The 57401-nt window shown below is 60.4% G+C and carries 49 protein-coding genes and 1 tRNA gene (1 of these 50 running past the window's edge); 17 read left to right on the forward strand and 33 right to left on the reverse strand.

The window, feature by feature from the left end; genetic code table 11:
- Positions 1 to 104: 104 nt before the first annotated feature.
- From upp to PMI16_RS03625, 5 genes are all read right to left on the reverse strand, one after another.
- Positions 105 to 752, reverse strand: coding sequence for a uracil phosphoribosyltransferase (gene upp, locus PMI16_RS03605; RefSeq protein ID WP_007876503.1), 648 nt, complete (start codon positions 750 to 752; stop codon positions 105 to 107).
- A 92-nt stretch (positions 753 to 844) separates the two neighbouring features.
- Positions 845 to 2020 (reverse strand): FAD-dependent monooxygenase, encoded by a 1176-nt coding sequence (locus PMI16_RS03610; protein ID WP_007876505.1) that lies wholly within the window; start codon positions 2018 to 2020, stop codon positions 845 to 847.
- A gap of 29 nt (positions 2021 to 2049) precedes the next feature.
- Positions 2050 to 3396 (reverse strand): Xaa-Pro aminopeptidase, encoded by a 1347-nt coding sequence (pepP, locus tag PMI16_RS03615; protein ID WP_007876507.1) that lies wholly within the window; start codon positions 3394 to 3396, stop codon positions 2050 to 2052.
- A gap of 28 nt (positions 3397 to 3424) precedes the next feature.
- Positions 3425 to 4135, reverse strand: a complete 711-nt coding sequence (gene murU, locus PMI16_RS03620; protein ID WP_007876509.1) for an N-acetylmuramate alpha-1-phosphate uridylyltransferase MurU — start codon at positions 4133 to 4135, stop codon at positions 3425 to 3427.
- Between the two features lie 13 nt (positions 4136 to 4148).
- On the reverse strand, positions 4149 to 5177 hold the full coding sequence (locus PMI16_RS03625; protein ID WP_007876520.1) for an aminoglycoside phosphotransferase family protein: 1029 nt from the start codon (positions 5175 to 5177) through the stop codon (positions 4149 to 4151).
- 98 nt (positions 5178 to 5275) lie between these two features.
- Here PMI16_RS03625 and PMI16_RS03630 point away from each other — a divergent pair, with 98 nt between their 5' ends.
- From PMI16_RS03630 to rsmA, 4 genes are read left to right on the forward strand one after another with little or no spacing between them, the layout of a single operon-like run.
- A complete protein-coding gene (locus tag PMI16_RS03630; protein ID WP_007876522.1) occupies positions 5276 to 7570 on the forward strand; it encodes an LPS-assembly protein LptD in 2295 nt (764 codons plus the stop codon).
- 30 nt (positions 7571 to 7600) lie between these two features.
- Positions 7601 to 9019: a peptidylprolyl isomerase gene (locus PMI16_RS03635; protein ID WP_007876523.1), complete on the forward strand. Its 1419-nt coding sequence runs from the start codon at positions 7601 to 7603 to the stop codon at positions 9017 to 9019.
- A 6-nt stretch (positions 9020 to 9025) separates the two neighbouring features.
- Positions 9026 to 10084 (forward strand): 4-hydroxythreonine-4-phosphate dehydrogenase PdxA, encoded by a 1059-nt coding sequence (pdxA, locus tag PMI16_RS03640; protein WP_007876525.1) that lies wholly within the window; start codon positions 9026 to 9028, stop codon positions 10082 to 10084.
- Positions 10081 to 10866 carry a 16S rRNA (adenine(1518)-N(6)/adenine(1519)-N(6))-dimethyltransferase RsmA gene (gene rsmA, locus PMI16_RS03645; RefSeq protein ID WP_007876526.1) on the forward strand — a complete coding sequence of 262 codons (786 nt, stop codon included), beginning with the start codon at positions 10081 to 10083 and terminating at the stop codon, positions 10864 to 10866. Before pdxA ends, rsmA begins: the two co-directional genes overlap by 4 nt.
- A 150-nt stretch (positions 10867 to 11016) precedes the next feature.
- On the opposite strand, the gene PMI16_RS03650 is transcribed toward rsmA, so the two are convergent.
- Complete coding sequence (locus tag PMI16_RS03650; protein ID WP_007876527.1) at positions 11017 to 11370, reverse strand: helix-turn-helix domain-containing protein; 354 nt, start codon at positions 11368 to 11370, stop codon at positions 11017 to 11019.
- Between the two features lie 517 nt (positions 11371 to 11887).
- Between PMI16_RS03650 and PMI16_RS03655 the strand changes: the two genes are divergently transcribed.
- Positions 11888 to 13600 carry a methyl-accepting chemotaxis protein gene (locus PMI16_RS03655; RefSeq protein ID WP_007876528.1) on the forward strand — a complete coding sequence of 571 codons (1713 nt, stop codon included), beginning with the start codon at positions 11888 to 11890 and terminating at the stop codon, positions 13598 to 13600.
- 189 nt (positions 13601 to 13789) lie between these two features.
- Positions 13790 to 14197: a lactoylglutathione lyase gene (gloA, locus tag PMI16_RS03660; protein WP_007876529.1), complete on the forward strand. Its 408-nt coding sequence runs from the start codon at positions 13790 to 13792 to the stop codon at positions 14195 to 14197.
- A gap of 113 nt (positions 14198 to 14310) precedes the next feature.
- On the opposite strand, the gene PMI16_RS03665 is transcribed toward gloA, so the two are convergent.
- The 10 genes from PMI16_RS03665 to PMI16_RS03710 all read right to left on the reverse strand — a co-directional run bounded on the left by PMI16_RS03665 (position 14311) and on the right by PMI16_RS03710 (position 24365).
- A complete protein-coding gene (locus PMI16_RS03665) occupies positions 14311 to 15234 on the reverse strand; it encodes a M48 family metallopeptidase (protein ID WP_007876530.1) in 924 nt (307 codons plus the stop codon).
- Between the two features lie 16 nt (positions 15235 to 15250).
- Positions 15251 to 16003 carry a lysophospholipid acyltransferase family protein gene (locus tag PMI16_RS03670; protein ID WP_007876531.1) on the reverse strand — a complete coding sequence of 251 codons (753 nt, stop codon included), beginning with the start codon at positions 16001 to 16003 and terminating at the stop codon, positions 15251 to 15253.
- 66 nt (positions 16004 to 16069) lie between these two features.
- The gene (gene gmhB / locus PMI16_RS03675; RefSeq protein WP_007876532.1) at positions 16070 to 16627 is read right to left on the reverse strand and encodes a D-glycero-beta-D-manno-heptose 1,7-bisphosphate 7-phosphatase; all 558 of its coding nucleotides are present in this window, start codon (positions 16625 to 16627) and stop codon (positions 16070 to 16072) included.
- Between the two features lie 26 nt (positions 16628 to 16653).
- Positions 16654 to 18786: a glycine--tRNA ligase subunit beta gene (gene glyS / locus PMI16_RS03680; protein ID WP_007876544.1), complete on the reverse strand. Its 2133-nt coding sequence runs from the start codon at positions 18784 to 18786 to the stop codon at positions 16654 to 16656.
- Positions 18787 to 18873: 87 nt separating this feature from the next.
- The gene (gene glyQ / locus PMI16_RS03685) at positions 18874 to 19794 is read right to left on the reverse strand and encodes a glycine--tRNA ligase subunit alpha (protein ID WP_007876545.1); all 921 of its coding nucleotides are present in this window, start codon (positions 19792 to 19794) and stop codon (positions 18874 to 18876) included.
- Between the two features lie 128 nt (positions 19795 to 19922).
- The gene (gene lnt, locus PMI16_RS03690; RefSeq protein WP_007876547.1) at positions 19923 to 21494 is read right to left on the reverse strand and encodes an apolipoprotein N-acyltransferase; all 1572 of its coding nucleotides are present in this window, start codon (positions 21492 to 21494) and stop codon (positions 19923 to 19925) included.
- Positions 21495 to 21534: 40 nt separating this feature from the next.
- A complete protein-coding gene (locus PMI16_RS03695; RefSeq protein WP_034379089.1) occupies positions 21535 to 22422 on the reverse strand; it encodes an HlyC/CorC family transporter in 888 nt (295 codons plus the stop codon).
- 211 nt (positions 22423 to 22633) lie between these two features.
- Positions 22634 to 22858 carry a pentapeptide MXKDX repeat protein gene (locus tag PMI16_RS03700; protein ID WP_007876552.1) on the reverse strand — a complete coding sequence of 75 codons (225 nt, stop codon included), beginning with the start codon at positions 22856 to 22858 and terminating at the stop codon, positions 22634 to 22636.
- A 75-nt stretch (positions 22859 to 22933) separates the two neighbouring features.
- Positions 22934 to 23719: a molybdopterin-dependent oxidoreductase gene (locus tag PMI16_RS03705; protein WP_007876554.1), complete on the reverse strand. Its 786-nt coding sequence runs from the start codon at positions 23717 to 23719 to the stop codon at positions 22934 to 22936.
- A 16-nt stretch (positions 23720 to 23735) separates the two neighbouring features.
- Positions 23736 to 24365: a cytochrome b/b6 domain-containing protein gene (locus PMI16_RS03710; RefSeq protein WP_007876555.1), complete on the reverse strand. Its 630-nt coding sequence runs from the start codon at positions 24363 to 24365 to the stop codon at positions 23736 to 23738.
- 279 nt (positions 24366 to 24644) lie between these two features.
- Here PMI16_RS03710 and PMI16_RS03715 point away from each other — a divergent pair, with 279 nt between their 5' ends.
- Entirely contained in the window at positions 24645 to 24818 is a 174-nt protein-coding gene (locus PMI16_RS03715) for a zf-HC2 domain-containing protein (protein ID WP_007876557.1), read from the forward strand.
- Positions 24819 to 24911: 93 nt separating this feature from the next.
- Here PMI16_RS03715 and ybeY read toward each other — a convergent pair whose 3' ends face one another.
- The 4 genes from ybeY to PMI16_RS03735 form a co-directional block, all read right to left on the reverse strand.
- The gene (gene ybeY / locus PMI16_RS03720) at positions 24912 to 25370 is read right to left on the reverse strand and encodes an rRNA maturation RNase YbeY (RefSeq protein ID WP_007876559.1); all 459 of its coding nucleotides are present in this window, start codon (positions 25368 to 25370) and stop codon (positions 24912 to 24914) included.
- The gene (locus tag PMI16_RS03725) at positions 25357 to 26448 is read right to left on the reverse strand and encodes a PhoH family protein (protein WP_007876561.1); all 1092 of its coding nucleotides are present in this window, start codon (positions 26446 to 26448) and stop codon (positions 25357 to 25359) included. Before PMI16_RS03725 ends, ybeY begins: the two co-directional genes overlap by 14 nt.
- A 45-nt stretch (positions 26449 to 26493) precedes the next feature.
- Entirely contained in the window at positions 26494 to 27834 is a 1341-nt protein-coding gene (gene miaB, locus PMI16_RS03730; RefSeq protein ID WP_007876563.1) for a tRNA (N6-isopentenyl adenosine(37)-C2)-methylthiotransferase MiaB, read from the reverse strand.
- 299 nt (positions 27835 to 28133) lie between these two features.
- Entirely contained in the window at positions 28134 to 29024 is an 891-nt protein-coding gene (locus tag PMI16_RS03735; protein ID WP_034379095.1) for a LysR family transcriptional regulator, read from the reverse strand.
- 87 nt (positions 29025 to 29111) lie between these two features.
- Here PMI16_RS03735 and PMI16_RS03740 point away from each other — a divergent pair, with 87 nt between their 5' ends.
- From PMI16_RS03740 to PMI16_RS03750, 3 genes are all read left to right on the forward strand, one after another.
- Entirely contained in the window at positions 29112 to 29714 is a 603-nt protein-coding gene (locus PMI16_RS03740) for a cysteine hydrolase family protein (protein ID WP_007876566.1), read from the forward strand.
- 521 nt (positions 29715 to 30235) lie between these two features.
- The gene (locus tag PMI16_RS03745) at positions 30236 to 30805 is read left to right on the forward strand and encodes a response regulator transcription factor (protein ID WP_007876568.1); all 570 of its coding nucleotides are present in this window, start codon (positions 30236 to 30238) and stop codon (positions 30803 to 30805) included.
- On the forward strand, positions 30795 to 31499 hold the full coding sequence (locus PMI16_RS03750; protein ID WP_157212514.1) for a GGDEF domain-containing protein: 705 nt from the start codon (positions 30795 to 30797) through the stop codon (positions 31497 to 31499). Before PMI16_RS03745 ends, PMI16_RS03750 begins: the two co-directional genes overlap by 11 nt.
- Before the next feature lie 172 nt (positions 31500 to 31671).
- Here the strand turns inward: PMI16_RS03750 and PMI16_RS03755 are convergent.
- The 6 genes from PMI16_RS03755 to PMI16_RS25695 form a co-directional block, all read right to left on the reverse strand.
- Positions 31672 to 31748 (reverse strand) — tRNA-Met (locus tag PMI16_RS03755).
- A 102-nt stretch (positions 31749 to 31850) separates the two neighbouring features.
- Positions 31851 to 32810 (reverse strand): tRNA (adenosine(37)-N6)-dimethylallyltransferase MiaA, encoded by a 960-nt coding sequence (gene miaA, locus PMI16_RS03760; protein WP_007876575.1) that lies wholly within the window; start codon positions 32808 to 32810, stop codon positions 31851 to 31853.
- A gap of 1 nt (position 32811) precedes the next feature.
- Positions 32812 to 34698 (reverse strand): DNA mismatch repair endonuclease MutL, encoded by a 1887-nt coding sequence (gene mutL, locus PMI16_RS03765; protein ID WP_007876577.1) that lies wholly within the window; start codon positions 34696 to 34698, stop codon positions 32812 to 32814.
- Between the two features lie 84 nt (positions 34699 to 34782).
- Entirely contained in the window at positions 34783 to 36924 is a 2142-nt protein-coding gene (locus PMI16_RS03770; protein WP_007876579.1) for a methyl-accepting chemotaxis protein, read from the reverse strand.
- 281 nt (positions 36925 to 37205) lie between these two features.
- Positions 37206 to 40172 (reverse strand): sensor domain-containing protein, encoded by a 2967-nt coding sequence (locus PMI16_RS03775; RefSeq protein ID WP_034379170.1) that lies wholly within the window; start codon positions 40170 to 40172, stop codon positions 37206 to 37208.
- A 152-nt stretch (positions 40173 to 40324) separates the two neighbouring features.
- Positions 40325 to 40462 carry a hypothetical protein gene (locus PMI16_RS25695; protein ID WP_007876582.1) on the reverse strand — a complete coding sequence of 46 codons (138 nt, stop codon included), beginning with the start codon at positions 40460 to 40462 and terminating at the stop codon, positions 40325 to 40327.
- A gap of 312 nt (positions 40463 to 40774) precedes the next feature.
- Here PMI16_RS25695 and PMI16_RS03780 point away from each other — a divergent pair, with 312 nt between their 5' ends.
- On the forward strand, positions 40775 to 41422 hold the full coding sequence (locus PMI16_RS03780) for a VTT domain-containing protein (RefSeq protein WP_007876584.1): 648 nt from the start codon (positions 40775 to 40777) through the stop codon (positions 41420 to 41422).
- Positions 41423 to 41467: 45 nt separating this feature from the next.
- Here PMI16_RS03780 and PMI16_RS03785 read toward each other — a convergent pair whose 3' ends face one another.
- From PMI16_RS03785 to tsaE, 3 genes are all read right to left on the reverse strand, one after another.
- On the reverse strand, positions 41468 to 43174 hold the full coding sequence (locus tag PMI16_RS03785) for a methyl-accepting chemotaxis protein (protein ID WP_157212515.1): 1707 nt from the start codon (positions 43172 to 43174) through the stop codon (positions 41468 to 41470).
- 419 nt (positions 43175 to 43593) lie between these two features.
- Entirely contained in the window at positions 43594 to 44937 is a 1344-nt protein-coding gene (locus PMI16_RS03790; RefSeq protein ID WP_007876588.1) for an N-acetylmuramoyl-L-alanine amidase, read from the reverse strand.
- Complete coding sequence (gene tsaE / locus PMI16_RS03795; RefSeq protein ID WP_007876589.1) at positions 44901 to 45395, reverse strand: tRNA (adenosine(37)-N6)-threonylcarbamoyltransferase complex ATPase subunit type 1 TsaE; 495 nt, start codon at positions 45393 to 45395, stop codon at positions 44901 to 44903. The genes PMI16_RS03790 and tsaE overlap by 37 nt, the downstream gene beginning before the upstream one ends.
- A gap of 37 nt (positions 45396 to 45432) precedes the next feature.
- Here tsaE and queG point away from each other — a divergent pair, with 37 nt between their 5' ends.
- A complete protein-coding gene (gene queG, locus PMI16_RS03800; RefSeq protein WP_007876591.1) occupies positions 45433 to 46509 on the forward strand; it encodes a tRNA epoxyqueuosine(34) reductase QueG in 1077 nt (358 codons plus the stop codon).
- Between the two features lie 38 nt (positions 46510 to 46547).
- A complete protein-coding gene (locus tag PMI16_RS03805; protein ID WP_007876593.1) occupies positions 46548 to 48983 on the forward strand; it encodes a penicillin acylase family protein in 2436 nt (811 codons plus the stop codon).
- Positions 48984 to 49089: 106 nt separating this feature from the next.
- Here the strand turns inward: PMI16_RS03805 and PMI16_RS03810 are convergent, their stop codons facing one another.
- On the reverse strand, positions 49090 to 49824 hold the full coding sequence (locus PMI16_RS03810) for an SDR family oxidoreductase (RefSeq protein WP_007876595.1): 735 nt from the start codon (positions 49822 to 49824) through the stop codon (positions 49090 to 49092).
- 98 nt (positions 49825 to 49922) lie between these two features.
- On the opposite strand from PMI16_RS03810, the gene PMI16_RS03815 reads away from it, so the two are divergent.
- Positions 49923 to 50837: an AraC family transcriptional regulator gene (locus PMI16_RS03815; RefSeq protein WP_007876597.1), complete on the forward strand. Its 915-nt coding sequence runs from the start codon at positions 49923 to 49925 to the stop codon at positions 50835 to 50837.
- 52 nt (positions 50838 to 50889) lie between these two features.
- Here the strand turns inward: PMI16_RS03815 and PMI16_RS03820 are convergent, their stop codons facing one another.
- Genes PMI16_RS03820 through PMI16_RS03830 form a run of 3 tightly spaced genes read right to left on the reverse strand, consistent with a single transcriptional unit; the run spans position 50890 to position 54447 of the window.
- On the reverse strand, positions 50890 to 51780 hold the full coding sequence (locus tag PMI16_RS03820) for an AEC family transporter (RefSeq protein WP_007876599.1): 891 nt from the start codon (positions 51778 to 51780) through the stop codon (positions 50890 to 50892).
- A gap of 9 nt (positions 51781 to 51789) precedes the next feature.
- The gene (locus PMI16_RS03825; RefSeq protein WP_007876602.1) at positions 51790 to 52380 is read right to left on the reverse strand and encodes a response regulator transcription factor; all 591 of its coding nucleotides are present in this window, start codon (positions 52378 to 52380) and stop codon (positions 51790 to 51792) included.
- Between the two features lie 51 nt (positions 52381 to 52431).
- Positions 52432 to 54447: a PAS domain S-box protein gene (locus PMI16_RS03830; RefSeq protein ID WP_007876603.1), complete on the reverse strand. Its 2016-nt coding sequence runs from the start codon at positions 54445 to 54447 to the stop codon at positions 52432 to 52434.
- Positions 54448 to 54643: 196 nt separating this feature from the next.
- Between PMI16_RS03830 and PMI16_RS03835 the strand changes: the two genes are divergently transcribed.
- The 3 genes from PMI16_RS03835 to PMI16_RS03845 all read left to right on the forward strand — a co-directional run.
- Positions 54644 to 55648, forward strand: coding sequence for a TRAP transporter substrate-binding protein (locus tag PMI16_RS03835; protein ID WP_007876604.1), 1005 nt, complete (start codon positions 54644 to 54646; stop codon positions 55646 to 55648).
- Between the two features lie 124 nt (positions 55649 to 55772).
- Positions 55773 to 56333: a TRAP transporter small permease gene (locus PMI16_RS03840; RefSeq protein ID WP_193365716.1), complete on the forward strand. Its 561-nt coding sequence runs from the start codon at positions 55773 to 55775 to the stop codon at positions 56331 to 56333.
- A protein-coding gene (locus PMI16_RS03845; RefSeq protein ID WP_007876606.1) for a TRAP transporter large permease crosses the window boundary here: on the forward strand, positions 56330 to 57401 show its 5' portion. Its footprint extends 209 nt past the window's final position; the window shows 1072 of its 1281 coding nt (coding positions 1-1072); its start codon is at positions 56330 to 56332; its stop codon lies beyond the right edge, outside the window. Before PMI16_RS03840 ends, PMI16_RS03845 begins: the two co-directional genes overlap by 4 nt.

The following is a 57401-nucleotide window of genomic DNA, read 5'->3' on the forward strand; positions in this document are numbered from 1 at the left end:
TGATCGAGGACATGGTCAAGGCGGTTGAATAAGCCTTGATGCATCGGAAATAAAAGAAGCCGCCGGATTCAAAACCCGGCGGCTTTTCTCATGGAGCGAAGAAATTACTTGGTGCCGAAAATCCGGTCACCGGCATCGCCCAGGCCAGGCACGATGTACGCATGACTGTCCAGGTGCGAATCCAGCGAAGCGACGTACAGTTTCACGTCCGGATGCGCATCCTGGAACACCTGCACGCCTTCCGGCGCTGCCACCAGCGCGACGAAGATGATGTTTTCCGCCGGCACGCCGCGCTTCTTCAGCACGTCGATGGCATGCACGGCGGAGTTGCCGGTCGCCACCATCGGATCGCACAGGATCATGGTGCGGTCTTGCAGGTCGGGCAGGCGCACCAGATATTCCACCGGTTGATGCTGGTCGTTGCGATACACGCCGATATGGCCGACGCGCGCCGAAGGAATCAGTTCCAGCAAGCCGTCGCTCATGCCGATGCCGGCGCGCAGCACCGGCACCACGGCCAGCTTTTTGCCGGCGATGACGGGCGCGTCATAGGTGACCAGCGGGGTCTCGATGGACTCGGTCGTCAGCGGCAGGTCGCGCGTGATTTCGTAGCCCATCAGCAAGGTGATCTCGCGCAGCAGGTCGCGGAAGGTGCGCGTCGAGGTGCGCTTGTCGCGCATGTGCGAGAGCTTGTGCTGGATCAGCGGATGATTGAGGATGAACAGATTGGGGAAGCGGGGATCTTGTTTCATGGTTTTATTCGTTCAGGGCAAGGCCGCGGGCCTGCGGCAATGCTGCATTGTCTCATGCCGGGCGTTGCCTGCAAGGACTCAGGGGGTGAGGCTTAACGCCAGCCGAACATCATTTGTTCGGCCAGAACGCGTTTTGCCGGCGCTACTACATCGATCAGTCCCAGCGAGAAACCCAGCAAGGCCTGTGACGGCGCGCCGTCCGGCGCGCTGGCGAAAACACGCGCCATGAGGTCGGTGAGCCTGATCGTGGCGTTGCGGTCGCGACGCCGCTGGGCAGAGAATTGTTCGAGTGCGGCAGGGCCGGAAGTCGTGCGCGTCAGCGCGCCGGCCAGCACGACGGCGTCGCGCAGGCCCAGATTGAGTCCTTGTCCGGCGACAGGATGCAGGGTTTGCGCAGCGTTGCCGATGGCGACCGTGCGTGCGGAAGCGCCGGGCTCGGCGTTCAGGCCCAGCGGATAACTGTGGCGCGGGCTGCATGAGGAAAAACGGCCGACGCGCCCGCCGAAGGCCTCGCCGAGTTCATGCAGGAACGTTTTTTCATCAAGCGCCAGCAGGCGTTGCGCCGTTTCCGGGCGGGTACACCATACCAGGGCATAGCCGTCGTCCTGCGGCAGCAGCGCCAGCGGGCCTTCGGCGGTAAAACGTTCGAACGCGCGATGGGCAATGCCCGCAGTACTGGCGACGTGCCCGACGATGGCGACCTGAGCGTAGTTGCGTTGCAGCGCCTTGGCGGTTTGCTCCGAGAACACGCCACCCTCGGCCTGCACCACGATGCCGGCGCTGAAGGTGCGGCCGTCCGCCAGTTGCACGTTGGCCTGCAGACCTTGCTCGTCAATCGCGGCAACCTGGGCCGGACGCAGTACGGTGACTCCGGTCGGCCTCAGCGCTGCGGACAAGGCCGTCACCAGTGCGCCGTAACGCACGACGTAACCGAGCGCCGGCAGGCCGTAGTCTTCGCGATTGATCAGCGTGCGACCGAAATGTCCGCGCCGCGAAACGTGGATCTGATCGATCGATGTGACCGACGACGCCATCAATGTCCATGCACCGATTTCATGCAGGATTTGCTGGCTGCCGTGCGAGAGCGCAATTGTGCGCGGATCTTGCGCCGCCTGTTTGGCTGCTTTGGCGTCGATCAGGGCGATGCGCTGCGCCGGCATGCCGCGTTTTTGCAGCAGGGCGGCGACACTGAGGCCGACCGGACCGGCGCCGCAGATGATGACGTCGTAGTCCGGCGGAGCCGGCATGGCGGTGTTGGCGGTGCTCATGGCGAGGGAATACGCATGGCCGGGACGGCTCACGCTGAGCGCATCAGCGCTTCGATCTCGGCGACCTTATTGGGGACTGCGGTGGTCAGGATTTCGCAGCCGTCCGGCGTGACATGGGCATCGTCTTCGATGCGGATGCCGATGTTCCAATATTTCTCCGGCACGCCTTCGGCCGGACGCACGTAGATGCCCGGTTCAACCGTCAGCACCATGCCGGGTTGCAGCGTGCGCCAGGGTTTGTCGCCGTTGCCGTCGGCCGGGTCGCGATATTCGCCGACGTCGTGCACGTCCATGCCCAGCCAGTGGCCGGTGCGGTGCATGTAGAACTGACGGTAGTCGCCCTTGGTGATGACATCGTCGAGCGCGCCGACCTTGTTCTTGTCGAGCAGGCCGGTGTCGAGCATGCCTTGCGCCAGCACGCGCACGGCGGCATCGTGGCCGTCCATGAAGCGCTTGCCGGGACGGATCTCGGCGATCGCGGCGTCTTGCGCGGCCAGGACGATTTCGTACAAGTCTTTTTGCGGACCGGAGAACTTGCCGTTGGCCGGGAAGGTGCGCGTGATGTCGGAGGCGTAGCTGTCGAGTTCGCAACCGGCGTCGATCAGCACCAGGTCGCCGTCCCTGAGTTCGGCGTCGCCGGCGCGGTAGTGCAGCACGCAGGCGTTGGCGCCGGTGGCGACGATGGAGCCGTAGGCCGGGTACTGCGAGCCGTTCTTGCGGAACTCGTGCAGCAGTTCGGCTTCCAGATGATATTCGCGCAGGCCGGGACGCGACAGGCGCATCGCGCGGCAATGCGCTTCGGCGGAGATGATGCCGGCGCGTTGCATGACGTCGATTTCACCGGGGTCCTTGAACAGGCGCATCTCGTCGAGCAGCACGTTGACGTCGACGATGGACGACGGCGTGGATACGCCCGTGCGGCCGAGCGCGCGTACGCTTTGCAACCATTCCTGCACTTGCGCATCGCGTTTGGCGTCATGGCCCAGTGCATAGAAGACGGCAGGCGCATCGGCCAGCAGCCGCGGCATTTCCTTGTTCAGGGCATCCACGGCGAAGGCTTCGTCGAAGCCGAATTGCGTGCGCGCCGCGTCGGGACCGAAGCGGTAGCCATCCCAGATTTCGCGTTCGAGATTCTTGTCGCGGCAGAACAGGATGCTGCGGCTTTCCTTGCCTGGTCCGGCAATCAGGACGATGACGGCTTCCGGTTCGGTGAAGCCGGACAGGTAGTAGAAATAACTGTCGTGACGATAGGGGTAGTCGGCATCGCGATTGCGCATGACTTCGTGCGCGGTCGGGATGATGGCGACGCCGCCGCCCTTTGCTTGCATGTGCGCGATCAGCTTGGCGCGGCGGGCGGTGAAGGAGGCTATGGTCATCTTGGTACTTTCTTCCAGATCATCCGGATTATCTGCCGGCGAGGGGCGTATTCAGTTCTTCCAGCTGTTCGACGGTGCCGACGTTGATCCATTCGCCGCGGTAAATCTCGCCGCCGACCTGGCCGCGCGACGCATATTCGCGCAGCAGCGGTCCGAGCTTGGCGTGTTCGCCCGGCGTGATGGCGTCGAACATCTGCGGACGATACACACCGATGTTGCCGAAGGTGTAGAGCGGCGATCCTTCGTTGGCGATCGAGAAGCTGTTCAACGCGAAATCGCCGGTCGGATGGTGCGGCGGGTTTTTCACCAGATAGATCCAGGCAACGTCGCGCTTGTCCAATGGTATCGGATTTCCCCACAGGTCGTTGTCTTCGAGTACGGTCTTGACCTGCTCGAAGTCGAAATGCGGGATATAGATGTCGCCCGAGATGGCGACGAAAGCTTCTTCGCCCAACAGATGGCGCGCCTTGGCGATGCCGCCGGCGGTTTCCAGCGCCGTGCCTTCGGCCGAATACTGGATACGGGCGCCGAACTGCGAACCGTCGCCCAGCGTTTCTTCAAACTGGTGGCCGAGATGGGCGTGGTTGATGACGATTTCGGTGATGCCGGCGCGCACCAGGTTCAGGATTTGCCAGACGATCAACGGCCGTCCGCGCACTTTCAGCAAGGGTTTGGGGCAGGTGTCGGTCAGCGGGCGCATGCGCTCGCCGCGGCCGGCGGCAAAAATCATCGCTTTCATCGCTGGCGCCGCCTCAGAAGGTGTAGCCGACTTGCGGCGCTTTGTCTTCCAGCTTCTCGATCAGCCTGACCAGCGGCGCCAGGGCGGTGTAACGGCGCGCCGCCTTGAGCGTGTATTCCATGACCAGCGGCATGTCTTTCAGATAAGCGTCCTTGCCGTCGCGATGGTAAAGACGTGCAAAGATTCCAAGGATTTTCAGGTGGCGCTGCAAGCCCATGAATTCGAAGTCGCGATAGAAGGTGTCGATGTCCGGCGCCACCGGCAGGCCGGCGCGCTTGGCGCGTTCCCAGTAGCGGATGACCCAGTCCAGCACCATTTCTTCGTCCCACTGGATATAGGCGTCGCGCAGCAGCGAGACCAGGTCGTAGGTGATCGGTCCGTAGACCGCGTCCTGGAAATCGATGATGCCCGGATTGCCGCTGGCCAGCACCATCAGGTTGCGCGAATGGTAGTCGCGATGGACGTACACCTGTGCCTGCGCCAGATTGTTGGCAAGCAGGGTGTCGAAGACTTTGCCCAGCGCATTTTTTTGCTCGTCGGTCAGCGTTACGTTCAGATGCTTGCCGACGTACCAGTCGGGGAAAAGTTGCAGCTCGCGCAACAGCAGGGCGCGGTCATACTCGGGCAGCACGTCAGGCTTGCTCTGGGTTTGCAGCAGCACCAGCGCGTCGATGGCGTCGATGTACAACTTGTGGGCGGTGTCGTTGTTGAGTTGGTTCAGGTAGGTCGTCGAACCCAGGTCCGACAGCAGCAAAAAGCCGCGTTCGACGTCCTGCGCCAGCACCGCGGGCACCGATACGCCGGTTTTGCCGAAGACCTCGGCGACATGGACAAACGGGCGCACGTCTTCTTGCGGCGGCGGAGCGTCCATGACGATCAGCGTTTTTCCGTCGGGAGTATCCACGCGGAAATAGCGGCGGAAGCTGGCGTCGGCGGAAGCGGGGCGCAGCGTTTCTGCCAGCGTCGGGGTTGCAGTCAGGGTTGGCAGCCATGCTTGCAGCAGGGGCAGACGCGAATCGGCGGGAGAATTATTTAAAGACATGAACAATCAGAGGAATTCGTTTGATGATGTTGAGTTCCCATATAATAAGGGATTAAATCCAAAAAATCGCCTGCCATGGTGTTTGAACGCTTCTTTACATGATCCGCTTTTTTAAGTTTCCATTTGGCCGTTTCGCCGACTTGCGGATGTCGCGTTTTTTTACGTCCCTCGCCTCTCTTGCCGTGGCCGCCTCGGCGACGACCGTTTTACCCGTTTCAGCGCAGGCGCAGACCACCCAGAACACGCAGGACAAACAGCCCGCAGCGACCAATGACAAGGATGCGCCGGTCAATGTCAGCGCCGAACAGATGACAGGCCGTCCGGATCGCCAGATCAATCTTGATCGCGACGTCGAGGTCGTGCGCGGCGAAACCACCATCAAGTCGGACAAGGCGGAATACCGCATCATCAAGGATGAAGTCGAAGCCACCGGGCACGTCTGGATGAAGCGTCTGCAGGATCGTTACACCGGCGACAAGGCGGTGATGAACATGGATTCGGGCAAGGGTTATGTGACCAACCCGACTTATCTGTTCGGTAAAAACGGCGGGCGCGGCAACGCGGAAAAAATCGACTTCCTGTCCGACGATCAGGCCCTGGTGACCCAGGGAACCTACAGCACCTGTGAAGCGCTCGATCCGGATTGGTATATCCGGGCATCGACGCTCGACCTCGACAGCGGTCGCGACGTCGGCACGATGCACAGCGGCCTGGTGTATTTCAAAGGCGTGCCGATTCTCGGTGCGCCGTTGATGTCTTTCCCGTTGTCGGGCGAACGCAAGTCGGGCGTATTGCCGCCGACTTTCGGCGTGACCAGTACCGGTGGCGCGGAACTGACGGTGCCTTATTATTTCAATATCGCGCCCAACCGCGATCTGACTTTGTATCCGCGCTATATTGCGCGCCGTGGCCTGATGCTGGGAGCGGATGCCCGCTATCTCGGTGAAACCTATTCCGGCGAGACCAAAGTAGAAGGCATACAAGACCGCGTCACCGGAACCGGACGCTATTCGCTCTCAACACTGCATTCGCAGACCTTGGCGCCTAACCTGAAGTTTGCCTGGAACGTCAACAAGGCTTCCGACAACGACTATCCGAGCGACTTCTCTCAATCGGTAGCCACCAGCTCACAGCGCCTGTTGCTGCGCGATGTCAGTCTCACCTACACGGGAACGTACTGGAACGCAGCCGGACATGTGACGAAGTATCAGTTGCTCCAGGACGTCAATAGTCCGATACAAAAGCCCTATGATCGCCTGCCGCAATTGACGCTGACTGCGGCACGTCAGGATGTCGGCGGTTTCGATCTCAATTTCGCTTCCGAATTCGCGCGTTTCTCGAATACGTACACCACCGGGACGAGCACTGGTTCCGATATGGTCGGCGGCGACCGCATGTATGCGACGCCGTCGATTTCTTATCCGATCATTCGCCCCGGCTATTTCATTACGCCCAAGGCAACTCTGGATGCGACCACCTATCGCCTCAACAATGTGGCAGCGGGGGCGCCTACCAGCCTGACGCGGGTCGTGCCGACCTATTCGCTGGATGCGGGCATGACCTTTGAGCGCGAGACGAACTTTTTTGGGCGCGACATGACCCAGACATTGGAGCCGCGCCTGTTTTACGTGCGCACGCCTTACCGCGATCAAAGCCAGTATCCGAACTTCGATTCGGGTCTGGCGGATTTCAATTTTGCACAGATATTCAGCGAAAACCGCTTTGTCGGCCATGACCGCATCAGTGACGCCAATCAGATTACCGGTGCGCTGGTGTCTCGATTCATCGAAGAGAATGGCCTTGAGCGCCTGCGTGCAGCGATTGGCCAACGGTTCTATATTTCCGATCCGAAAGTCACACTGGACGGCACGACATCGACGATCAGCGGCAGCAAATCCGATCTGTTGCTGTCGCTGGGCGGTCAGATCACGAACAAGCTGTCGCTCGACAATACCGTGCAATACAGCGAGACCTTGCGTCAGATGGTGCGTTCGACATTCGGCGGCCGTTGGCAACCGGCGCCGAAGAAGGTGTTGAATCTGACCTACCGCCTCGACCGGACCAACTCCAGCGGCTTGCTCAAGCAATTTGACGTGTCCGGTCAATGGCCGATCTCGCAACGCTGGTATGCTGTGAGCCGCATCAACTATTCCATTCCCGACAAGACCGTTGCGGAAGGCTTGCTGGGCATGGAATACCAAGCCGATTGCTGGGTATTCCGTCTGGTTGCACAACGCATTCCGACGTCTTCGTCCAAAGCGTCGACGTCGTTCTTTATCCAGCTTGAGCTCAACGGCTTCTCGAAAATCGGTTCGAACCCGATGGATGCATTGAAGAGCAGTATCCCCGGCTATCAGATCATCAATAAGCCGGATGACATTACACGTTATTAATCGATATTTTTTATGAACGCTTCCTTCTCCATGCGCAATCATTCTTCTGTACGTATCACGTCCGGCATCGTTTCGTTGTGCATGTCGCTCGGCATGATCGGCAGCGCCCAGGCGCAATCCGCGACGACGGCAACGCCTGCCGTTCCCGGGTTGACGCCGCCGACGGTCAATCCGGCCCCGGCAGCCCCGGCAGCCGCACCATCGAGAACGCCGCGTCCGGTGGACTCGATTCTTGTCGTGGTCAACAACGAAGTGATCACCCGGCAGGAGCTTGCTGATCGTCTGCGCCAGGTGGAAAAACGCCTGACCGCGCAAGGCATGGCATTGCCAGCGCGCACGCAGTTGCAGAGTCAGTTGCTAGACCGCATGATCGTTGAGCGCGCACAGACGCAAATGGCCAAGGAAAACGGCATTGTTGTCGATGACACCATGTTGGACCGGGCGGTATCCCGCATCGCGGAACAGAACAAATTATCGATGGCGGATTTCCGCGTCCAGCTTGAAAAAGAAGGCATGGATTTCCCCGCGTTCCGCGAAGACATCCGCCGTGAAATCATCATGCAACGCCTGCGCGAGCGTGAAGTCGACAACAAGGTGCAGGTCACCGAGTCCGAGGTGGACAACTATCTGGCATCGGAATCCAACGCGGCAAACAAGCATGAAGACCTCAACCTGGCGCAAATCCTGATCCGCGTGCCGGAAAACGCTTCGCCGGAACAGGTTGCCGCGCGCCGCCAGCGTGCTGAAGAGGTATTGCGCCAGTTGAAGACCGGCGCCGATTTCGCCAAAACCGCTGCGACCTACTCCGACGGCAGTGATGCCTTGAACGGCGGCGATCTCGGCTGGCGCGGGCAGGACCGCTTGCCGCAATTGTTTATCGACGCGGTGGCCAGCCTGAAACCTGGCGAAGTGTCGGCCATCGTCAAGAGCGGCAACGGCTTCCATATCATCAAGCTGGTTGACCGTCGCGCCACCGCCACTGCCAAGGCCAACGCGCCGGCAGTCGAGCAAACGCATGCGCGCCATATCCTGATCAAAGTCAATCAGGTCGTCTCGGCCGCCGAAGCGCGCCGCAAATTGCTGGAGCTGAAAGAGCGCCTGGATCACAAGGCGGCGACGTTCGAAGAGTTGGCCAAGCTGTATTCCAACGATCTGTCGGCCTCCAAGGGCGGCGATCTGGGCTGGATTTATCCAGGCGACACCGTGCCGGAGTTCGAGCGCGCCATGAACGAACTGAAGCCGGGAGAAGTCAGCCAGCCGATTGAATCGCCGTTCGGCTATCACCTGATCCAGGTGGTGGAACGCAAGACCGACGATGCGTCGCAAGAGCGCGCGCGCGCAGCGGCGCGTCAGGCCCTCCGCGAACGCAAGATCGACGAAGCGACCGAAGACTGGCTGCGCCAGCTGCGCGATCGCGCTTATGTCGAATTCCGCACCGACGACAACTGATTGCCGATGTCCGAACTTCCCTCCGCAACGCGTTCTGAACCTCGCCGGCGTCCGACGCTGGCGATCACTTGCGGAGAGCCGGCCGGCATAGGGCCGGAGATTTCCATCCGGGCCGCATGGGAGTTGCGCGCCGAAGTGCGCAGCGTGCTGCTGGGCGACGCCGCCTTTCTGGCGCAGACGGCGCACGCGCTGGACGCATCCATTGCCTTGTCGGCATTGTCCCTGCAAGCGTTTCGCAACACCGGGCTGCCCGATTTCCCGCAAGATCGCCTGATCGTCATCGATTGTCCCGTCAACGAACCGGTGGTGCCGGGCGTGCTCGACGCGCGCAACGGCCGCGCGGTGTTGCAGACGCTCGATGTCGCGGTCGAAGGCGCACTGCAAAAACATTTTGACGCCATCGTCACGGCGCCGCTGCAAAAAAGCACGATCAACGACGCCGGCGTGCCGTTCACGGGCCATACAGAATACCTTGCCGAACGTACCGCCACGCCCCAGGTCGTCATGATGCTGGCCGGCGGCGAAGCGCCGCACCTGCGCGTTGCGTTGGCGACGACGCATCTGGCCCTCAAGGACGTACCGGCGGCGATTACCTTCGACAGCCTGAGCCGCACGCTCGACATCATCCATGCCGATCTGCGCGACAAGTTCGGCATTGCAAAGCCGCGCATTCTTGTCACCGGCCTGAATCCGCATGCAGGCGAAAACGGTTATCTCGGCCGCGAAGAAATCGACGTCATCATTCCGACGCTGGATGCGGCCAAAGCGCGCGGCATGGATGTGGCCGGTCCCTATCCCGCCGACACGCTGTTCCAGCAAAAATATCTCGAGCACGCCGACTGCGTGCTCGCCATGTATCACGATCAGGGCTTGCCGGTACTCAAATTCGCCAGCTTCGGCCAGGGCGTCAACATCACGCTCGGCCTGCCGCTCATCCGCACTTCCGTCGACCACGGCACGGCGCTGGATCTGGCCGCCAAGGGCCTGGGCGAAGCCGATCACGGCAGCATGGTCGAAGCCATCAGGACCGCGGCGCTCATGGCCCGCGCCAAGAATTTTCTATGAAACACATCGCCCGCAAACGCTTCGGCCAGAATTTCCTGACCGATCAGACCGTCCTGTACGACATCATCAGCGCCATCGCGCCGAAAAAGGACGACATCATGGTCGAGATCGGACCCGGCCTGGCGGCCATGACCAGCCTGTTGCTGGAGTCGCTCGATCACATGCACGTGGTCGAACTCGATCGCGATCTGGTGGCTAGGCTGCAAAAGCAATTCAGCCCGCAACGGCTGCAGGTGCATTCCGCTGATGCGCTGAAGTTCGACTTCACCTCGATTCCGGTGCCGGCGGGACGCAAGCTGCGCGTGGTCGGCAACTTGCCGTACAACATTTCCAGCCCTTTGCTGTTCCATCTCGCCGAACTGGCGCCGCATGTCCAGGATCAGCATTTCATGCTGCAAAAGGAAGTGGTGGAGCGCATGGTCGCCGCACCCGGCGGCAAGGCCTTCGGGCGTCTGTCCGTGATGCTGCAATGGCGCTACTACATGGAGCTCATGTTCGTGGTGCCGCCGACGGCGTTTGATCCGCCGCCGCGCGTGGATTCCGCCATCGTCCGCATGATTCCGCTGGCGCAGCCTCTCGAATGCGATCAGGCCGTGCTGGAAGAAGTGGTAACCAAGGCGTTTTCGCAGCGTCGCAAGGTGATTCGCAATTGCGTGGCGGGACTGCTGACGGAAGCCGATCTGGTGGAAGCCGGCATCGATCCGCAAGCCCGGCCGGAAGCAGTGCCGACGGAACAATTCGTCGCGCTGGCCAACGTGCTGAAGAAAAAACGCGCGGCCTGACTCGGGCATGGCGGTACGCTGTGGTTTGCCGATGGCAAGCAATGTCTTGCTTGCTCTGCATCTTCTTAGAACTCATTTCATAAATAGGCGTGAGTGCGAGCTTGCCCTGTTTGGGAAGAACGCATCTCACGCCTATTTATGAAATGAGTTCTACTTGCGCGTCGCCTTGAGCAGTAAATCCATGAAGTCCACCGTCAGTTCCTGATCTTGCGTGGACAATAAAACAAATCGCGACAAGGCGTCTTCCAATCTTGCCGCCGAGACTTTGCCGGCGACGCTTGCCGGTTTGACGGGGTGGAGGTTTTGTTCCGCGATAAGATAGAGCGAAGAGACCGGCACGTCCAGCGCCTTGGCCACATTCTCAAGCATGTCGGGAGTCAGGCGCTGCTTGTCGCGCTCGACGCGGGATAAGTTGGCTGCGTCCGTGCCCGCGACCAATGCGATTTCTTCCAGGCTCGCTTTTCGCTCTTTGCGTATCTTGCGTAGGACTTGGCCAATATTCATTTACCAATTCTCCTGCCAACATTGCGTAACGCGCAAAGTTCTTCGGACAAATTTTTTGTTAAAATATTGCGTATAGCGCAAATTATTCGCGCCCAACCAAGGCTGGCAAGCAAAAAAACAATTGCGCGAGGCATCGTCGAAATGTGATTGTGGGAACTGCGCCACGATGCGTGCTTCGACGTTTGCATCAGTCATTGCAAATTGTGTCGGCTCGACGACAACCTGGTGCCGGACGAAATGACATCCTGATCGGTACGGCTGGCCAGGGGTATCGGGAATTTCCTGATGGCCCGGAACGGTCACGCTGGCTAATCTGCGCAAGAATTGCCGCCCGTCAATACGGTCTCAATGCAATATCGCAAAAAGTGCCGATCATGCATCCGCAGTGGTTGAAGCCCGACTTTTCGGCGCGTAGTATCGGCAGTGCGCTGAACATGATTCACCAAACAGCACGCGCCAGCCGTCAACCAGTACGTTTATCAGCACTTCGCACTTCAACAGATGAAAGGGGAAATGTATGCGCTTAACGAACTTGAAGATCGGGGCACGCCTGAGTGCCGGATTCGGATTCCTGGTAGTGCTGCTGGTGGCGATGGCGCTGCTCGGCGTGGCTCGCCTGTCGGCGCTCAACGAGCAGATGGACGAGGTCATCAACGACAAATATCCCAAGACGGTGCTGGCCAACGACATCATCAAAAACGTCAACGTCATTGCGCGCTCGTCGCGCAATGTCTTGCTGATGACGGACGCCGACGACATCGGCAAGGAAATGCAGGCGATCCGGCAAGCCAGCGACAACACCAAGGGCGCGCTGGAAAAACTCGACGTGCTGGTGACGGGCGACAAGGGGCGCGCGCTGATCAAGACCATCATGGATGCGCGCACGCAGTACAACCTCGGCCGCGATGAAGTTTTACGGCTGGTCGTCGCCGGTGCCAAGAACGAAGCCACGATGTTGTTGCTGCAAACCGTGCGACCTTTGCAATTGACTTACATGACGGCGATCGAGGCGTTGATCTCGCATCAGAACGAACTGATGCAGACGGCCGGCAAGGAAGTCACGGATGAATACAGGGAAGCGCGCGATCTGGTGATCGCATTGAGCGTGATCGCCATGGTCTTCGCCGGACTGACCGCATGGCTGGTCACCCGCAGTATCACCTCGCCGTTGAGCCGCGCCGTCAAGGTGGCCGAAACCGTCGCCGCCGGCGATCTGACCTCGCAGTTCGACGCCAGCAGCAAGGACGAAACCGGTCAGCTGTTACGGGCGCTGCGTTCCATGAACGACAACCTGCTCAATATCGTCAGCCAGGTGCGCCACGGCACGGACACGATTGCCACCGCTTCTTCGCAAATCGCGACCGGCAATCTCGATCTCTCCAGCCGCACCGAACAACAAGCCAGCTCGCTGGAAGAAACCGCGTCGTCGATGGAAGAACTGACTTCCACCGTCAAGCAAAATGCCGAGAACGCGCGCCAGGCGAATCAGCTTGCCGTGTCGGCCTCGGCAGTGGCCGTCGAAGGCGGCAGCGTAGTCGGCAAAGTAGTGCACACCATGGAGTCGATCAATGCATCGTCGAGGAAGATCGTCGACATCATCAGCGTGATTGACGGCATCGCCTTCCAGACCAATATCCTGGCGTTGAACGCGGCAGTGGAAGCGGCGCGTGCCGGAGAACAGGGGCGCGGTTTCGCCGTTGTCGCGTCGGAAGTGCGCACGCTGGCGCAACGCAGCGCCGCAGCGGCAAAAGAAATCAAATCCTTGATCGACGACTCGGTGGAAAAAGTGGATTCCGGCAGCAAGCTGGTCGAGCAAGCGGGCCAAACCATGAACGAAGTGGTCGCCAGCGTCAGGCGCGTCACTGATATCGTCGGCGAGATCACCGAAGCCAGCCGCGAACAAAGCGAAGGCATCGAGCAGGTCAACCAGGCCGTCACGCAAATGGATCAGGTGACCCAGCAAAACGCCGCGCTGGTGGAAGAAGCCGCCGCCGCCGCGCAATCGCTGCAGGACCAGGCCAGCAATTTGTCGCAGATCGTCGGCGTGTTCAAGATCGACAGCAACCGTCTGGCGCATGAATCGTCGACACCCCCGTCCGCCGCACCTCGTTCGCACGATGTAACACCCCGGGCGCCGACGTTGGCACGCAAGGAGGATGCGCCGCGTCTGCCGGCAGCACGTACGGTTGCGGCAACAACCGCCAAAGAAGACGACTGGGAACAGTTCTAAGCAGTACTCTGCATGCCGGGGCAGGCATCAAATGATCCGGTCAGGCTGATGTCGCATCAGCCTGCGCCGGCGGCAGCGTCGCTGAAGGATATCAGGCCTGTACGATAGCGATGCCTCTCCTTCCGGCAAGTCGCGCCGAACAGCGCTACAATCTTGCACTCCGATAAGTTCTCAGGCAAAAGGCTCACTATGCGTATTCTGCACACCATGCTGCGGGTTGGCGATCTGCAGCGTTCCATCGATTTTTATACCAAGGTATTAGGCATGAAGTTGCTGCGCACCAGCGACAACGCGGAATACAAATACACCCTGGCTTTCCTCGGCTACGGCAGCAACCCGGAGCACGCCGAGCTGGAGTTGACCTACAACTACGGCGTCGAGAAGTACGAAATGGGCACGGCCTACGGCCATATCGCCGTCTCGGTGGACGACGCCTACAAGGCTTGCGATGCGGCGCGCCACTCCGGCGGCAACGTGACGCGCGAAGCCGGCCCGGTCAAGGGCGGAACCACCGTGATCGCGTTTGTGACGGATCCGGACGGCTACAAGATTGAATTTATCGAGCGTAAAGACAGCGAGCCTGGTCAGGGGCTGTAATCGGATTCTGCAATGCGCAATGCTGGTAGGTGGCAGCGGCTTGCAGTAAAAAGAAAAGGCCTGCTCGCATCGGCGCGATGACGTGACGCATGCGAGCAGGCCCGATCAGGGGATCAGAAAATCGGCAGGGTTTCCGGCGCGCTCTCGCGCAATGCCCGCTTTGCCGTTTCAAACTCAGGAAAGATCGATTGCACCGTCGCCCAGAAGCGCGGGCTGTGGTTCATCTCGCGCAGGTGCGACAGTTCGTGCGCGATGACGTAATCGATCAGCGGCAGGGCGAAATGCATCAACCGCCAGTTCAGGCGTATGCGTCCGTCGGCAGTGCAGGAGCCCCATTGCGTCGTTGCCGACGACAGTGCGAAGGACTGATACGTGACGCCCAGTTTCTCCGCATACACCGGCAGGCGGGCGGCGAAGGTTTCCTTGGCGCGCGCTTGCAGCCAGCCTTGCACGCGATCTTTCAATTGCTGTTCGCCGGCGTCTGCCGGCAGGCCGACAGTCAATTCCAGCGTTTCTTCGTCGTACGCGATACCGGCAGCCTGATGGGCGCGGATGCGCAGCGTGACGTCCTGGCCCAGATACGGGAGGGTCGCGCCGTCGCGCCATTGCATCTGCGGTTGCAGGCGGCGTGCCGAGCGTTCGCGGCGCTCGTTGAGTTTGCTGAAGATCCAGCGCTGCTTTTCGCGGATGGCGTTCTCGATCTCGCCCAGCGTCACCCATTTCGGCGCCGTCACGCGCAAGCCTTCGTCGCTGATCAGGAAACCGATCGAGCGGCGCTTCGAGCGCAGCAGCGCATAGTCGATATGGTGTTCGCCCAGTTGGATGCGGCGCATGCCGTCGGCGGGGCGGCCGATCGGCGGCGACATCGGCGGCAACGGAGACTGATGCGTCAGCTCCGGCGCAGGGATGGATGGCTCGGGTTCGACAAACGCCGGTGGCGGGTTTTCCTGCTTCGTCTCAAGCGGCGTCGGAGTGAAGAAATCCAGTTGCAGCGTCAGCTGGTTAGGATCGGGCTGTGAATGACGAAGCAGTTTCAATGTAGTGGGGCCGATGTTAGTCTTTTATCTGGTCAACGGCGGCGTAGACCGCCGGGGAAATCACGCGCATCTCCGATTCTATCCAATTTTCCACGCGTTGGCTTAATTGTGCGGGATCCAGGCCTTCCGGCGAGATCGGCTTGCCGATCGATACGGTAATGATTCCCGGTTTTTTGATGAACGAGCCCTTGGGCCAGCATTCGCCTGCATTGACCGCCATCGGCACGACCGGCGTGTTGGTTTCCACCGCCAGGCGCGAACCGCCGTGCTTGTATTTACCGGTCTGGCCGACCGGAATGCGCGTGCCTTCCGGAAACATGATCACCCACTGGCCGTCGGCCAGGCGCTTGCGGCCTTGCACCACCACTTGGGCGAAGGCATCGCGACCCTTGCTGCGATCGATCGGAATCATGCGCAGCAGCGCGATGCCCCAGCCGAAGAAGGGAATATAGGTCAGCTCTTTCTTGAACACGAACACCAGCGGACGCGGCATGGTGATCACGTAGAAAATCGTTTCCCATGCCGACTGATGCTTGGACAACAGGATCACCGGCGCATCGGGAAGATTCTCCATGCCCTTGATCTGATAGCGGATGCCGCAGATCACGCGCGCCGCCCAGATCACCATGACGTTCCAGCGCGAGGTCAGGTAATAACGCTTGGCGTACGGGAACGGCGCAAACAGGATGCAGGCCATCGACCAGACCATGGTCACGACGGCCATGAACAATGTGAACAGAACGGAACGCAAAAACAGGTTGATACGCAAAATTCAATCTCCCTTGTACGATTCGGCCGGACCCGCGGCGACTGCGAGGCGAGGTCCGGGCAGAACCTAAACCGACACTTCTACCGGCGCTTTTAAGATGAAGTCGACCACGCCGGCGAGATCGGGATAAACGAGCGTTCCCGGCGGCAGGCCGCCTTTTTCGCGCGTCTTTTCGCCCTTGCCGGTCAGCACCAGATAGGGCGCGCAGCCGGCCTTGAAACCGGCCTGCAGGTCGCGCAGCGAATCGCCGACGGTGATCACGCCGCCGCGCAGGCTGACGCCGAAACGCTTGGCGATTTCGTTGAACATGCCTTCCTTGGGTTTGCGGCAATCGCAATTGTCGTCGGCGGCATGCGGGCAGAAAAACACGGCGTCGATATCCGCGCCCACCTGCTGCGCGGCGTTGTGCATCTTCTGATGGATCGCATTGAGCGTCATCATGTCGAACAATCCTCGTCCGACGCCGGACTGATTGGTCGCCACCACCACGCGATATCCCGCCTGATTAAGGCGGGCTATCGCTTCCAGCGAACCCTTGATGGGAATCCACTCTTGCGGCGACTTGATGAACGCATCCGAGTCGTGATTGATCACGCCATCGCGATCCAGAATGATCAGCTTCATGTTTTCTTATCCCTGTCCTGCCAAAATCACGCGGCCAGCTTGGAAATATCCGCCACCTGGTTGAGCATCTGATGCAACTCGGCCAGCAATGCCTGGCGGTTGTTGCGCAGCTGTTCGTCTTCGGCGTTGACCATGACGTCGTTGAAGAAGGCGTCGACGTTCTGGCGCAATTGTGCCAGCGCTTTCAACGCGCCGCTGAAATTACCCTGGGCATACGCAGCATCGACCTGCGGCTTCAACAGCAGCATGGCCGAATACAAGGCCTGCTCGGCGGTTTCGCGCAGAAGGCCGTTTTGCACGGTGCCGAGCAGTTTGCCTTCCTTGCCAGCGTCGATCTTCTTCAGGATATTGGTGATGCGCTTGTTGGCGGCAGCCAGCGACTCGGCTTCCGGCAATGCCGCGAAGGCTTGCACCGCGTCGAGACGTTCAGTGATGTTGTCCAGCACTTCCGGTTGTTGCGCGACCACGGCTTCGATTTCGTTGGGCGAATAATTGCGCTCGCGCAGCAGGCCGCGCAGGCGGTCGTAGAAGAAGGCGCTGACGTCGGCGCTCGGATCCTTGAAATTGCCGTTGCCGGCGAACAGGGCGACGGCTTCCTTCAGCAAGGCCGGAATGGCCAGAGGCAGGCGTTTTTCGACCAGCATGCGCAGGATGCCCAGCGCATGGCGACGCAGAGCGAACGGATCCTTGTCGCCGGTCGGTTGCAGGCCGATGCCCCAGATGCCGACCAGTGTTTCGAGCTTGTCCGCCAGTGCAACGGCAGTACCGGTTGCGGAGCCGGGCAGCGCATCGCCGGCAAAGCGCGGCTGATAGTGTTCGGATGCCGCCAGCGCGACTTCATCCGGTTCGCCGTCGTGGCGCGCGTAGTAGGTGCCCATGATGCCTTGCAGCTCAGGGAATTCGCCGACCATGTCGGTCAGCAGATCGGCCTTGGCCAGCAAGGCGCCGCGTTCAGCCAGTGCGATCGTAGCAGCATCGTTGCCCAGCAGTCTGGCAATCGCGCCGGCCAGCGCCTTGACGCGCTCGGTGCGTTGCAGCTGATTGCCCAGCTTGTTGTGATACACCACGTTGGCCAGTTGCGGTACGCGGTCGGCCAGCGCCTTTTTCTTGTCTTGTTCGAAGAAAAATTTCGCATCCGACAAACGCGGACGCACCACGCGTTCATTGCCTTGAATGATGTGTTGCGGATTGCCGGTTTCCAGATTGGAAACGATCAGGAAGCGCGAGCGCAGCTTGCCGTTGGCATCTGTCAGCGCAAAATATTTCTGGTTGGTCTGCATGGTCAGGATCAGGCATTCCTGCGGTACGGCCAGGAACTGATCGTCGAATTTGCATTCGTAGACCACCGGCCATTCGACCAGCGCAGTGACTTCATCGAGCAGCGACTCCGGCATCAGCACCTTGTCGTCGCCGGCCTTGCCGAGCAGGTCGAGGCGAATCTTTTCCTTGCGCTCGTTGAAGCCGGGAATGACCTTGCCCTTGCTGATCAGCGTTTCGACATACGATTCCGGCGAGTCGATGGCGATCGCGCCTTGCGACAGGAAGCGATGGCCTTGCGTGATCTTGTCGGCATCCAGGCCGAGGATGTTCAGCGGCACGACGGTGGCGCCATGCAGCGCGATCAGGCGATGCGCAGGGCGCACGAAATGCACGGTGTTGCCAGCGGCGCGGCCGTGCTGACGCTGATAGCTCATGACCTTGGGGATCGGCAGCTTGGCGACCGATTCTTCCAGCGCAATTTGCAAACCGGTCTGCAGCGCGCTGCCCTTGGCGGTGTAGGTGTAGAAGAAGCTCTCGGCCTTGCCGTCTTGCGCGCGTTCCAGCTGGTCCGGCGTGATGACGGTGGCGCCGACTTGCGCAGCGAGCGCGGCCAGTTTCTTGACCAGCGGCGCCGACGGACGGCCTTCGGCATCGAGCGCGACGCTGACCGGCAGCACTTTTTCGCGGATCGATTTATCCAGCGAGGTGGCGCGCACTTTGGTGATGGAAACCGCCAGGCGGCGCGGCGTGGCGTAAGCGGTGGCGGCAGCGCCGTCTTCGAGGAAGTCGCGTGCTTTCAGTCCGTTGAAAATGCCGTTGGCAAAGGCGTCGCCCAGCTTGGCGAGTACCTTCGGCGGCAGTTCTTCGGTCAGGAGTTCTACTAAAAGTGTCTGAGTCATTTTCTGTTTTCTTGCCAATTTCTTGCTTATTTGGCGCAGCGGCTTGTCTCAGCCGCTGCGCGATCCTGTCAATACGTGTTCAGGCGTTCAGGCTGCCTGGCGCGGGGCATCCGCTGCGCCGCCCATCGGGAAGCCGAGACGCTCGCGCGATTCGAAATATGCCTGTGCCACGGCGCGCGACAGATTGCGAATGCGGCCGATGTAGGCCGCGCGCTCGGTCACCGAAATCGCACCGCGTGCATCGAGCAGGTTGAAGGTGTGCGCCGCCTTCAGGATCATTTCGTAGGCCGGCAGCGCCAGCGGCACTTCCAGCAGACGCTTGGCTTCGGATTCGTAGTTGCCGAACAGCGAGAACAGGAAGTCGGTGTTCGAGTATTCGAAATTGAAGGTCGACTGCTCGACTTCGTTCTGGTGAAACACGTCGCCGTAGGTCAGCTTCTTCCTGACGCCGTTCTCGACCCATTCGGTCCAGACCAGGTCGTAGACGTTTTCCACGCCTTGCAGGTACATCGCCAGGCGCTCGATGCCGTAGGTGATTTCGCCGAGCACCGGCTTGCAGTCAAGACCGCCGACTTGCTGGAAGTACGTGAACTGCGTCACTTCCATGCCGTTGAGCCAGACTTCCCAGCCCAGGCCCCAGGCGCCCAGGGTCGGGTTTTCCCAATCGTCCTCGACGAAGCGCACGTCGTTTTGCTTGAGGTCGAGGCCGAGGGCTTCGAGCGAGCCGAGGTACAGATCGAGGATGTTCTCAGGCGCCGGCTTCAGCACCACCTGATATTGGTAGTAGTGCTGCATGCGGTTCGGGTTTTCGCCGTAGCGGCCGTCTTTCGGACGGCGCGACGGTTGCACGTAGGCGGCGCGCCATGGCTCGGGGCCGATGGCGCGCAGGAAGGTCGCGGTATGCGAGGTGCCGGCGCCGACTTCCATGTCGTACGGCTGGAGCAATGCGCAACCTTGCGCATCCCAATATTCTTGCAGCTTGAGAATGATCTGTTGAAATGTGAGCATCTTTTTTGTGGTTGCCGGTGACGGCAGGCAAGGAATTGCTAAAACCCTGAATTTTAGCGGTTTTTGGGGGGCTTATGCGCCCCGCATGGACGAATAGCGGGGAATGGAGCGCGAAACTGCGCGGAAAACTAGCGATTGCGGCGCGACAGCAGCCAGGCCACGGCCAGCGCGACGATCGCCAGCGCCAGCATCAGCTTGTTGCCGAACAGAATGTAAGGCGTCTGGCCCTGATAGCCTTGCACCGAAGCGCTCAGCATATTACGCGTGTAGGGCTGCAATTCGGCGATCACCTGCCCGTTCGGTCCGATCACGGCGGTCGCGCCGGTATTGGTCGAGCGCAGCATCGGACGGCCGGTTTCCAGGCTGCGCATTTGCGAGATCTGCAAATGCTGCGGCAGCGCGATGGAATTGCCGAACCAGGCGATATTGGACAGATTCAGCAGGATGCTGGCTTGCGGCTGGCCGGCGTAGTAGGCGCCGCCGAGCTGGGCGGCGATTTCCTCCCCGAACAGATCTTCGTAGCAGATGTTCGGCATCACCCATTGCTGCTTGACCGCAAACGGCATCTGCAGCGGCTTGCCGCGCGTCATGTCGCCCAGCGGGATGCGCATCATGTCGACGAACCAGCGGAAGCCGAACGGGATGAATTCGCCGAAAGGCACCAGATGGTGCTTGTCATAGCGATAAGGATTTTTGGCGCTGGCCGGATCGGATGAAAAACCGATCACGCTGTTGGCGTACTGGCCGGGGCCGTCCGAGACCGGAATACCCAGCGCCAGATGGCTGCCGGAGGTCTGGATGAAGCGCGTCAGGCGCGCCAGGTAATCCGGCGGCAGTTGCTGCGGCAGCAGCGGCACGGCGGTTTCCGGCGTTGCGATCAGGTCGGCGGGCGCGCTGCGGATCATCTCGTCGTACATGTTCAGCGTCGACAGCAGCGCTTCGTTGGAAAACTTCATCTCCTGCGGGATGTTTCCTTGCAGCAGTCGCGCGGTGATCGGCTGCCCGACCGGCTTAGTCCATTGCACCGCATGCAGTGCGGCGCCTGCACATGCCAGCAAAACCGCCAGTGCTGCAGGCAGGATGCGCCGGCCTGCGCGCAGGCTCACCATGGCCAGGCAAGCGGCGATGACGGCGGCAATCCAGGCCAGGCCGTAGACGCCGACGACCGGAGCAAAGCCGGCCAGCGGGCCGACGTTATGGGCGTAACCCGAAGTCAGCCACGGAAAACCGGTAAACAGCCATCCGCGCACCCATTCCGACAACGCCCACAACGCGGGCAGCACCAGCAGCAACAGCACCGCCGGCGATAGCTGCCAGCGTTGCCGGAACCAAGCTGCCAGCCCCGCCGTCAGCGCCGCGTAGATGCCGAGATAGGCCGCCAGCAAGCCAACCGCCAATGCCGCCATCCATCCCGCCATGCCGCCGTAGTCGTGCATGCTGATGTACAGCCAGTGCACGCCGCATGCCGCCCAGCCGAAGCCGTAAAGCCAGCCGGTCAGGGCATTGCGCTTGAGCGAAATTGTGCGGCTGACCTGGCGGAACAGCCAGGCCAGCGTCAGGATCTGGATCGGCCAGATGTTGAAGGGGGCAAAGGCCAGGACATTGAGCACGCCGGCCAGCAAGGCGACGAGCGGCGTCAATGCCGTGACCGCGGTATGGGATGCATCGGTTGCAACTGTGGCATCCGTTGCAGTGTCCATGCCGGCAGGGGAGCGAGTCGGGAGATTCACGCAGGGAGGTTTATTCTTCTTCCTCGGCTGCCGGGGCTTCCGGCAGTTTTTCCACCAGCAGCACATGGGCCTGGCGGGCGTCGGCGCGCAGCACTTCGAAATGCATGCCGGCGATGTCGAACTCATCGCCCTTGCGCGGCACGCGGCCGAGATGGTTGGCGACCAGGCCGCCGATGGTGTCGGCGTCTTCGTCGGAGAAGTCGGTTTCCAATGTTTCGTTGAACTGGGTGATTTCGGTCAGTCCCTTGATGCGCCAGCGCGGGCCGTGGGCGCCGTCCTTGATGGCGAGGATGTTGTCTTCTTCCTCGTCGAAATCGTATTCGTCTTCGATGTCGCCGACGATCTGTTCCAACACGTCTTCAATCGTGATCAATCCTGCCACGCCGCCGTATTCGTCGACGACGATGGCCATGTGGTTGCGGTTGGCGCGAAAGTCGCGCAGCAATACGTTGAGGCGTTTCGATTCCGGAATGAAGACGGCGGGGCGCAGCATGTCGCGCACGTCGAAGGATTCTTCTGCGTAATAACGCAGCAGATCCTTGGCCAGCAGGACGCCGATCACCTTGTCGCGTTCTCCCTCGACCGCAGGAAAGCGGGAGTGCGACGTCGACAGCACTTCGGGCATCCAGGTTTCGATCGGCTTGGTGATGTCGATGGTGTCCATTTGCGAACGCGGCACCATGATATCGCGCACGGCCAGGTCGGATACCTGAAACACGCCTTCGATCATCGACAGCGCATCGGCGTCGATCAGATTGCGCTCGTGGGCGTCGTGCAGGACTTCGAGCAACTCTGCTCGGTTTTCAGGTTCAGGGGAGATGAGAGCGGTGAGACGTTCAAATAAAGAACGGTGTGGTTTAGCGTCAATGGATTTGACGCTACTAGGGTGATCTTGCATATGGCGTGAGCCGTGGGTCCGACGTTGTTTCGATGAGCCATAGGATACAACAAATATATGACAAATCTACTAAAACGCATTGGGTCGGGATTTTTTGCGGCGCTGCAGAGACAGCGTAGATGCCGCCGAGTGTGGTAGGAAAAGAAACAGTTTCCGAACGGACATGTCCGCAGCAAGTGCCTCGCCACGAACATGTCGAAAGAAACGAAGCTTACTTCTTCATTTCATCTTTTGCCATGCCATCCTTGGCCATGCCGTCTTTACCCATGGAGTCCTTGCTCATGGAATCTTTCTTTTTCATCTTGTCTTTCTTCATGCCGTCCTTGGACATGGAATCCTTGGACATATCGTCCTTGGCCATGGTGTCGGCAGCGTAGGCGCCCGAAACGGCGGCCATCATCAGACAGGCGAACAGAGTAGAGAGTGCTTTTTTCATGTGAATCTCCTGGAAATAAAAAGTAATAAATAAGTGGCAAAAACGCCATGAACCCGGCAAACACTTGGCACCTTGCTAAGCACCGCCGAACCAGTTGTACCCCTGGTCTTCCCAGTAACCGCCGGGGTAAGTGTTGGTTACTTCGATTGAAGCAATATGCTTCGGATTCTTGTAGCCCAGCTTGGTGGGCATGCGCAGCTTCATCGGGAAGCCGTACTTCGGCGGCAGGATCTCGCCGTCGTAGGTCAGCGTCAGCTGCGTCTGCGCGTGCAGCGCGGTCGGCATGTCGATGCTGGTGTAGTAATCGTCGGCGCAGCGGAAGGCGATGTACTTCGCGCTCAGGTCGGCGCCGATGTATTTCAGGAAACCGGCAAATGGCACGCCGCCCCAGCGGCCGATGGCGCTCCAGCCTTCGACGCAGATGTGGCGCGTGATCTGCTCCACCTGCGGCAGGCGGCGCAGCTCCGGCAAGGTCCACGACTTTTTGTTGCCGACCAGTCCCTTGATCTCCAGGCGGTAGTCGTCGCCGTCGACTTCGGTGATCTCGTCTTCGCCGTAAAACGCATTGAACGGAAACGGCCGCGTGATCATCGACGCCGGATACGTCGGCGCCATCTTGTTCGGATCGAACAGCCAGGCCTGCACGCCGTCGTTCATGCGCGAGATCCTGGTGAGCATGCGATTGACCGATTCGTTGTCGGTGATGTCGCAACCGGTCAGCAGCGACAGGCCGCCCAGCGTCAGCGCACGCTTGCCGAACAGGCGGCGCGAGGGCATGGCCAGTTCCAGTTCGCGGCGCGCGTCCTTGATGATCAGTTCGCCATCCAGCGCGGACGGCAGGCGATTGGGTTTATTGATCATGATGTCCTTGGCCTCCTCAACGGCCGCGCAGCATGGCGAGCAAGGTGCGCGGCACCAGCGCCACCATCACGATATGCACGGCGATAAACAAGACCAGAAAAGTCATCGCGAAGAAATGCACGATGCGCGCATTGTCAAAGCCGCCCATCAGTTCGCGCAGCAAGGGCAGTTGCACCGACTTCCAGACCGCCAGGCCGGACACCACGATTAATATGAGGTCAAGAATGACCGACAGGTAAGCCAGCTTTTGCACGGCGTTGTAATGATCCAGCGATGCGTGCTGCAATTTGCCTTTCAGGGCTTGCAGGAAGTCATGCAGAATTTCCGCCGGACGCAGCGGAAAGAACTTGCGCCGCGCGCGTCCGGTCAGCAAGTTCAGCAAGAGATAAACGATGCCGTTGATCGCCAGCAGCCACATGGCCGCGAAGTGCCACTGCAGCGCGCCGCCGAGCCAGCCGCCCAGCGTCCATTCCTTCGGGAAAACGAAAGGAAAAATCGGCGAAGCATTGTAGATGCGCCAGCCGCTGGCAATCATGATCACGACAGAAAAGGCATTGATCCAGTGCGTCACGCGCAGCCACAGCGGATGCACCGCCGCGGTCGGAGCTGCTGGCGTGGTCGGCAAGACCGATGGGGAAGCTTTCACAATCGTCTCCTGAGTACATCGTGCAATGCAAAACGTCGTCAATCCGATTCATGCGAGGCGTTTTGCGATTTATGCCCCTTGGTCGCAGCGACCGGGCGATTTCTTACAGGAGAGGAGAAAAAGAATGAAAACGAAACACCATTTTGCGGACAGTCAAAAATGCAACGAGAAAGCGGTCAGCAAAATGTAAGAATCCGAGGTGGTCGCCGACTAAGCGATATGGCACCGGCGAATTGGGGGATGGCGCGTCATTTACAATGACGTCACAGGAGCGATTATATGAAATGCAAGGAAGCACACCGCGTCTTGTGCGAAGCGCAAGACAACAAACTGTCGTTTGCAAGAAGGCTGGCATTGCGCTGGCATCTGGCCATTTGCGACCATTGCACGCGCTTCGGCCGGCAGTTGGGATTTTTGCGGACGGCAGTCAGGCGCTATCGCGATGGGGAATAAGCACTAAGGACATGTGATGTGTTGCGGCAACATCATCGCAAGAGGGAAATTGCACGCAGCGTGCAGAAGTCACTTCAATCGCCGGCTTCAAGCTCAGCCGCGATCGGCATAAGGATTGCCGAAGCCCAGCCCCGCCAGGATTTCCGTCTCCAAAGCTTCCATCTCGGTCGCTTCTTCCTCTTCTTCATGATCGTAGCCCTGTGCATGCAGCACGCCGTGGACGATCAGATGCGCGGCGTGATCCGGCAGCGACTTCTTCTGTTCCAGTGCTTCCTTCTCCAGCACGTCGGTGCACAGGATGATGTCGGCCTGCGTCACCTCGCTGTCTTCATCTTCCGTGTACGCAAACGTCAGCACATTGGTGGCGTAATCCTTGCCGCGATAGTCGCGGTTCAGCGTCCGGCCTTCTTCGGCATCGACGAAACGGATCGTCAGTTCGGCGGGCGCGAAAAGCGCCGCCTGGATCCAGCGGCGGATCTGTGGCCGTGGCACGCTTTCTTTCAGGCGTGGATCGGCATACTGGACGGACAAGGTCAGTTTATTTTTTTGCATGACGTGGCTTGGCTGACTGGGTCAGGCCCTGGCTGAGACGTTTGACGGCGTTGTTGGAGGTGATGTGGGCGGTGCTGGCGGAGGCGCCCGCGTGCGCTTCATACGCGTCGACAATGCGCGCCACCATGGGATGACGCACCACGTCGCTGCTGGTGAAGCGCGAGAAGGCAATGCCGCGCACGTCGTGCAGCACATTGAGCGCATCGATCAGGCCGCTTTTCTGGCCGTGATGCAAGTCGATCTGCGTGACGTCGCCGGTGACCACGGCCTTGCTGCCGAAGCCGATGCGCGTGAGGAACATCTTCATCTGTTCCGGCGTGGTGTTCTGCGCTTCGTCGAGAATGATGAAGGCGTGATTGAGCGTGCGGCCGCGCATATAGGCCAGCGGTGCGATTTCGATCGCCTGCTTTTCGAACAGCTTCTGCGTGCGGTCGAAACCGAGCAGGTCGTACAGCGCGTCATACAACGGGCGCAGATACGGATCGACCTTTTGCGCCAGGTCGCCGGGCAGGAAGCCGAGACGTTCGCCGGCTTCCACCGCCGGACGCGTCAGCACGATGCGTTGCACGGCGTCGCGTTCCAGCGCATCGACGGCGCAGGCGACCGCGAGATAAGTCTTGCCGGTGCCGGCCGGACCGACGCCGAAGGTGATGTCGTGTTCCAGGATGGCGTGCAGGTATTCGGCCTGATGCGGCGTGCGGCCGCGCAGGTCATGCTTGCGCGTCTTCAGCACCGGACTTTCGATTTCGGTTTTTTCCTTTTTGTCGCCGGCAAGGTCGGCATCGTCCAGTTCGGCGTCGATGGTCGCGGTGGCGCGTTGTTCGACCAGCGCCAGCTGGATGTCTTCCACCGACACCGGCTTGTCCGCCAGCGCATAAAAGCGTTCGAGGATCGCCGTCGCGCGCTCGGCATTGGTGCCGCTGGCGATGAATTTTTCGCCGCGACGGAAAATCGTCACGTCGAGGGCGGACGAAATTTGCCTCAGGTTTTCATCCAGGGGACCGCACAGATGCGCCAGACGTTTGTTGTCGAGCGGTTGCGGGATGAAGTAGTGAGGCTGGCTGGGTGATTTTTTCAATCTGGCTCGGTATCGGTAAGGGTAAGTAGATCTGATCGGACTGAATTATTGTTTGACCACGATCTCGCCGCGCAGCGAGAACGGAAACGCTTGCAGGATCGAGACGTCGACCATCTGGCCGATCAGCCGCGCGCCGTTCGGACCGCTGGCGAAATTGACCACGCGGTTGTTTTCGGTGCGGCCTTGCAGCTCGTTCGGATCCTTCTTCGACGGACCTTCCACCAGGATGCGCTGCACCGAACCGACCATGCCCTGGCCGATCTTGTTGGCGTTGTCCTGCACCACCGCTTGCAGGTGCTGCAGGCGTTTGAGCTTGACTTCGTACGGCGTGTCGTCGGCCAGGTTGGCGGCCGGCGTGCCGGGGCGCGGGCTGAACACGAAGCTGAAGCTGGTGTCGTAGCCGATGTCGGTGATCAGCTTCATCAGCGCATTGAAATCTTCTTCGGTTTCGCCCGGGAAGCCGACGATGAAGTCGCTCGAGATCGCGATGTTCGGACGCACTTCGCGCAGGCGGCGCAGCACCGATTTGTATTCCAGCGCGGTGTAGCCGCGCTTCATCGCCGCCAGGATGCGGTCGGAGCCGTGCTGCGCCGGCAGGTACAGGTGATCGACCAGCTTCGGCACCTTGGCGTAGGTGTCGATCAGGCGCTGCGTGAATTCCTTCGGATGGCTGGTGACGAAACGGATGCGTTCGATGCCGGGAATGTCGGCGATGTATTCGATCAGCAGCGCAAAGTCGGCGATTTCGCCATCGGCCATGGCGCCGCGGAAGGCGTTGACGTTCTGGCCCAGCAGCGTGATTTCCTTGACTCCTTGCTCGGCCAGTCCGGCCACTTCGGTCAGCACGTCTTCAAAGCGGCGCGACACTTCTTCGCCGCGGGTGTAAGGCACCACGCAGTAGCTGCAATACTTGCTGCAACCTTCCATGATCGACACATAGGCGGATGCGCCCTCGACGCGGGCCGGCGGCATGTGGTCGAACTTCTCGATTTCCGGGAAGCTGATGTCGACCTGGGGACGGCCGCTGAAACGGCGCTCGCTGATCATCTGCGGCAGGCGGTGCAGGGTTTGCGGACCGAACACCATGTCGACGTAGGGCGCGCGCTTGACGATGGCTTCGCCTTCCTGCGACGCCACGCAACCGCCGACGCCGATCAGCAGGTCGGGATTGTTCTTCTTCAGTTCGCGCAGGCGGCCGAGGTCGGAGAACACCTTCTCCTGCGCCTTCTCGCGCACGGAACAGGTGTTGAGAAGGATGATGTCCGCGTCTTCCGGCTTGTCGGTCTTGATCAGGCCATCGGAGGCGTTGAGCACGTCGGCCATCTTGTCCGAGTCGTACTCGTTCATCTGGCAGCCGAAGGTTTTGATGAATACTTTTTTCTGCATAAATGTCAATCAGGCATGAGGGCGCGGCAGGGAATCAAAGTCGGTGCCGGCAGGGGGAAGCAGAGGCGAGTCGCGTATTGTTGCCGCCCGGCGCGGATGGCATTTAGTTGCAAATTCAGTTGCAAAAGCAGCGAGACGGCTGTTTTGCGGCGCGGGCAAGGCGAGTGCGGATCGTAGTCCCATGCACTTCCAAGGTTCGCGATTATAGCACCGGATGCCCCATGGGGCCGGGCACGGAGCAGTCCGCGGGAAGGTTCTGCAACACTCTGGAAAAATAACATATAGGCAATAAACCAAGCCTAAGCTGAAAAGCAGTCCTCCAGCCAGTCCAGCACGGCGCGCAGGCGCGGCAAGGCCTTCAGGTCGCGGTGATAGACCACCCAGACTTCGCGCTGCAGCTGCGATGCGGCATCCGCCAGTTCCAGGTCTGGCGCCAGCAGGTAGTGCGGCAACAAGGCCAGCCCCACGCCCGCGCGCGCCGCCACGCACTGCGCCACCAGGCTGGTGCTGCGAAAGCGCACCGGGTTGTTGCCAGCATGGTCGGCCAGCCACAGGGTTTCCGGGATCTCCGGCACACCGTCGTCATAGCCGATGAAGGCTGTCGAGGCAGGACGATTGCGCCAGTCCTCCACGCGCGCCTTGCTGCCGCACAGGAAGTAGCTGATTTTGCCCAGCCGCCTGGCGATCAGTTCTCCATCCTGCGGTCGGGCGAAACGGATCGCCAGGTCGGCATCGCGCCGCGCCAGGCTGACGGTCTGATGGCTCATGGTGAATTCGACATCCAGATTGGGCCACCGATCCAGCAGCGACGGCAGGCGTGGCGCCAGAAACATGGTGCCGAGGGCATCGGTGCTGGCGATGCGCACCTTGCCTTCCATGCGGATGTCTTCGCCGGCCAGCCGTCGCGCCAGTTGCGCCGTTTGCGCCTGCATTTCGCGCGCGGCCCCCAGCACCGTCTCGCCCAGGCGCGTCAGCTCGGTATCGTCGCCCCGTCGCGTAAAGAGCGGTCCCTGCAAGGCATGCTCCAGCATCTGCAGGCGCCTGCTGACGGTCGCATGCGTCACGCCGAGCATGCGGGCCGCACCGGAGAAACTGCCCGACTCGACAAAGGCGGCAAAGGTGCGCAAGCCTTCCCAATCGACGGGCAAGGCTTGTACGGCAGGATCTGGTGGAGCTGTTAATTTATTCACGGGTGGCTGCCTGTTTTTGCGAATTGATGTACGTATTTTAACCATCTACGATGACTCCACTTACTTAACCTTCACAAGGAGTCCATCATGTCCACACTCAAAACCCTGCTGCAGATTGCCGGCGCCGCACCACGCAAGCCGCAATGGAAGGACGCGGCACTGATCCTCATCGATCACCAGACCGAATACACCACCGGCGGCGTACCGCTGGACGGCATCGATGCCGCCATCGACGAGATCGCGCAATTGCTCAAACAGGCACGCGCCGCCGGCGCACCGGTCTTCCACGTCGTCCACCACGCCAAGCCCGGCGCCGCACTGTTCGATCCGCAGCGCGAATACGTCAACGTCATCGACGGCCTGCAACCGCAAGACGGCGAAGTGACCGTCGTCAAGGCGCTGCCGAATGCCTTCGCCAACACGACGCTCGACACCGAATTGAAGAAAACAGGAAAGAAGGAGCTGATCATCGCCGGCTTCGCCACCCACATGTGCATCAGCGCGACCACGCGCTCGGCGCTGGATCATGGTTATGTGTCGACGATCGTGGCGGCGGCATGCGCGACGCGCGATTTGCCGGATGCTTTGGGCAATGGCGTGGTGCCGGCGACGGAAGTGCAGCGGGCGGCGTTGGCGGCGCTGGCGGATCGCTTTGCTACCGTGCTGCCGAACGCGGCTGCCTTGGCTTGAGTGTTAGATGACGGTGGGCTGGATACACAGGTTTTTTTGAGGATATCGCACCGGCTCACGATACCCGCCGGCCTGCTATTCAGGTCCACCACCGGCAGGCAAGAAACGCTAAATACCAGGCCATTCCAAAACTTGTGCGGCTATCTCCGACATTCTTTGATTACAAGGGTGACAATAATATACTTGGTAGGTAAATATGTTGAGCCTGACAAGGATTGCCGTTGTTTCTACGGGGAAACTTTCCTGCGATTTTTTGTGAATTTATTTTCGCGCGAAAAAATGTATAACGTAACCGATAGTTACAACAAACCTATAAGGTCCTTTTCTTGTGAGAAGGTGCGCCATTTATAGGTAGGGTTTGGGGAAAGCACTCGGGTGAGCATTCTAATTGTCGGACTCCAGGCGGGCTTGCGGGAGATTGTGGAAAATCACCTTGCAGCATCGGGAATTCCAGTTCGTTCGGCGGCCACGATTTCGCAAATGAATTTGGAAATTCAAAAAAAAAGCCAACAGTCGTCGTGATGGACGCTCAACCTGTCAATGGCATGCGGCTATCCAGTATTGCCAATCTCCGACAGCAGTTTCCACAACTGGGGATCGTGGCGATGGTGGAGAAAAGCAATGAACAAAGCCAAGTGAATGCTCTGCATGATGGCGCCGATCATTTTCTGCACAAGCCCGTGAATCTTTCCATCTTATCCGCAACGGTTGTCGCCTTGTTCCGGCGTCTTCATATTCATGTGGAGTCGTTGAAAGAGAAGATTCAGGTATGGAGGTTCAATCGCCGGTCACAAATTTTATCCGGGCCGTCAGGCGTGAGAATTGTATTCAGCGATCGGGAGAGTGCCATATTGACGATGCTGTTTTTGAGCCCGCATTTCCCAGTGAGCACGGAGCGCTTGCTTCATTCACTTAACATGTCGACGGACATATTCGATCCTCATCGCGTCGATACCATCATTTACAGAATTCGTAAAAAACTCAGCTTCAGACAGGACTGCTCATTTGAGATTCGTAACGTCTATGGCAAGGGATATATGTGCGTCGGATCAGAAGGGGAAGCGGTATTTTATGTTTGGGATGGACGATAAGCTGACTTTCTATTTCCTTGTCTGCGCGTTGCTGATCGGTTTTCATCTTTGGATATGGAAGCGATTTTCAAAAATCGCAAGGCAAAGAGATGTCGCAACCGCGGAGATGGGTTTGTTGCAGAAAAAAATGGCTCAGCTTCAAGCTCAAGCGTTGCATGACTATCTGACGGGACTACCCAATCGCGCGCTGCTCGCAGACAGAATCCGACAGGCGCTCGCGAAAGCAACTCGCGAACGCTCCAGTTTCCTAGTTTTCTTTCTGGACCTGGATGGTTTCAAACCGGTCAACGACATGTACGGGCATGAGGTTGGCGACCGTCTGTTGGTCGATATCGGAAAACGCTTGCAAAGCATTATTCGCGAAGAAGATACCGTGGCAAGAATAGGCGGCGACGAATTTGTCATTCTTGCCTCGGTGAGTTCTTCTGCCGACGGGACTTTCATTGTCCGGAAAATAGAAGAGGCGATGAGCCGTCCCTTTGTCGTCGGAGACTACTCTATTCATGTTACTGCGAGCATCGGTCAGTCGGCTTTTCCCGAGGATGGGAATTCAATCGAGGAATTGCTCTGGAAGGCTGATGAGGCAATGTATGCGAATAAGCACTCAGGACGTGCCCGCACATACTTCGGTGGGATTGCTGCCGGCGATAACGGCAATTCGTCTGTTGAATGCGAGAGTGCCGCCGGCAGATAGGCCCAGGCCTGGATTTGTTTGGACGGAAGACGGTAGATGCGGCCAAGCGGCTGTTGCGTCACATCAGCAGGGTTTCTGCGGAAATATAAACAGGCAACAACAAACAATAACAAACAACAACAGGCAACAAAAAAGCCGCTGACCCTTTCGGATCAACGGCTTACAGTGTCTTTGGTGGTGATAGGTGGATTTGAACCACCGACCCCAGCATTATGAGTGCTGTGCTCTAACCAACTGAGCTATATCACCAAAAGCAAGCCCGCAATTATGATAGGCGGCTTCGCGCCTGTCAAGAAAAATGCACCTCGAAGGTTCAATTTTCTGTACTTGGTGAGTCACGAATCTCCGGGCTCAGGCCGCGAGCGCCTTCCGGACGTGATTCATCGCAATCTGCGTGGCATTGTCGGCATTGCAATCAATCACCACGCGACCCGGCGTCGATCGCAGCCAAGTGATCTGGCGCTTGGCCAGTTGTCGCGTGGCAATGATGCCGCGTTCGCGCATTTCGGCGTAGTCGTACTGGCCGTCGAGGTATTCCCAGGCCTGGCGGTAGCCGACGCAGCGCATGGAGGGCAGGCCGAGATGGAGGTCGCCGCGCGCGCGCAGGCGGCGGACCTCGTCGAGCAGGCCGTCGTTTTCCAGCATGAGATCGAAGCGACGGGCGATGCGTTCGTGCAGGACGGCGCGTTCTGACGGCTCCAGCGCCAGCGGCAGCAGCGTGAAGGGCAGGGTTTCGGTTTCTTTTTGCGCCAGCAGCGCCGACATCGGTTTGCCGGTCAGTTCGATGATCTCGAGCGCGCGCTGGATGCGCTGGCTGTCGTTGGGTTTGAGGCGGGCGGCGGTTTCCGGGTCGAGCGTGGCCAGGCGCGCATGTTGTGCGGGTACGCCGTCGCGCGCGGCTTCCTGGTCGAGGCGTTCGCGCACGGCGGGATCGGCTTCCGGCAAATCGTCGAGTCCGTCGCGCAAGGCCTTGAAATACAGCATGGTGCCGCCCACCAGCAGCGGCAGCTTGCCGCGCGCACGGATGTCTTGCGCCAGGCGCAGGGCGTCATTGCGAAACTGCATCGCCGAATAAGAAGCGGTCGGGTCGAGGATGTCGATCAAATGGTGCGGCACGCCGGCGAGTTCTTCGGCGTTCGGCTTGGCGGTGCCGATGTCCATCTCGCGGTACACCAATGCCGAGTCGACCGAGATGATTTCGCAGGGGATATGTCTGGCGATTTCCAGCGCCGCTGCGGTCTTGCCGGAGGCGGTCGGTCCCATGATGGCGACCGCCAGGGGCGCGGCAGTTACTACAGGTGCAGCAGTCATCCTATTGACCGCGCAGGAAGAGCTTGTCCATGTCGGACAGGGCGAGCTGGCTCCAGGTCGGCCGCCCGTGATTGCACTGGTCTGCCCGTTCGGTGGCTTCCATTTGGCGCAGCAGCGCGTTCATTTCCGGCACGGTCAGGCTGCGGTTGGCGCGTACGGCGGTGTGGCAGGCCAGGGTGCCGAGCAACTCGTTGCGACGTTCGAGCAGTACGCGCGAGCCGCCGAATTCGCGCACGTCGCGCAGCACGTCGCGCGCCAGCGTCTGGGCGTCGGCATTCTTCAGCAGCGCAGGCACGGCGCGCACCGCCAGCGTGGTCGGCGACATCGCGGCGATGTCGAAGCCGAGCGCGCTGAGGGTGTCCTGATGTTCCTCCACCGTGCCGACTTCGACGGCGTCGGCGTAGAAGGTCACCGGGATCAGCAGCGGCTGCACGAACATGCTGTTGTCGTCGAGCGCGTTTTTCAACTGCTCGTAGAGGATGCGTTCATGGGCGGCGTGCATGTCGACCACGACCAGGCCCTTGCTGTTCTGCGCGAGCACGTAGATGCCATGCAACTGCGCCAGTGCGAAGCCGAGCGGGAAATCGTCGGCAGGCAGGCTTTGCGTATTGGCGGCGACGGGCATGGTGAAGGCGCCGGTCGTTGTTTCGCTGCCTGATGTGGACGCCATGTCCAGATTGGTTTGCGTGCCGGGTCGGAACATCGCACCGTAGTCGGCCGTGTTCTGTGCGACGCCGAAGCCGCTGCCCGAGAAATTCGGACGCAGCTGGGCGCCGAACTCCGCCTGATGCTGCGGTTGTTGAACCTGATCGCGCATCCACGGCAGCGGACCGTTGCCGGCCGCTTGCGGCGCCGGCGCATTGCCGAAGGAAGTCGCGGAGGTCGCGGCCAGCGCGCGGCTGACGGCGTGGAAGACGAATTGATGCACGCTGCGGCTGTCTCGGAAGCGCACTTCGATCTTGGACGGATGGACGTTGACGTCGACCAGCGCGGGGTCCAGATCCAGCGCCAGCGCGTAGGACGGATAGCGGTCGCCGTGCAGCACGTCCTGATAGGCGGCGCGCACGGCATGCACCAGCAGCTTGTCGCGCACGAAGCGGCCGTTGACGTAAAAGTACTGGCCGTCGGCACGCGCCTTGGAGGCGGTCGGCAAACCGATGAAGCCGTGGATGCGCAAAGGGCCGGCGCTTTCGTCGACCGGCAGGCGCGCGTTGGCGAATTCGTCGCCGAGGATGTGCGCGCTGCGTTTGGCGAATTCGCCGACGTTCCAGTGATCGACGGTCTTGCCGTTGTGCGTCAGCGAGAAGGTGACGTCGGGACGCGCCAGCGCAATGCGGCGCACGACTTCGGCGCAGTGGCCGTATTCGGTTTGTTCCGACTTCAGAAACTTGCGGCGGGCAGGCGTGTTGAAATACAGGTCCTGCACGTCGATGGTGGTGCCGGGGGCGCCGGAAGCGGGGACGACGTTGCCGTCCTGCGAGCCGGTGATTTCCCACGCATGCGCCGCGTCGGCGGTGCGCGTGGTCAGCGTCAGTTGCGCGACCGATGCGATCGAGGCCAGGGCTTCGCCGCGGAAACCGAGCGTGCCGACGTTTTCCAGGTCGGTCAGGGAAGCGATTTTGGAAGTGGCGTGACGCGCCAGCGCCAGCGGCATTTGGTCAGGCGGAATGCCGCGACCGTTGTCGGTGATGGCGATGCGCTTGACGCCGCCTTGCTCCAGGCGCACGGTGATTTGCGTCGCGCCGGCATCGAGGGCGTTTTCGAGCAACTCCTTGACGACGGCGGAAGGGCGTTCGATAACCTCGCCCGCGGCGATCTGCGAGATCAGCTGGTCGGGCAGGGCCTGGATGGGGCGAATGGGGCGGGTAGGGCGATCTGGTGCGTTCATCTTGCGATTATACCGCCAGCCGGGCCAGGCATTTCCTGTCCGGCCGGGGGGCGTTTTCAACGCATGGTCGGATCGGACTGCGGATCAGAACTGTTCCCAGTCGCCGTCCTTCTCGGGCGGCGGCAGGGCTTTTTTTGCCGCAGGCAATTTCGCCTTCGGTGCGGCGGGTTTGATGGCCGCCGCCGGTTTGGCCGTCACGCTACGCCGCGGAGCAGGCGTGGCTGGGGGGGCAGAGAACGAGATGGCATGCGTTTCATCCAGCTTGAAGGTGCTGACCGACGCCGTCAGTTTGTGCGCCTGGTCTTGCAGCGATTGCGCGGCGGCGGCGGCTTGTTCCACCAGCGCGGCGTTTTGCTGCGTGGTCTGTTCCATCTGGTTGATGGCATGGTTGACCTGTTCGATGCCGTCGCGCTGTTCCTGGCTGGCCGAACTGATTTCGCCGACGATGTCGGTCACGCGGCGCACGCTGGCGACGACTTCGGTCATGGTGGCGCCGGCTTGTTCCACCAGTTTGCTGCCGGCTTCGACCTTGTCGACGGAGTCGTCGATAAGGACCTTGATTTCCTTGGCGGCCGAAGCGCTGCGCTGCGCCAGGCTGCGCACTTCCGACGCCACCACCGCAAAGCCGCGTCCCTGTTCGCCGGCGCGGGCGGCTTCCACTGCCGCGTTCAACGCCAGGATATTGGTCTGGAAGGCAATGCCGTCGATGACGCTGATGATGTCGACGATCTTCTTCGACGAGTCGTTGATCGAACCCATGGTGTCGATGACCTGGCCGACCACGGCACCGCCCTGGACGGCGACTTCGGAGGCGGACTGCGCCAGTTGGTTGGCCTGCTGCGCGTTGTCGGCGTTTTGCTTGACGGTGGAAGTCAGTTCTTCCATCGCGGAGGCGGTTTCTTCCAGCGAACCGGCTTGCTGTTCGGTGCGCGACGACAGGTCGAGATTGCCGCTGGCGATTTCGGTCGAGGCGGAGGTGATTTGTTCGGTTCCCTGGCGGACATCGGCAACCACGTGCGCCAGGCCATCGCTGATGCCGTTGACGGCAAGCATGAGCTGGCCGATTTCATCTTGCTGGTTGACCACGAGGCGCGCGGTGAGATCGCCGCCGGCCAGCTTGTCGGCCGCTTCGCGGGCGCGGGCCAGCGGACGCGTCACGACTTGCTTGATGACGATCACCAGCACGGCGCCGACCAGCAACAGGAAGATCGCGCCGAACAGCATGAAGCGGTTGCGCATGGCGGCGATTTCGCTGGTCACCTCGGCGGTGTAGGTTTCACCGGCGATGATCCAGTTCCAGCTCGGGAACTGGCTGAACGCGACGATCTTGTCTTCGCCCGCATGGCCTGCGGTATCGGGGTTGTCCCACATGTAGCGCATGACGCCTTCCTTCTGCGCCAGCATGTCCTTGATGAACTCCTTGCCGTTGACGTCTTTCAGTCCCAGCAGGTTTTTGCCTTCGTCTTTCGGACCGGCGATCAGCGTGCCGTAGTCCTTGCCTTGCTTGGCGTTGATCACGTAGAAATAGCCGGTTGCGCCGATCTTGAGCGCCTTGATCTTGTTGGTCAGCGCGGCGATGTCGCCGGAAATGTCGACGCCGACGTACAGCACGCCGATCAACTGGCCGGAAGCGTCCTTGATCGGGGTGTACTTGGTGATGTATTGCTTGCCGAACAACGTGGCGATGCCGCTATAGGATTTGTCGGCGAGCAAGGCGGCGTAGCCGGGATGCGTTCTGTCGAGCAGCGTGCCGACTGCGCGCTCGCCGTTCTCCTTTTTCACCGACGTCGAGACGCGCACGAAATCGTCGCCGGTCTTGGCAAAAATGGTCGCGGTCACGCCGGTCTGCGCCGTGAAGCGGTCAGGGATGGAAAAGTCGAGGTTGAGGTCGGTATTGCCATTGCGCAGCACCGGCGTCGCCTTGTCGCCGATCTGGACGGTGCGGCTGCCGTCGAGCGAAAATTTTTCCGGGAAAGAGTTGGCGAACATGTTGGAGAAGCGTTCCACCTGGCTGTTCACCGAACGGTCGAACATCTCGACCATGTTGACCACGCCGCGCGTCTCGCCGCTGATCTGGTTCATCGATCGATGTTCCAGCATCGTCGAGGTGGCGTAGCTGATCAACAGCATGGCCGCGATGAACAATGCTCCCACCAGCGCGAGAGTGAGAGAAGTGAGCTTGGTGCCGACGGCCCAGCTCCGGTAATGGAAGGCAGAAGTTTGCATAGTGTGTGGTGTTCTTTTTGTTGGGCGCGAAGGCGCCGGATACCGCGAGCAAATAGATTTTATGACGTGGTGGCAGCGTCAGGGCAAACGTTTGCGCGCATGCGGCAGTGTAGTGAAGCTTCGATTTTTGAAGGGAGCAAGTATAGCGAAAATCTCCCTTAAACTGGTTTTGTGGAACGGAATATTTGACGTAACCAGTTGTTTATTAATTACTTTTTACAATGAAGTCGTTAAAGGCGATGTAACAATGCTACGACAAATTGTTTTCCATGGGAAATTATCTAGAGGAAGTTGTCGATTTTGAAATTTTTCAACCAATGCTCAAAAATTTCGGCCAGCATCGGACGTGAAAACAGATAACCCTGGGCGACGTCGCAACCTTGTTGTTTGAGCAGGTCGTATTGCCGCTTGTCTTCCACGCCCTCGGCAACGACAGTCAGGTTGAGGCTTTCGCCGATGCGGATGACGGCGTTGGTGAGCGCCAGCACGGTCTCGTCGCGGTTCATGTCGCGCACGAAGCTCTGATCCAGTTTCAGTTCCGAGACCGGCAGGTTGCGCAGGTAGCCGAGACTGGAGTAGCCGGTGCCGAAATCGTCCATCGCCAGCTTGACGCCCTGGGCGTGGAGTTCATGGATGGTGCGCGTGGTGCTGGGGTTGGTGTCCATCATCACCGTCTCGGTGATTTCCAGCGTCAGGTCGGCGGGCGCAAGTTCGTAGCGTTGCAGCAAACCGGAGATGAATTGCGGCAGGTCGAGATCGTGGAAGTTGGTCGACGACAAGTTGACCGAAACCGACGGCACCTTGATGTCGCGCTTGCGCCAGTCGTTCAGCTGGAAGCAGGCTTCTTCCAGCGCCCATTTGCCGAGTTCGCCGATGAGGCCGCATTCTTCCGCAATCGGAATGAAACGCGCCGGCGATACCTGGCCCAGTTGGTCGTGATGCCAGCGCGCCAGCGCCTCCACGCCATGCAGCAGACCGGTGCAGACGTCGATCTGCGGCTGGTAGTGCAGCTCGAAATCGCCGCCGCGCAAGGCATCGCGCAACGCGCCTTCCAGCGCCAGCCGCTCCTGCGCCTGGGTGTTCATGTCGTCGCTGAAGAAGCTGAAACGGCCGCGATTCTTTTCCTTGGTCTGATACATCGCCATGTCGGCGCGGTGCAGCAGGATCTCGATGGTGTCGCCGTTGTCGGGGAACAGGGCGATGCCGATGCTGGCCAGCGGCGTCAGCGCCACGCCGGCGATATGGCAGGGTTGCGACAGATTGGCCTGGATGCGTTTGACGACATCGGTGACGCGATGCAAGTCGCATTGCGACAGTACGATGACGAACTCGTCGCCCGACAGGCGACCGACGATGTCCGATTTGCGCGCCTCGATTTGCAGGCGCGCCGCCACCGTGCGCAGCAATTCATCGCCGGCCTGGTGGCCGAGCGAATCGTTGATCTGCTTGAAGCGGTCCAGGTCGATGAACAGCACTGCCAGCGGCACCCGCGTGCGTGCGGCGTTGGCGATGGCCTGGTTGGCCTTGACCATGAGCAGGCTGCGATTGGGCAGGCCGGTCAGCGAATCGTAGAATGCCAGTTGATGGATGCGCGACCGCGTTTCTTCGCGCTCCAGCGCCAGTGCGCACAGGTGCAGGCTGACGTCGACCAGACGGTGATGGAAGGCGTCGGCGTGGCGCTTGCCGTGATAATAGAAGGCCAGCGTGCCGATGACGCGGCCGTCGGCCGATTTGATCGGCGTCGACCAGCAAGACTCCAGTCCCATCGGCAGCACCAGATGTCTGTAGTCTTCCCACAGCGGGTCGTTGGCGATGTCGACGACTTCCACCGGTTCGGCGCGAAACGCCGCGGTGCCGCAAGAGCCGACTTTGGGGCCGATCGGGACGCCTTCGATGGCCTGGTTGTAGGCTTCGGGCAACTGCGGACCGGCGACCGGATGCAGCAGGCCCTGATCGTCCACGCGCAGCACCGAAGCGACGACGTCGGGCGAGATATGTTCCAGTTCCAGGCACACCATGGTCAATACTTCCTGCAGGCTGGCTTCGCGCACCATGGCGTTGAGCGCCTTGTATTGCAGCACTTCGTGCATCTTGGTGTTGGTGATGTCGGTCAGGATGCAGACGGCATTGATCAGCTTGCCGTCGCCGTCGAGAATCGGATTGACCACGGTCGATACCCACAAAGGGTGTCCTTGCTTGTCGACCATCATTTCTTCGCCGTGAAAGCTGTTGCCTTGCGCAATGACGTCGTAGCAGTCGTCGATCAGCTTGAGGATCGCGGTCTGTCCTTCGAACAACTCGCGCGGTCGTTTGCCGATGACTTCGTCGGCGGCAAAGCCGAGCATGCGGCTGAAGCCGGTATTGTGAAAGACGATGTGGTTGGCATCGTTGGTGATGAAAACGGCGTTGTCGGTTTCATTGATGCCCAGCGACAGCAGGTGCTGGTATTCGCGGTCGCGCTGTTCGCGCACCATGCGGTAAGACACGTCGGAGCCGATGCTGATGATCTTGATCGGTTGGCCGTCGACGTCCAGCACCGGCGTGTAGGTCGCTTCCCACCAGATCGGACGGCCGTCGCGGGCAATCCGTTTGAAGCGGCCGGAGAAAAAGCGCCCCTGATTGACGTCGCGCCAGAAGTTTTCGTATTCCTGGCTGGCGACATACTCCGGTTCGCACAGGAAGCCATGGTGCTTGCCGACAATCTCTTCGGGCAGGTAGCCCATGGTCTTGAGATAGTTGCTGTTGGCGCCCACGATGATGCCGTCGGCGGAAAACTCGATCACGCCGAGCGAGCGGTTGAGCGCGCGCAGGACGCTGTGTTTTTCTTGCGAGTCGTCGACATGCGCGGTGATGTCGGCGGCGATGGAGACGACGTGCTGCAATTTTCCCTGGGCGTCGAAGACGGGGTTGCAGGTGGCCTCCAGCCACAGGCGAGAACCGTCGCTGCGCATGCGTTGCAGGGTGCCCGACACCACTTCGCCGGCATGCAGGCGGCGCCAGAATTCGGCATATTCGGGGGATTTCGCATACTCGGGATTGCACAGCATGCGGTGATGGCGGCCGACGATGTCGTTCTTGCGATACGCCATCAGCGTCAGGAAGTTGTCGTTGGCGCTCAGAATGGTGCCGTCGGGCGCCAATTCCAGAATCGCCATGGAACGGGAGAATGCCGCCAGCAGCGCTTCCTTCTCCTCCAGGGAGGCGCGGCATTGTTGGAGTTCGTGGCCGATGTGCTCGCCATCCATCATCATGGATTGTTCCCTTGCCTGTTCTCTTCGTTGCGTGACTACATCGGTACGCGCAATTTCCCTGCTCGGTAACGATCATATGCCGCTTTTAATTCTTGTGGGCTCCCGGTGCGACCACGTTACGACAGTTAACGGCAATTTTTTTCTTTGCTTCAGAATTGTTCCCACAGATCTTCGCTGCCCGCCTTGGGAACGGCGATGGTTTTCGCGGAGGCGGCAGACCGTTCCGCTTTCTTTGCGGCAAAGCCGACATTCGGGCGGACGCCGATTTTCAGGCTGGTGATGCGCATTCGAAGCTCCTTTTTTTATTGATATGTGCCGGTTGTTTTTGCCGGGCGTGTACGGCGGACATATCAAATGTTATCGGAACGAACATTGTTGTTCTTGAGTACTATAAGGCAAATAAGTTTCGCCGTATTTTTTTACTTGAAACGCGCTGTCTTTTCCGTCATGCCGCTTCGTTTGCAGCTGTTTTTGCGCTGACGGCAAGGCGCAAGGATGAGTAGTGTATGATTCCGGCGCAGCATAAAAGCGTAACGAAGCGTAATAAATAGTCGGTAACAGAGGCTTTCCGCGTTGGCCGCGATCAATGAAATGAGTGTATGGATTACTTGCAGTTACTGGATGTGCTGTTGCATGTCGACAAGTCCCTCGGCATCCTGATAGAGCAATACGGCACGATGATTTATGTGGTGCTGTTCCTGATTATCTTTTGCGAAACCGGCCTGGTCGTTCTGCCGTTTCTGCCAGGCGATTCCCTGTTGTTCATTGCCGGCACCTTTTGCGCCACCGGCGCGATGAACATCTGGCTGCTGATGTTCCTGCTGGTGGTCGCGGCCGTCACCGGCAATACGCTTAATTATTGGATCGGCAGCGCGATCGGACACCGCGTCTTCACGCACAATTATCGCTGGCTCAATCCGGAAGCGCTGGCCAAAACCCATTCCTTCTACGAAAAGCACGGCGGCAAAACCATCATCCTGGCGCGCTTCACGCCCATCGTCCGCACCTTCGCACCGTTCATTGCCGGCGTGTCGGAAATGACCTTCATCAAATTCCAGTTCTTCAACATCGTCGGCGCCTTGCTCTGGGTGGTCGGGCTCGTGCTGTTCGGCTACCTGTTCGGCAATTTGCCGTGGGTGCGCCAGAATCTCAACACGCTGGTGCTGATCGGCATCGCCGCCGCCATCCTGCCGATCGTGCTGGGCGGCTTGTGGCAGTTCTATCGCAAATTCGGCAGACGCAAATAAGCCTGCCGCTATAAGCCTGCCGCTGCGGGGCGTCATCCCGGTCGCTTAGAATTCCTGCCAGTGTGCGTCGCCGCCGCCGGGGGTATTCGTCTTGTTTCCCTCCAGTTTTCTGGCCGGCGTCATGCCGACCGTCGACGGCCGCGGCGTGATGTCGCGTGTCGGACGCACCGATGTCGTCATGGCTGGGGGCTCGCCGATCAGCTGGCGTTCGTCCAGCTTGAAGACGCCGACCACCTGCGCCAGATGGCTGGCCTGATCCTGTAATGACTGCGCCGCTGCGGCTGCCTGTTCGACCAGCGCGGCGTTCTGCTGCGTGGTCTCGTCCATCTGGGTGATGGCGAGGTTGATCTGTTCGATGCCGTCGCTTTGTTCCTGCCCGGCCGAGGTGATCTCGCCGACGATATCGGTGACGCGGCGCACGCTGGAGACGACTTCTTCCATCGTATTGCCGGCTTGCTCGACCAGCTTGCTGCCGTTGCCGACTTTTTCCACGGAGTCGTTGATCAGGGCTTTGATTTCCTTGGCGGCGGAAGCGCTGCGTTGCGCCAGGTTGCGCACTTCCGATGCCACCACGGCAAAGCCGCGGCCCTGTTCGCCGGCGCGGGCGGCTTCCACCGCCGCGTTCAGCGCGAGGATATTGGTCTGGAAGGCGATGCCGTCAATCACGCTGATGATGTCGACGATCTTCTTCGACGATTCATTGATCGATTCCATCGTGTGGACGACCTTGCCGACCACGCTGCCGCCCTGCATCGCCACTTCCGAGGCGGACACCGCCAACTGGTTGGCCTGGCGCGCGTTGTCGGCGTTCTGCTTCACGGTCGAGGTGAGTTGTTCCATGGCGGAAGCGGTTTCTTCCAGTGAACCGGCTTGTTGCTCGGTGCGCGAAGACAAGTCGAGATTGCCGCTGGCGATTTCGGTCGTCGCCGTGGCGATGGTGTCGGTGCCGCGCCGTACCTGGCGCACGATGCCTTGCAGGTTGTCGTTCATGGTCTTGAGCGCGCCCAGCAATTGCGCCGTCTCATCCTTGCCGCTGGTGTCGATGTCCGACGTGAGGTCGCCGGCGGCGACGGTTTTGGCGACCGCCACGGCGCGGTTGAGCGGCCTGGTGATGCTGCGCGTAATGGCGAAGGCGATGCAGCCGGACATCGCCAGGCCGATCGCGGCCAGTGCAATCAGCATGTTGCTGGCGTGCTGGTAATTGCGATCAACCTCTTCGCCTGAGGCCTGCATCATTTCATGTTGCTGTTTGATTAATTGTTCGACGGCGCCCATGTAGGCGCTCTGCACCGGGCGCACATCGGTGATGAGCAGATCGATCGCACCTTCTTTGGTGCCTTCGGCGACCAGCTTGAGCACTTGGTCGCGTTTTGCCAGATAGTTCTTTTGCGCCACCAGCAGATTGGCCAGCAACGTGCGGCTCTGGTCATCGGTCAGGCGTTTGTCGAGTTCGGCCAACTGAGCCTGGATGGCTTTCTCGGCGCCGACGATGCGGTCGCTTTCGCTTTTGATCTGCTGGGCATCTTTCAGCAGCAGGATGTTGCGCACCGAACGCGCGACCAGATTGATCTGGTCGATGATGTCGCCGGCGATGACCGTCTTGGGATATTTGTCATGGATGACGTCGTCCATCTGGCGGTTGAGCTGCGAGAGCCGGTTGATCCCGACGACGGCCATGGCGACCATCAGCAGCGTGAGCAGACCGAATCCGAGCCAGAGGCGGCTGCTGATCGTAATGTTGGCAATCTTCACGTGTTTCTCCCCTCTGTAAAACATGCAATGACAATGTTGCTGTTTGAAAAGAATCGGGTAGTACGACCTGCGACGTGATGAAAAATTTGAGTAAAGAATTTGAGCAAAGACTGCCGCTGCGAGCGCCGGGCTGCTCTTCCATCATTGTTCATGGATGAGCAAGAAGCAAATTAAATAGCGCGCGCGGCTTGAACGCGACGTCAGTGAGGCCTCGGGATTATCATACGATCACCGGCCGGGTTCGCCATGCGGGGAAATGACGTGCTTATGCCGATCTGTTTGCAATAAGTACGCTCAATCGTTTCAAATCGATTACGTGAAAGAAATATGCAAGACCGGGGGAGGGGGAGAAAAACTCCCGATGCGAGGACATCGGGAGCATGACGGAATCAAGGGCAGCAGCGGCCGCGGTCTGGAAATCAGGTCAGTTTGTTCTTGGCCAGCGGCGGATTCTTGGAGAAGTACTTCTTGATGCCGGTCATGATGGCGTCGGCCATGTCATCCTGATAACTGTTGTCGGTAAGCTTGGCTTCTTCTTCCGGATTGGAGATGAAAGCGGTCTCGATCAGGATGCTCGGGATGTCCGGCGCTTTCAGCACGGCGAAGCCGGCTTGTTCCACCGCGCCCTTGTGCAGCTTGTTGATGCCGCCGATTTCCCTGAGCACGGCGTTGCCGATGCGCAGGCTGTCGTTGATCTGGGCGGTGGTCGACAAGTCCAGCAAGACGCTCGCCAATTGCTTGTCGTGGGTCTTGATGTTGACGCCGCCGATCATGTCCGCAGCGTTTTCCTTGTTGGCGAGCCAGCGCGCAGCGGTCGAGCTGGCGCCTTTTTCGGATAGGGCGAACACCGACGAGCCGCGCGCGGTCGGTTGCACGAAGGCGTCGGCGTGGATCGAGATGAACAGGTCGGCCTGCACCTTGCGCGCCTTTTGCACGCGCATGCCCAGCGGCACGAAGAAGTCGGCGTCGCGGGTGAGCATGACGCGCATGTTGGGCTGTTCTTCGATTTTTTTCTTGAGGCGCTTGGCGATCGACAGCACCACGTCTTTTTCGCGATTGCCGCGGCTGCCGATGGCGCCCGGGTCCTCGCCGCCATGGCCGGGGTCCAGCGCGATGGTGATCATGCGCGTCAGTTGCAGCTTGGTGTCGTCCTGCGGCCTGGCCTTGGTGACCTGCGGGTCGTCGTCCTGCGCCGGCGCCGCAGATTTCGTATCGGGTTTGGCATCGGCCAGCGGCGGTTTGATCTCGGTCTGCTGATCCTTGGGCCAGTTGCCTTTCTGGATCAGCGCGGCGATCGGATCGGGCGGGTTGGCCGGATACAGGTCGATGACGAAGCGGTATTTGTATTCGCCGACCGGTTCCAGCGTAAACACCTGCGGCTTGATTTCATCCTTGAGATCGAACACCAGGCGCACCACGCTGGGGCGGTTCTGGCCGACGCGGACTTGCTTGATGTAGGGATCGTTGGGCTGGATCTTGGCGACCAGGTCCTTGAGCGTCGAATTCAGGTCGATGCCCTCGATGTCGACCACCAGGCGTTCCGGATTCTTGACGATGAAATGGGTGACTTTGAGGTCGCTGTCGTTCTCCAGCGTGACGCGGGTATAGTCGTCGGACGGCCATACGCGCACCGCCAGAATTTGCGATGCCAGCGCCGGCATGGGAGTCAATACGGAGACGAGGAGCGTGCCGCCTGCCTTCAGGATGGTGCGGCGAGTCTTGGACTTCAGAGATTTGGTGCGAATTTCAGTCGAGCGAGGCATTGATGACCCTTGTCAGACAACGCCCGTAATTCTACATCACGTCCGTGTCCTGCAACCGTTAGCGAGATATGGATGTCGGGGGCGGGCAACACTGGTTCGCCTTTTTCCGGCCATTCGATGATGCAGATGCTGTTTTCGTTGAAATGTTCGCGAAAACCCGCTTCCAGGAACTCTTCCGGACTGGCCATGCGGTAGAGGTCGAAGTGGATAACGGTTACCATGCGGTCTGCGAGCTTGACCGCATAGGGCTCGGCCAGCGTGTAAGTCGGGCTTTTGACCCGGCCTTCATGGCCGGCGGCGTGCAGCAGCGCGCGTGTCAAGGCGGTCTTGCCGGCGCCGAGGTCGCCATGCAGGTAGATCGCCATGCCCGGTTCCAGCACGTGCGCCAGCGCGGTGCCCAGCGCGGCGGTGCCGGCTTCGTCCTGCAAGTGCGTGTGGTGGATGTGATCGGGCGACATAGAAGAGGGCTGTAAAAATTTTGTTTGAAATGAATCAATGACCGACCTTGCAGCACTTGCCGACATCATCAAAGCCTGGGGGCGCGAACTCGGGTTCGCCGACCTGCGCATTGCCGACGTCGACCTGTCGCATCGGGAAGCCGGTTTTCAGGCGTGGCTCGACAAGGGCTACCACGGCGAGATGGATTATATGGCAAGCCACGGCATGAAGCGCGCCCGCCCTGCGGAACTGGTGCCGGGCACGGTGCGCGTGATCACCGCGCGCATGCCCTACCTGCCGCGTGCGACGTCCCCCGACTGGCGTGAACGCGAGGAAGCGCGCGGCGCCGACGGCAGCGCCGCCGTGGTCTCGCTGTACGCCCGCGGCCGCGATTACCACAAGGTGTTGCGCGCTCGCCTGCAGCAACTCGCCGGCCGCATCGAAAACGAAATCGGCTCCTTCGGCTATCGCGTCTTCACCGACTCGGCGCCCGTGATGGAAGTCGCGCTGGCGGAAAAATCCGGCCTCGGCTGGCGCGGCAAGCACACCTTGCTGCTCAACCGCGAAGCCGGCTCCATGTTCTTCCTCGGCGAACTGTTCACCGACCTGGCGCTGCCGGTCGACGAGCCGGTCACGCCGCATTGCGGCCAGTGCAGCAGCTGCATCGACGTCTGTCCGACCCAGGCCATCGTCGCGCCTTACGAACTCGATGCGCGCCGCTGCATTTCCTATCTCACCATCGAGCTCAAGGGCAGCATCCCGGTCGAACTGCGCAGCCTGATCGGCAACCGCGTCTACGGCTGCGACGATTGCCAGCTGTATTGCCCGTGGAACAAGTTCGCCCAGACCTCGACCCTGCCCGATTTCGATGCCCGCCACGGCCTCGGCAGCGCTTCGCTGATCGCGTTGCTGAACTGGAGCGAAGACGACTTCAATCGCAACACCGAAGGCAGCGCGATTCGCCGCATCGGGCACGAGCGCTGGCTGCGCAACATGGCGGTCGGCCTCGGCAACGCCGCCGGCACGCACAAGGGCGACCCGCAGATCGTTGCGGCCTTGCAGGCGCGCCTCGCGCATCCCTCCGAACTGGTGCGCGAACATGTCGAATGGGCGCTGGAGCGACATTCCTTGTAAAGTGTCGTCTCCACAAAAAACAAAGATGGAGACAAGAGATGTCAAAACTGAAACCACTCTCGCTGGCCTTGTTGTTGACTGGTTGCGCCGCGATGTCGCTCGCGCATGCGGCGGCCGATGGTGCCGCCACCGAAACCCTGCGCGTCCCCGGCCTGTACAAGAAAGCCGAAATCCTCATCGACAAATGGGGCGTGCCGCACATCTACGCCGCCAGCCAGACCGACGCCTTCTTCGTGCAAGGCTTCAACGCCGCGCGCGATCGCCTGTTCCAGATCGACCTGTGGCGCCGCCGCGGCCTCGGCCAGCTGTCGGAAGTGTTCGGCCCCGCGTATGTTGCGCAAGACCAGGCCACGCGCCTGTTCCTGTATCGCGGCGACATGCAGCGCGAATGGGATTCCTACGGCAAGCAGTCGGAACGCGTGGCGACCGCCTTCGTCGCCGGCATCAACGCCTACGTCGATTTCGTCACCGCCCATCCGGAGCGCCTGCCGTATGAGTTCAGGCAACTCGCCTATCTGCCCGCCAGATGGCGCCCGGAAGACGTGGTGCGCATCCGCAGCCACGGCCTGACGCGCAATCTCAGCAGCGAAGTGGCGCGCGCCAACGTTGCCTGCAAGGCCGATCTCAAGTCCGATGAAATCCGTTTCGGCCTGACGCCGAAATGGGAGGCGATGATGCCGGAAGGCCTCGACCCCTGCCTGCCCAAGGATTTGCTCAAGGTGTTCCAGCTGGCCACGCAAGACGTCAAGATCACCAAGGACAGCCTCAACGCGCGCGCCGACGATCACGGCGACAGCATCCGGATTGCCGCCGCGGAAAATCTCGAAGAAACCATGGAGGGCAGCAACAACTGGGTGGTCGCGCCATCGAAGTCCGCCACCGGCCGCGCCATCATGGCCAACGATCCGCATCGCGCCTATTCGGCGCCGTCGCTGCGCTACATCACGCACCTGAGCGCACCCGGCATGAACGTCATCGGCGCCGGCGAACCGGCCTTGCCGGGCGTCTCCATCGGCCACAACGGCACGATCGCGTTCGGCCTCACGATTTTCAACATCGATCAGGAAGACCTCTACGTCTACGAGCTCAATCCCGACAACCCGAACGAATACAAATATCAGGGCAAGTGGGAGCCCTTCACCGTGTTGCACGAGCAGATCGAGGTCAAGGGCGGTGCACCGGCCTCCGCCGATCTGAGCTTCACGCGCCACGGTCCGGTGATCTTCGTCGAGAAGGAAAAGAATCGCGCCTTCGCCGTACGATCAGGCTGGCTGGAGCCGGGCATGTCGCCGTATTTCGGCAGCATCGACTACATGCGCGCGAAGAACTTCGACTCCTTCAAACGCGCCATGCTCAACTGGGGCGCACCGACCGAGAACCAGGTCTATGCCGATGTCAAAGGCAACATCGGCTGGGTGCCCGGCGGCCTCGCGCCCAAGCGGCCGAACTGGGACGGCCTGCTGCCGGTGCCGGGCGACGGTCGTTACGAGTGGGCCGGGTTCTGGCGCGGCGATCAACTGCCGTCGACCTACAATCCGAAGCAGGGCTGGTTCGCCTCCGCCAACCAGATGAACCTGCCGGACGACTATCCGTATCGGGAGCGCAAGCTCGGTTTCGAATGGACCAACAACTCGCGCTTCACGCGCATCAGCGAAGTGCTGGCATCCCTGAAAAAAGTATCGCTGAAGGATTCCATGCGTTTGCAAAACGACGACTTGTCGATCCCGGCACGCCGCCTCGCGGCCTTGCTCAAACCGTTGACTTCCTCCGATGCGCAGACGCAGGCCGCACTCAATGTATTCAACGGCTGGGACTATGTCGAACGCGTCGATTCGCCGCAAGCCGCCTTGTATGAAGTCTGGCTCACGCGCCATCTCGGCAAGGCCTTCAAGGATGCCGTGCTGAGCAAGGAAGCGGCCGCTGCCATGGGCGCACCCGATGTCGCCGTCGTGCTCGACACGCTGGAGCAGCCGCAGACACAGGTACGTCTGGGCGCCAATGCCGCCGAAGCTGCAAAGAAGCGCGACGACATCATGCTGACCAGTCTCGGCGGCGCGTATGCCGAGATGGTCAAGCTGCAAGGCGACGACGCCGGCAAATGGCAATGGGGCAAGCTGCATCACAACCTGATGGAGCATCCTCTGGCCGGCGTGGTGGACGAGGCGATGCGCGCGAAGCTCAACGTTGGTCCGTTGCCGAAACACGGCGGCGCCTATTCGCCGAACCAATCGACTTATCGCCCGAGCGATTTCCGCCAGACCAACGGTCCGTCGTTCCGCGTGGTGGTCGACGTCGGCAACTGGGACAACTCGGTGGCGGTCAATTCACCAGGCCAATCGGGCGATCCGGACAGTCCGCATTATCGCGACCTGGCCGACAAGTGGCTCAACGGCGAATACTTCCCGCTGCTGTATTCGCGCAAGGCGGTGGAGAAGGCGACGACGCAGAGGATCGTTCTGGAACCTGCTCGGTAAGATCCTGGGCGTGCGTTCATCGGCAAGACACTGTCGTCCCGGCGAAAGCCGGGACTCAGTGTCTTGACTGGCGGCCGACACACGCCGCCGTCGACATTCAACCGGCTCAGATCAATGCCACGGCGTCGGCTCCGGCCGCAATGCGAAGCGGTGCTGCGGCATCGGTCGCCGCACGCCACACGGCCTCGCTCACGTCTTGCGCGTGTGTGATTTCCGACGATTGTCCCCATGCCTCAAAGACGCGTTGCGCCAGGTCGGCATATGCCTCGGGGATGCTGTTTTGCATGCGTGGCCGGGCGTTTTCACCGAAGCTGGTTTCTGGCGCTCGTCCCGGCAATACCAGGCTTACGCGCACATTGAATTGCCGCAGCTCCAGCGCCAGGGATTCAGTGAACGCGTTGATCGCGGCCTTGCTTGCGGTGTACACGGCAAGCAGCGGCAGCGGCTTCAAGGTCACGCTGGAGGTGACGTTCACGATTACCCCGGCCTTGCGTTGCCGGAATTGCGGCAGCACGGCCTGGGTCATTGCGATGGCGCCGAGGGTGTTGGTCTCAAAGACTGCACGTGCAGTGTCCATCGTCGTGCCTTCGAGGGCGCCCAGCACGCCTATGCCGGCGTTGTTGACCAGCACGTCGATCGGCCCTGCGGCTTCTACTGCGCGACGAATGCTTTCTGCATCGGTAACATCAAGGGGCAGCATGCGCAAACGCTCGGAAGCCGGCAGCAGGTCTTCGCGCAGGGTGCGCATCGTGGCGATGACTTGCCAGTCGCGTTCGAGGAAGTAACGAGCGGTATCAAGGCCGAAGCCGGACGAACATCCGGTGATCAGGACAGTTTTCATGCGAATTCCTGTAATTGGTGACGGTGAGGGCATGATAGGCCGTCAATGCAGGACCTGCTACAATCAAAAGTCCATTATTCATTCGCAAGAGTCTTGTCATGGCCGGCCCTGTCGATCCGCTTGCCGAAGTCGTCACGCTGCTTCGTCCCGAGGCCCCATTCTCGAAAGTCGTCAGTGGCATCGGCCGCTGGAACGTGCGTCGAGCGGAATTCGGACAGCCTTTCTATTGCGCGATCGTGGAAGGATCCAGCCGCCTGGCCGTTGACGGGCAAGAGTCGCTCTTGCTGCGGGAGGGCGATTTCGTTCTGATTCCAGCGGCGCGTGGTTTCACCATGTCGAGCCTGGAGCCGACCACCGCCGAAGACGTCGACACGCCGCCCGTCGTGTCCCCCCATGGCGAAGCCAGGCTTGGTGGCGCGGACGGTCCGCCTGACGTGCGCTTCTTGGTGGGGCACTGCATCTTCGGTTCGCCGGACGCGGCGCTGCTGGTGTCTTTGCTGCCGCAACTGGTGCTGGTGCGCGGCGAGCCTCGGCTGGCGACGCTGGTGAAGCTCGTCGGCGATGAATGCCGTGCATCGAGGCCCGCGCGCGAGGTCGTCCTGGCGCGTCTGCTGGAAGTCCTTTTGATTGAAGCGCTGCGCTCCACGGCAGGCACTGCGGCGTCGCCGGGTTTGCTGCGCGGACTTGCCGATGCCCGGCTGGCGCTGGCGATACGGAGGATGCACGAAATCCCGGCCGCGCCGTGGACGGTGGCGCAACTGGCCAGAGAGGCCGCACTCTCCCGTTCGGCGTTCTTTGAGCGATTTCGGCGTGCTCTCGGTGTCGCCCCGATGGAGTATCTGCTGGCCTGGCGCATGGCCCTGGCCAAGAACATGCTGTGCCGCGAAGACGTCGGTATCGCCGAGGTGGCTGCGCGCGTGGGTTATAGCTCCGCCAGCACTTTCAGTGTCGCCTTCACGCGCCACGTCGGTTTGCCGCCAGCGCGATATGCGCGCGAGCACGCGGCGGCGTGAGGAGCAATTCCCATGATACGAATGGATTCGTTTGAGGTTTTTCCAGGCGCGCCTAGTGCACCAGCGTCAGCCAGAACGGAATCGTCACCGCCGACACCAGCGTGCCGAGCGAAATCAGGAAGGCCGTCACCGGTCCGTTGCCGCCCATGCGCGCGGCGAGGATGTAGCAGCTCGAGGCCGTCGGCAGCGAGCAGAACAGCACGACGATCTGCAGTTGCAGATCCAGCAGCCCGATCCAGCGTCCCAGGCAATAGGCCACAGCCGGCACGGCCAGTAATTTGATGGCCGTGAAATACGCCGACATCAGTTTGCCTTCGCGCATGCCCGACAAGCGCAAACCTGCGCCGACCATCAGCAGGCCGGTTGCAATGGAGGCGCTGCCCAGCCGCGACAGTACGGCGCCGGCGACTTCCGGCAAGGTCAGGCCGCAGATGCTGAACAACAGGCCCGAGCCGGTGGCGATCAGCAATGGATTTTTGCCGAGTTCTTTAAGCAGATTGCCGTTGCGATGCGCCAGCGCATGCACCGCCGCCATATTGCAGAGCGGCACGCCGAAGCCGATCAGCAAGGCCATCAGGCCCACGCCTTCTTCGCCGGCCAGGCGCGAGGCGATCGCCAGCGCGATGTAGGAGTTGAAGCGGAAGGCCGTCTGCATGCCCGATTCGTAGGTCATCGGGCTGGCCTTGATGAAGGGTTTGCCTATCCATGTCAGCGCAATGCCCGCCAGCAGCGACAACACGCCGACCTGCAAAAACTTGCCGGTGGTCTCCAGATGCAATTGCAAACGCGCCGTCGAGTAAAACAGCAGTGCGGGGAACAGCAGGTAGTAGACCAGTTTTTCCATGCCGGTCCAGAAGTCGTCGCCCCAGTTGGTGATGCGGTAAATCACCACGCCCATCAGGATGAGCGAAAAATCGGGGAGGAGAAGCGAAGCAACTTGCATGGTGTCTTTTTACTTGAGCAGACGCGCCAGTTCGACCGCGGTCTTGACGTTCATCTTGTCGAAAATATGAGCACGATGGACTTCCACCGTGCGCATGCTGATTCCGAGTTCGTCGGCGATGATCTTGTTCATCTTGCCGGCGAGGATCAGGTCGAGCACTTCGCGCTCGCGCGTCGACAGCGCTTCAAGCCGGGCACGCACGGCATCCTGTTCGCCGGTTGCCAGCGAGGCCGTTAGCGCCTCCAGCACGCGATCCATCAGCTGGTTGTCGTTGAAGGGTTTTTCAAAGAAATCGAAGGCGCCGTTCTTGAGCATGTCGACCGCCATCGGCACGTCGCCGTGGCCGGTCAGGAAAATCACCGGGCGTCGCCGCGTGATGCCGCGGTCCTTCAATGCATCGAACAACGCCACGCCGCTCTGGTCGGGCATGCGCACGTCCAGCAGGATGCATTCGCCTTGCGGGTCGAGCTCGCGCGTCTGTTCCATCGCCGCCAGGAACTCGGCGCCGCTGGCATAGGCGGTCGCCGCGATGGCGCGCGATTGCGCCAGCCATGTGAGCGAATCGCGAATGATTTCTTCGTCGTCAACAATGTGCAGCATCGGATGAGTGAGTTTGCGACGCTCTGCCTTGGCGGGCGTCTTTGTTTTTATTCAATTGGCGGAGCCCTGCGCAGGCAGGGAGAAGCGGAAGATTGTACCTCCTGTGGGATTGTTGGCATAGGTCAGCGTGCCGCCGTGGAATTCGATGGTGGTGCGGCAGATGTTCAGGCCCATGCCCATGCCCTCGGCCTTGGTCGAGAAAAACGGTGAAAACAGGCCGGCCGCCACCTCGGGCGGAATCCCGTGGCCCTGGTCGATGACGGAGACGATGATAGCCTGCTGGCTCGATTGCGCCGACGAGGTGTTGCGATCCAGCGCCGCGGAGATGCGCAGGATGCGGCGCTCCGGCGCGATCGCCGCCATCGCCTGGATGGCGTTGCGGGTCAGGTTCAGCAGCACTTGTTCGAGCAGCACGGCGTCGCCCAGCACGTTCGGCAGGTTGACGGGGATGGCGGTCTGCAGCACCACCAGGAATTGCTGCGCCTGCAGTTCGATCAGCGGCGTGACGTTGTCGACGATGTTCTTGATCGAAATCGGCTGGCGTTCCGGTTCGCGTTTCTTGACGAACTGATGCACGCTGCGGATGACGTTGCCGGCGCGTTGCGCCTGGGTGTTGATTTTCTCCAATGCGGGTTGCAGCGAGGTCGGGTCGAGCGCGCCGTTCTGCATCATGTTGAGCGCGCCGGTGGTGTAGCTGGAGATGGCGGCCAGCGGCTGGTTCAGTTCATGCGCCAGCGTCGAGGCGAGCTCGCCCATGCTGGCCAGGCGCGCGCTGGCTTGCAGTTTTTCTTCCTGCATGCGGTTGAGGTCTTCGGCGCGCTTGCGATCGCTGATGTCGAGGATGGAACCCATCCAGCCGGTCTGCTTGCCGTTCTGGTCCACCAGCGGCGATTCGAAAATCAGTACCGGAAAACGTTCGCCGTCGATGCGTTGGAAGATGGTTTCGAATTGCGGCGTGACGCGGCCGGCCAGCACGTTGGAGAAGCGCTCCTGATATTCGTCCATGGCTTCCGGCGCCCAGTAGGGCATCGGCGGGATCTTGCCGACCAGCTCGTCGGCGGCAATCCCGACCATTTTGCAGAAAGCCGGGTTGACGTAGGTGATGCGGCCTTCCAGGTCGCGCGCGCGCATGCCGGTCACCAGCGAGTTTTCCATCGCGCTGCGGAAAGAGACTTCGTTGACCAGCGCATCTTCGGCCGTCATGCGCCGGTTGATGTCGCGCCACAGCGCCCACAGGCTCCACAGCAAGCCCAGCGACAGCACGATGACCGAGCCGACCAGCAGGTTGGGCAGCAGCTTGGGCGCGCTCTTGGTGCTGTTGGTGTGCAGTCGCAGGGTCAGTCCCGGCAACTCCAGTTCGCGGCGATGGGTGTAGACGTTCAGGCCGGGACCGCCGGCGGTGCGGCGCGCCACGACTTTGTCGTCGGTGTCGGTAAGGACGATTTCGTTGTCCTGGGCAAACCACCACGGCACCATTTCGTTGAGCACGCGCGAGACCGAATAGCTGGCGACCACGCTGCCGATGTAGTGGTTGTCGCGAAACAGCGGGATGTGATAGTCCATCAGGACCGGCTCGGCGATGCCGGGCGGCACGGCGGGGGCGCTGTACATCGGGCGGCGGATGATGCGCGCGTTGTGATCGGTTTGCTGCGATTGTTCGGACAGGCCGTTGCGCGCTACCGGGAAATCGTCGGTCGAGGCGACTGGGTGGCCGTCGGCATTGAACCAGGTGACGCGGTAGAACTCGCGGTTGTTGCGCAGCAGCGCGTTGAGACGGATGCGGAACTGGTCTTTCTTCAAGCGATCATTGATGATTTCACGACCGATCAGCCGCATGCTTTCATCGTCGCGGCTCAACTGGAAACGGATGGCCTGTTCAACCCAGAGCGAGTCGGCGATCAATTGCTCCTGCCGTTCGCTGGACTCCATCTGCTGCGCCTGGCGCGGCAACCAGATCAGCGTCATGAGGAATAGCAGCACCAGCAGGATGGGCATGACCCAGCGCAGCAGATGGCGGCGTCCGGGAGACAGCAAATGAGAGGGCGAAGAAATGTGCGGCGAGGTCATGGCGCCCAGTTTGGCATTGAAGATGAAGTGCGCCTAGTTTAGCGTGCTTATGGCGCGCCGGGAGGGTGGCGCCGGATGATGCGGCGCATCATGCAGATTGTGGTTATCCACACTTGTGGGGTGATTTCTTCATGGCAAAATGCGCTCAAGTCAGAATTGCGGCTACCTATTTCTATAACCATAAAAGGGGACAACAATGAAACTCAAATCGTTGGTATTTGCGCTTTCCGCGGCAACCATCATTGCCGGCAATGCATTCGCGCAAGCGCCCATTCTGATTAAATTCAGTCACGTCGTCGCCAACGACACGCCCAAAGGCAAGGCCGCCGAACGCTTCAAGGAGCTGGCCGAGAAAGCCACCAAAGGCCGCGTGAAGATCGAGGTCTATCCGAACAGCACGCTTTACAAGGACAAGGAAGAACTGGAAGCGCTGCAACTGGGCGCCGTGCAGATGCTGGCGCCGTCGCTGGCCAAGTTCGGTCCCTTGGGCGTGAAGGAATTCGAAGTCTTCGACCTGCCCTATATTTTCCCGAACAAGGAAGTGCTGTATCGCGTGACCGAAGGCCCGATCGGCAAAGACCTGTTCAAGAAGCTGGAGCCGAAGGGCATCACCGGCCTGGCATACTGGGACAACGGTTTCAAGGTCATGTCGGCCAACAAGCCGCTGCACGTGCCGGCTGATTTTCGCGGCCTGAAGATGCGCATCCAGTCGTCCAAGGTGCTCGACGCGCAGATGCGCGCGCTGGGCGCGAATCCGCAAGTGCTGGCCTTCTCCGAGGTGTATCAGGCGTTGCAGACCGGCGTGGTCGACGGCACCGAGAATCCGCCATCGAACCTCTATACCCAGAAGATGCATGAGGTGCAGAAGCACGTGACCGTCTCCGATCACGGCTACCTGGGTTATGCGGTCATCGTCAACAAGAAGTTCTGGGACGGCTTGCCGCCTGACATCCGCACCGCGCTCGAAGGCGCGATGAAGGACGCCACCAAGTACGCCAATGCCATTGCGCAGCAAGAAAACGATTCAGCGCTGGCCGCCGTGCAAAAGACCGGCAAAACTACGATCTATCGCCTCAACGACAAGGAAAAAGTCGAATGGCGCAAAGCCCTGGCGCCGGTGCAAGCGCAAATGGCCGACCGTATCGGTAAGGACCTGATCGCGGCAGTGAACAAGGAAGCGGCTGCGCTGGGTCAGAAGTAAGTCGTAAATCGGGTCAGAAATAAGAATGTTCCAAGAACTGCCGGCGCAGGGCATTGCCCTGCGCCGGGAAAAAATACTGACAGGGAAGGGCAAGTTTTACTTCCCCCACTGAGGAGACACGATGCTGAAATTTCTCGACCACTTGGAAGAGTGGATCATTGCAACGCTGATGGCGACGGCGACCGTCATCATCTTCATCGCGGTGGTGCACCGCTATGCCTCCGGTTTGCCGATTCCCTGGCTGCAGGACGAACTGATCCAGTTGAACACCAGCTGGGCGCAGGAGCTGTGCATCTACATGTTCGTATGGATGGCCAAGTTCGGTGCGGCTTACGGCGTGCGCACCGGCATCCACGTCGGCGTCGACGTGCTGATCAATCGCATGAGCGCGCCATGGCGCAGCAAGTTCGTGGTGTTCGGACTGCTGGCCGGCGCCTTGTTCACCGGCATCGTCGGCACGCTGGGCGCCGAGTTCGTCTGGGAAATCAGCCAGCATTCGAGCACCTCCGAAGTCCTGGAGCTGCCGATGTGGATGGTCTACATGTGCGTTCCCCTGGGTTCTTACCTGATGTGCTTCCGTTTCCTCCAGGTGGCCTGGGCCTTCATCAAGACCGGTGAATTGCCCAAGCACGACCATACCTACGTCGAAGGTCTGGACGAAGAAATCAGCGGAGGAAAAGCATGAACGCAGCCATCATTTTCATCCTGCTGTTCGGCCTGATGCTGACCGGCATGCCGGTCTCGATTTCGCTCGGCCTGACCGTCTTGACCTTCCTGTTCACGATGACGGACGTGCCGATCCAGTCGGTGGCATTGAAGTTGTTCACCGGAATCGAGAAGTTCGAAATCATGGCGATTCCGTTCTTCATCCTGGCCGGCAATTTCCTGACGCACGGCGGCGTGGCGCGCCGCATGATCAACTTCGCCACCTCCATGGTCGGTCACTGGCACGGCGGCCTGGCGCTGGCCGGCGTCATGGCATGCGCCTTGTTCGCCGCGGTATCCGGCTCGTCGCCGGCAACCGTGGTGGCGATCGGCTCGATCATCCTGCCGGCGATGGTGCGCCAGGGCTTCCCGAACAAGTTCGGCGCCGGCGTCATCACCACCTCGGGGGCATTGGGCATCCTGATCCCGCCGTCGATCGTGATGGTGATGTATTCGGTGTCGACCAATACTTCGGTGGGAAAGCTGTTCATGGCCGGCGTCGTGCCGGGCCTGATGCTGGCGTTCCTGCTCGGCCTGACGACCTGGTACCTGGCGCGCAAGCACAACTATCCGCGTCTGCCGAAGGCAAGCTGGGCCGAGCGCGCGGTGGCTTTTCGCAAGAGTTTCTGGGGCCTGTTCCTGATCGTCATCGTGATGGGCGGGATCTATAGCGGCGTGTTCACGCCGACGGAAGCGGCCGCGATGGCGGCGGTGTATGCGTTCATCATTGCGGTGTTCGTCTACAAGGACATGAGCCTGAGCAAGGTGCCCAAGGTCTTGCTGGATTCCGCTTCGATGTCGGCGATGCTGCTCTATATCATCACCAACGCGGTGCTGTTCTCCTTCCTGGTGACCAGCGAAAACATTCCGCAGGCGATGGCGGCGATGATCACCGACAGCGGCCTGGGGCCGATCGCTTTCCTGCTGGTGGTGAACGTGCTGCTGCTGCTGGCCGGCAACGTGATGGAGCCGTCGTCGATCGTGCTGATCATGGCGCCTATCCTGTTCCCGGTGGCGATGAAGCTGGGCATCGATCCGGTGCACTTCG

Source organism: Herbaspirillum sp. CF444 (assembly GCF_000282135.1).
In the GTDB taxonomy this organism is placed as follows: Bacteria; Pseudomonadota; Gammaproteobacteria; order Burkholderiales; family Burkholderiaceae_D; genus Herbaspirillum.

What these genes read in the sequence shown, in the direction of transcription:
- upp (WP_007876503.1), bottom strand. Translation starts at nt 752, where the DNA reads ATGAAACAAGATCCCCGCTTCCCCAATCTGTTCATCCTCAATCATCCG.
- PMI16_RS03610 (WP_007876505.1), bottom strand. Translation starts at nt 2,020, where the DNA reads ATGAGCACCGCCAACACCGCCATGCCGGCTCCGCCGGACTACGACGTC.
- pepP (WP_007876507.1), bottom strand. Translation starts at nt 3,396, where the DNA reads ATGACCATAGCCTCCTTCACCGCCCGCCGCGCCAAGCTGATCGCGCAC.
- murU (WP_007876509.1), bottom strand. Translation starts at nt 4,135, where the DNA reads ATGAAAGCGATGATTTTTGCCGCCGGCCGCGGCGAGCGCATGCGCCCG.
- PMI16_RS03625 (WP_007876520.1), bottom strand. Translation starts at nt 5,177, where the DNA reads ATGTCTTTAAATAATTCTCCCGCCGATTCGCGTCTGCCCCTGCTGCAA.
- PMI16_RS03630 (WP_007876522.1), top strand. Translation starts at nt 5,276, where the DNA reads ATGATCCGCTTTTTTAAGTTTCCATTTGGCCGTTTCGCCGACTTGCGG.
- PMI16_RS03635 (WP_007876523.1), top strand. Translation starts at nt 7,601, where the DNA reads ATGCGCAATCATTCTTCTGTACGTATCACGTCCGGCATCGTTTCGTTG.
- pdxA (WP_007876525.1), top strand. Translation starts at nt 9,026, where the DNA reads ATGTCCGAACTTCCCTCCGCAACGCGTTCTGAACCTCGCCGGCGTCCG.
- rsmA (WP_007876526.1), top strand. Translation starts at nt 10,081, where the DNA reads ATGAAACACATCGCCCGCAAACGCTTCGGCCAGAATTTCCTGACCGAT.
- PMI16_RS03650 (WP_007876527.1), bottom strand. Translation starts at nt 11,370, where the DNA reads ATGAATATTGGCCAAGTCCTACGCAAGATACGCAAAGAGCGAAAAGCG.
- PMI16_RS03655 (WP_007876528.1), top strand. Translation starts at nt 11,888, where the DNA reads ATGCGCTTAACGAACTTGAAGATCGGGGCACGCCTGAGTGCCGGATTC.
- gloA (WP_007876529.1), top strand. Translation starts at nt 13,790, where the DNA reads ATGCGTATTCTGCACACCATGCTGCGGGTTGGCGATCTGCAGCGTTCC.
- gmhB (WP_007876532.1), bottom strand. Translation starts at nt 16,627, where the DNA reads ATGAAGCTGATCATTCTGGATCGCGATGGCGTGATCAATCACGACTCG.
- glyS (WP_007876544.1), bottom strand. Translation starts at nt 18,786, where the DNA reads ATGACTCAGACACTTTTAGTAGAACTCCTGACCGAAGAACTGCCGCCG.
- glyQ (WP_007876545.1), bottom strand. Translation starts at nt 19,794, where the DNA reads ATGCTCACATTTCAACAGATCATTCTCAAGCTGCAAGAATATTGGGAT.
- lnt (WP_007876547.1), bottom strand. Translation starts at nt 21,494, where the DNA reads ATGGACACTGCAACGGATGCCACAGTTGCAACCGATGCATCCCATACC.
- PMI16_RS03695 (WP_034379089.1), bottom strand. Translation starts at nt 22,422, where the DNA reads ATGCAAGATCACCCTAGTAGCGTCAAATCCATTGACGCTAAACCACAC.
- PMI16_RS03700 (WP_007876552.1), bottom strand. Translation starts at nt 22,858, where the DNA reads ATGAAAAAAGCACTCTCTACTCTGTTCGCCTGTCTGATGATGGCCGCC.
- PMI16_RS03705 (WP_007876554.1), bottom strand. Translation starts at nt 23,719, where the DNA reads ATGATCAATAAACCCAATCGCCTGCCGTCCGCGCTGGATGGCGAACTG.
- PMI16_RS03715 (WP_007876557.1), top strand. Translation starts at nt 24,645, where the DNA reads ATGAAATGCAAGGAAGCACACCGCGTCTTGTGCGAAGCGCAAGACAAC.
- ybeY (WP_007876559.1), bottom strand. Translation starts at nt 25,370, where the DNA reads ATGCAAAAAAATAAACTGACCTTGTCCGTCCAGTATGCCGATCCACGC.
- miaB (WP_007876563.1), bottom strand. Translation starts at nt 27,834, where the DNA reads ATGCAGAAAAAAGTATTCATCAAAACCTTCGGCTGCCAGATGAACGAG.
- PMI16_RS03740 (WP_007876566.1), top strand. Translation starts at nt 29,112, where the DNA reads ATGTCCACACTCAAAACCCTGCTGCAGATTGCCGGCGCCGCACCACGC.
- PMI16_RS03745 (WP_007876568.1), top strand. Translation starts at nt 30,236, where the DNA reads ATGGACGCTCAACCTGTCAATGGCATGCGGCTATCCAGTATTGCCAAT.
- PMI16_RS03750 (WP_157212514.1), top strand. Translation starts at nt 30,795, where the DNA reads ATGGACGATAAGCTGACTTTCTATTTCCTTGTCTGCGCGTTGCTGATC.
- miaA (WP_007876575.1), bottom strand. Translation starts at nt 32,810, where the DNA reads ATGACTGCTGCACCTGTAGTAACTGCCGCGCCCCTGGCGGTCGCCATC.
- mutL (WP_007876577.1), bottom strand. Translation starts at nt 34,698, where the DNA reads ATGAACGCACCAGATCGCCCTACCCGCCCCATTCGCCCCATCCAGGCC.
- PMI16_RS03770 (WP_007876579.1), bottom strand. Translation starts at nt 36,924, where the DNA reads ATGCAAACTTCTGCCTTCCATTACCGGAGCTGGGCCGTCGGCACCAAG.
- PMI16_RS03775 (WP_034379170.1), bottom strand. Translation starts at nt 40,172, where the DNA reads ATGATGGATGGCGAGCACATCGGCCACGAACTCCAACAATGCCGCGCC.
- PMI16_RS25695 (WP_007876582.1), bottom strand. Translation starts at nt 40,462, where the DNA reads ATGCGCATCACCAGCCTGAAAATCGGCGTCCGCCCGAATGTCGGCTTT.
- PMI16_RS03780 (WP_007876584.1), top strand. Translation starts at nt 40,775, where the DNA reads ATGGATTACTTGCAGTTACTGGATGTGCTGTTGCATGTCGACAAGTCC.
- PMI16_RS03790 (WP_007876588.1), bottom strand. Translation starts at nt 44,937, where the DNA reads ATGCCTCGCTCGACTGAAATTCGCACCAAATCTCTGAAGTCCAAGACT.
- tsaE (WP_007876589.1), bottom strand. Translation starts at nt 45,395, where the DNA reads ATGTCGCCCGATCACATCCACCACACGCACTTGCAGGACGAAGCCGGC.
- queG (WP_007876591.1), top strand. Translation starts at nt 45,433, where the DNA reads ATGACCGACCTTGCAGCACTTGCCGACATCATCAAAGCCTGGGGGCGC.
- PMI16_RS03805 (WP_007876593.1), top strand. Translation starts at nt 46,548, where the DNA reads ATGTCAAAACTGAAACCACTCTCGCTGGCCTTGTTGTTGACTGGTTGC.
- PMI16_RS03810 (WP_007876595.1), bottom strand. Translation starts at nt 49,824, where the DNA reads ATGAAAACTGTCCTGATCACCGGATGTTCGTCCGGCTTCGGCCTTGAT.
- PMI16_RS03815 (WP_007876597.1), top strand. Translation starts at nt 49,923, where the DNA reads ATGGCCGGCCCTGTCGATCCGCTTGCCGAAGTCGTCACGCTGCTTCGT.
- PMI16_RS03820 (WP_007876599.1), bottom strand. Translation starts at nt 51,780, where the DNA reads ATGCAAGTTGCTTCGCTTCTCCTCCCCGATTTTTCGCTCATCCTGATG.
- PMI16_RS03825 (WP_007876602.1), bottom strand. Translation starts at nt 52,380, where the DNA reads ATGCTGCACATTGTTGACGACGAAGAAATCATTCGCGATTCGCTCACA.
- PMI16_RS03830 (WP_007876603.1), bottom strand. Translation starts at nt 54,447, where the DNA reads ATGACCTCGCCGCACATTTCTTCGCCCTCTCATTTGCTGTCTCCCGGA.
- PMI16_RS03835 (WP_007876604.1), top strand. Translation starts at nt 54,644, where the DNA reads ATGAAACTCAAATCGTTGGTATTTGCGCTTTCCGCGGCAACCATCATT.